The following is a 49337-nucleotide window of genomic DNA, read 5'->3' as shown; positions in this document are numbered from 1 at the left end:
GCAGGATTCAAGATCTCCCCGGGTATTGCGCACTCACCTTCACGCTTATGCCTGTCGGATCTACGTCGTTGCGTCCCGTGCAAGTACCGGGCTTCGACGATATGGGCCGCCTCACCCCGCAACGCCGCCTCGTATCCGCTTCCTGTTCGTCAGGCCAGCGCTTTGCCTTCGGCTTCCTTCGGATTTGCAGTCACCCGCAACACCCTTGCCGTTCGGCTACCTCTTCCCCTTGCCGGGTGAGGAGAGGACTTGCACCTCCAAGTAAGTGCGCCCTGCCGGGCGCACCCATGAAAAAGGGCAGGCCGCTTGCGCGGCCTGCCCTGCCCAACGACGTTCTGAACGGACCCGATCAATCAGCCTGCTTGCGCAGGAAAGCCGGGATCTCGATTTCGTCCATGCCGTTGCTGGACAGCGCCTCCACCTTGGCCGCGGCCTGGGTGCGGCCGGTGCGCCACACGCTGGGCGTGGCGAGCTGGCTGTAGTCCTGCTGCGGCACGGCGGCGCCCGTGGCATGGGAGGCACCGAGGGGCGCGGCGCCCTGGACCGGGTTGTTCAGCAGCGGCAGGTTGTCGGTGCCCGTGCGCAGGTGGGTCTGCGTCTGCACCACCGTCAGCGGGGCCTGCGCGCGGCGCGAGGAGGACAGGCCGGTGGCGATCACCGTCACGCGCAGCTGGTCGCCCAGCGAGTCGTCGTAGGCGGTGCCGTAGATCACGTGCGCATCCTCCGCGGCGTAACGGCGGATGGTGTTCATCGCGTTCTTGCTCTCGGCCAGCTTGAAGGTCGAGCGGGCCGCGGCGATCAGCACCAGCACGCCGCGCGCGCCGGACAGGTCGATGCCCTCCAGCAGCGGGCAGGCCACCGCCGCTTCGGCCGCCTTGTGGGCGCGGTCGGGGCCGCCGGCCATCGCGGTGCCCATCATCGCCTTGCCGGGCTCGCTCATCACCGTCTTCACGTCCTCGAAGTCGACGTTCACGAGACCCGGGATGTGGATGATGTCGCTGATGCCGCCCACCGCGTTCTTCAGCACGTCGTTGGCGTGCGCGAAGGCCTGGTCCTGGGTGACGTCGTCGCCCAGCACCTCGAGCAGCTTCTCGTTGAGCACCACGATCAGCGAATCGACGTTGGCCTCGAGCTCCATCACGCCGGCATCGGCCTGCTTGCTGCGGCGGCCGCCCTCGAAGTCGAAGGGCTTGGTCACCACACCGACGGTGAGGATGCCCATGTCCTTGGCGACCCGCGCGATCACCGGTGCCGCGCCGGTGCCCGTGCCGCCGCCCATGCCAGCGGTGATGAAGAGCATGTGGGCACCCTCGATCGCCTGGCGGATGCGGGCTTCGGCCTCCTCGGCGGCCGACTTGCCGACCTCGGGCTTGGAGCCCGCTCCCAGGCCGGTGGAGCCCAGCTGCACCAGCTGGGCCGCCGCGCTGCGGTTGAGCGCCTGCGCATCGGTGTTGGCGCAGATGAACTCCACCCCTTGCACCCCTTGCGAAATCATGTGCTCGACGGCGTTGCCGCCGCCCCCGCCGACGCCGATCACCTTGATCTGCGTTCCTTGGTCGAATTCTTCGATCATCTCGATGGGCATATGAACCTCCGTCGTCGTTGCAGTTGCCGTACTTGCTTGCCTTGAACTACCGAACTGGCGGCCCCGTCTTCGAGGCTCTTCGTTCTGCTAGTCCTCACTAGAACTCACTAGAAATTTCCCAACAGCCAATCCTTGGCCTTGCCGAACATGGTCTTGACCGAGCCCGCCTGCTGCGCCGCCTTGTGGCCGCGTGTGTGGGCGATCCGGGCCTCCTCCAGCAGGCCCATCACGGTGGCCGACCGCGGGTTGGCCACCATGTCGAACAGCGCTCCCGAGTAGGTGGGCAGGCCCTTGCGCACGGGCTTGAGGAAGATGTCCTCGCCCAGCTCCACCATGCCCGGCATCACCGCCGTGCCGCCGGTGATCACGATGCCGGAGGACAGCAGCTCCTCGTAGCCGGAATCGCGGATCACCTGGTGCACCAGCGAATAGATTTCTTCCACCCGCGGCTCGATCACGCCGGCCAGCGCCTGGCGGCTGAGCATGCGCGGCACGCGGTCGCCCAGGCCCGGCACCTCGACCTGCTCGCCCGGGTCGGCCAGCAGCTGCTTGGCCACGCCGTACTCGACCTTGATCTCCTCGGCATCCTTGGTCGGCGTGCGCAGCGCCATCGCGATGTCGCTGGTGATCAAGTCGCCGGCGATGGGGATGACTGCGGTATGGCGGATGGAGCCGCCGGTGAAGATCGCGACGTCCGTCGTGCCGGCGCCGATGTCGACGACCGCCACGCCGAGATCCTTCTCGTCGTCGGTGAGCACGGCCGAGGCTGACGCGGTGGGCGACAGGCACAGCTGGTCCACCTCCAGCCCGCAGCGGCGCACGCACTTGAGGATGTTCTCGGCGGCGCTCTGGGCGCCGGTGGCGATGTGCACCTTGACCTCGAGCCGGCTGCCGCTCATGCCGATCGGCTCCTTGACCTCGTGGCCGTCGATCACGAACTCCTGCGACTCGACCAGCAGCAGGCGCTGGTCGTTCGGGATGTTGATCGCCTTGGCCGTCTCGATCACGCGGGCCACGTCAACCGGCGTCACTTCGCGGTTGTCGCGCACGATCACCATGCCGGTGGAGTTCTGGCCGCGGATGTGGCTGCCGGTGATGCCGGTGTAGACGCGCTCGATCTTGCAGGCGGCCATCATCTCGGCCTCCTTCAGCGCCTGCTGGATGGACTGCACGGTGGCGTCGATGTTGACCACCACGCCGCGCTTCAATCCATGCGAGGCGGCCACGCCCAGCCCCGCCACGCGCAGGTCGCCATCGGGCATGACCTCGGCGACCACCGCCATCACCTTGGCGGTGCCGATGTCGAGTCCGACGACGAGATCCTTGTAGTCCTTGGCCATCTTGTTGCGATCCCTCAGTCTGTCGATTCGCTCGCCGCGGCCGGGGCGAGCGGGCCCTTCAGCCGCAGCGCGTAACCGTCGGCGTGACGCAGGTCCGCGCGGTCCCAGCCGCGGCGCTGGCGGGCGGCGACCTGGGTCACCGTGCGCACGAATCGCGCCGTGCGGGCCATCACCTCGTCATCCGTGCCGCGGCCGAGCTCCAGCTCGGCGCCGTTGTCCAGTTCCACCTGCCAGGAGCCGCGGCCGGACAGCGCCACGCGCGTGGGCGCCACATCCAGCGGCTTGAGCAGCGGCAACAGGCGCCGGTACATCGCCAGGATGGCGGCCGCCGACTCGTCGTCGCGCCCGGAAAACTCGGGCAGGTCGTCGTCGTCCACATCGCCCAGGTTGGCCTCGAAGACCTCGCCGTAGGAGTTGACGAGCCGGTCGTTGCCCTCGTCGCCCTTCCACACCGCCACCGGGTGGTGCTCTTCCATCTTCACCACCAGGCGATTCGGGAACACGCGCTGCACGACGACGTGGCGCACCCACGGCACGCTCTCGAACGCGCGACGTGCGGCCTGCAGGTCCAGCGTGAAGTAGTTGCCCGCCAGACGCGGCGCCGCATTGGCACGGATGGTGGCGGCGCTGTTGCGCGTGACCTCGCCTTCGAGCCGGATGGAGCGGAAGGCGAACACCGGCTGGCGCGCGACCCAGGCCGCGCCCGCGGCCAGCAGTACCGCACCGGCGAGCGCGACGATTGCCACGGCAGTGGCGTTCATCATGCGCACGTCGGGAGGCAGGCTGCTGGCGGCGGTGGCCATCTCGATCACACCTCGTCCCGGCGATGCTGGACGGCGCTGTCGAGCGTGGCGCCGGCCAGCAGGTACAGGCACAGCTGCTCGTAATCCATGCCCGTCGACGCCGCCGACTTGGGCACCAGCGAATGGCTCGTCATGCCCGGCGAGGTGTTCATCTCGAGCAGGAAGGGCTGGCGGTCGCTGGCGCGGATCATCAGGTCCGCGCGGCCCCAGCCGCGGCAGCCGAGCAGGCGATAGGACTCGACGACGAGCCGCTGGATCTCTCGCTCCTCGGCCTCGGGCAGGCCGCTCGGCACCACGTACACCGTCTCGTCGGAGACGTACTTGTGCTCGTAGTCGTAGTTGCCGTCGGGGGCGACGATGCGGATCACCGGCAGCGCGGTGGCAGAAGCGCCCTCACCCAGCACGGGGCAGGTGACCTCTTCGCCGACGATGAACTCTTCGCACAGCACGTCGGAATCGAATTGTGCGGCGAGGGTCACCGCTTCCATCATCCCGGAATACCCGGCCACCTTGCTGACACCGAAGGATGACCCCTCGCGCGCCGGCTTGACGATCAACGGCAAGCCGAGGTCGTCGGGCACGCAGCGCACGATCTCGCGGCCGTGCTCGCCGGCGCCCAGCAGCTTCCAACGCGGCGTGGGCAACCCGGCGAAGGCCCAGATACGCTTGGTCATCACCTTGTCCATCGCGATGGCCGAGGCCATCACGCCGGAGCCGGTGTAGGGGATGCCCAGCAGCTCGAGCGCACCCTGCACCGTGCCGTCTTCGCCATGGCGGCCATGCAGCGCGATGAAGCAGCGGGCGAAGCCTTCGGTCTTCAGCTCGGTCAACGCCCGCTCGGACGGATCGAAGGCATGCGCATCGACACCTTGCGAGCGCAGTGCAGCCAGCACGCCATGGCCCGACATGAACGAGACCGGGCGCTCGGCGGAGTCCCCGCCCATCAGCACCGCCACCTTGCCCAGGCTTTTCACATCGATCGCGCTCATGCCGCACTCCCCGCCATCTCGGCCACCTGCGCCGGCACACCGCCGATCGAGCCGGCGCCCATCGAGATCACCACGTCGCCGTCCTTGGCGAAGCCGCAGATCTCGGCGGGCAGCTCGGCCACCTCGTCTACGAACACCGGATCGACCTTGCCGGCCACGCGCAGCGCACGCACCAGGGCGCGGCCGTCGGCGGCGACGATGGGTGACTCACCCGCGGCGTAGACCTCGGTCAGCAGCACGGCGTCGGCTTGCCCCATCACCTTCACGAAATCCTCGAAGCAATCCCGGGTGCGGGTGTACCGGTGCGGCTGGAACGCCAGCACCAGGCGGCGGCCCGGGAAGGCTCCGCGCGCGGCGGCCAGCACCGCGGCCATCTCGACCGGGTGGTGCCCGTAATCGTCGATCAGCGTGAAGCGGCCGCCCTCCTTCGCGGCGAGCTCGCCATAGCGCTGGAAGCGCCGGCCGACGCCGTCGAACTTCGCCAGGGCCGTGACGATGGGGGCATCTGCCAGCTCGAGCTCGGTCGCCACGGCGATCGCTGCCAGCGCGTTGCGCACGTTGTGCTCGCCCGGCAGGTTGAGCGTGATGTCCAGGTCCGGCATCGCGACGCCGTTGCGGCGCTTGCAGGTGAAGCGCATTTGGCCTCCGACCAACGCCTGCACGTGGACCGCACGCACCTGCACATCCTCGCTGAATCCATAGCTGACGACCGGCCGCGAGACCATGGGCACGATGCTCTTCACGCCGGGGTCGTCGGCGCAGACGATGGCCGAGCCGTAGAACGGCATGCGGTGCAGGAAGTCGACGAAGGCGCCCTTGAGCCGCGCGAAGTCGTGGCCGTAGGTGTCCATGTGGTCGGCGTCGATGTTGGTGACGACCGACAGGACGGGCATGAGGTTCAGGAACGAGGCGTCCGACTCGTCGGCCTCGACGACGATGTACTCGCCCGAGCCCAGGCGCGAGTTGGCGCCGGCCGAGTTGAGCTTGCCGCCGATGACGAAGGTCGGATCGACGCCGGCCTCGGCCAGCACGCTGGTCACCAGCGAAGTGGTGGTCGTCTTGCCGTGGGTGCCTGCGATCGCGATGCCCTTCTTCAGGCGCATCAGCTCGGCCAGCATCACCGCCCGCGGCACCACCGGGATGCGCCGGGTGCGGGCGGCGATCACCTCCGGGTTGTCGCCCCGGACCGCGGTGGAGATCACCACCGCCTGCGCACCGTCGATGTACGAGGCTTCGTGGCCGTGGTGCACCCGGATGCCCAGCCCCGCCAGGCGCCGGGTGGTGGCGGTGTCGGATTGGTCCGAGCCCGAGACGGCGTAGCCCAGGTTGTGCAGGATCTCGGCGATGCCGCTCATGCCGGCGCCGCCCACGCCGACGAAATGGATATGCTTGACGGCGTGCTTCATGCTCCGCCCTCCACGGCATGCCGACCCTTCGTCGGCTTGCCCAGGTTCTCGACGAAGTGGGCCATGTGCTTGACGGCGTGCTTCACGCTTTCGCAGGGCCGCCCCAAGGAAGCGAGCCCCCTCGGGGGGTGGTGAAGCAGCGAAGCTGCAAGCCTGGGGGTCGTCATGTCTCCACCAGCCTTTCGATCTCATCGGCCACCTTTGCGGCCGCGTGCGGGCGCGCCAGGGCCTTGGCCTTCTGGGCCATGGTCATCAGCTGCCGGCGGTTCACTCGCTGCAGCGCCTCGGCCAGCTTCTGCGGCGTCAGCTCCTTCTGCGGCAGGTGGATGGCGGCGCCGCGCTCGGCCATCCAGGCCGCGTTGTCGCGCTGGTGGGCGGTCGTGCTCACCACCAGCGGCACGAGGACACTGGCCACGCCCGCGGCGCACAGCTCGCTCACCGTGATCGCGCCGGCGCGGCAGACGATCACGTCGCAGTGGCCGAGGCAGTTGGCCATGTCGTCGATGAAGGGCTGGACCTCGGCCTGCACGCCCAGCGTGGCATAGCGCCCGCGGACTTCGTCGAGGTGAGCCGTTCCGGTCTGGTGCATCACCAGCGGCCGCTGTTCGGCGGGCATCTGCGCCAGCGCCGCCGGCACCATCTCGTTGAGCACCCTGGCGCCCAGGCTGCCGCCGACCACGAGCAGGCGCAGCGGGCCCTCGCGGCCTTCGAAGCGCACCTCGGGCGGCGGCATGGATTCGATTTCGGCGCGGACGGGGTTGCCGGTGACCAGCCCATGCTTGACCTTGCCCACCGCCGGCCCGTCGAAACCGAAGGCCACCTTGTCGGCCACGGGCAAGAGCGCCTTGTTCGACAGCAGCAGGCCCGCGTCCGCATTGACGAGCATCAGCGGCTTGCCCAGCAGCGAAGCCATCATGCCGCCCGGGAAGCACACGTAGCCGCCCATGCCCAGCACCGCATCGGCGGAGCGCTTGCGCAGGATGCGCGCCGAATCCCAGAAGGCCTTGAGCAGGCGCAGGCCGCCGAACATCGTCTGCACGAAGTTCTTGCCGCGCAGCCCGCTGAAGGCCAGCCGGTCCATCGCGATGCCGGAGGGCGGCACCAGCTTGTTCTCCATGCCGCCTTCGGTGCCCAGCCAGCTCACGGCCCAGCCGCGGGATTGCATCTCGCGCGCGACGGCGAGGCCGGGGATCACGTGCCCACCGGTCCCGGCAGCCATGATGACGAGATGCCGCGTCATTGCCGCCCGCCTCTCATCATTTGTCGATTCTGGTTCCGGCCGGCCGCCGAGGCGGCCTTCACATCGCCAAGCGATGTGAGCCTGCACCGAAACAGCCAACCCGTGCGATGCACGGCGGTCATGTTGCACATGCCCGTCATGCGCGGCCTCCGCGCATGAGTTGCCTGTTTTCTTGATCCACGCGCAGCACGATGGCCAGCGCCACCAGGTTCATCAGGATCCCGGAGCCCCCGTAGCTCAGCAGCGGCAGCGTCAGCCCCTTGGTGGGCAGGAGCCCCAGGTTCACGCCCATGTTGATGAAGCTCTGGCCGCCGAACCAGATACCGATGCCCTGGGTCATCAGGCCCGCGAAGACGCGGTCCAGCGCGATCGCCTGGCGGCCGATGACGAAGATGCGGCGGGTCAGCCAGAAGAAGGCGGCGATGACCGCCAGCACGACGATGAAGCCGAGTTCCTCGCCGATCACCGCCAGCAGGAAGTCGGTGTGCGCCTCGGGCAGGTAGCTCAGCTTCTCGATCGACTGACCCAGGCCCTGGCCCAACCATTCGCCGCGGCCGAAGGCGATCAGCGAATGGGTCAGCTGGTAGGCCTTGCCCTGCGCGTACTCGGGGTTCCAGGGGTCGAGGTAGGCGAAGATGCGCTGGCGGCGGAATTCGCTGAAGGCGATCATCAGCACGAAGGCGCCCACCAGCACCATCACGCTGAGCAGGAACATGCGGCCGTTGACGCCGCCGAGGAAGAGGATGCCGAGCGCCACCGCGGCAATGACCATGAAGGCGCCCATGTCCGGCTCGGCCAGCAGCAGCACGCCCACCACCCCCAGCGCCACGGCCATAGGCCACACCGCCTTGACGAAGTTCTCCTTCACGTCCATCTTGCGGACCATGTAGCTGGCCGCGTACATGGCGATGGACAGCTTGGCCAGCTCGCTCGGCTGGAAGCTCATGATGCCCAGCGGGATCCAGCGCCGCGCCCCGTTCACGCCCTTGCCGATGAAGGGCACGAGCACGACGATCAAGGCGGCGAGCGAAGCCGCGAAAAGCCACGGCGCCCACTTCTCCCACACCGAGATCGGGATCTGCAGGGTCACCAGCGCCGCGACGAAGCCGAGGGCGATGAACATCGCCTGCCGGTTGAGGAAATAGGTCGGCGAGTAGTTGGCGAACTTCGGGTTGTCGTGCATCGCCACCGAGGCCGAATACACCATCACCAGGCCGAGCGCGAGCAGCGCGGTCACGACCCAGGCCAGAGGCTGGTCGAAGCCGGAGACGGCGCTGGGCTTGCCGCTGCCCACCGAGACCCAGTCGCGGATCGGCAGCGCCTCGGCGCGCGAGCGGGCCTTCGGCCACCAGGCGACGAGCACGGCGAAGCGCTCGCGCCAGGTGGCGGCGCGCGGGACGGCGGCGGAGGCGCCTCGGGTCATTGGGGCCCCCCACGTCGCTGCGCGCCGATCCCCCCGAGGGGGAGCGAGCGCCTACGGAGCGGCCGGGCGGCGCTCATTGGGGCCCCCCACGTCGCTGCGCGCCGATCCCCCCGAGGGGGAGCGAGCGCTTTCGGAGCGGCCGTGCAGCGCTCATTCCAGAACTTCTCCCCGCTCTACCGCGATCTCATGCACCGTGGAGGAGAACACCTCGGCGCGATGGGCGTAGTTGCGGAACATGTCCAGGCTGGCGCAAGCCGGGCTCAGCAGCACGGCATCGCCTTCATGGGCCTGGGCGAAGCACCAGCGCACGGCTTCTTCCAGCGTGGCGTGGCGCTGAAGCGGCACGCCGGTGGAGGCCAGCGCGGCCTCGATCACTTCGGCGTCGCGGCCGATGGTGGCCACCGCACGCGCGTGGCGGGCCACCGGCGCGGCCAGGGGCGAGAAGTCCTGGCCCTTGCCATCGCCACCGAGGATGACGACCAGCTTCGAACTCAGGCGATCCTCGCCCAGTCCGTTCAAGGCGGCCACGGTCGCGCCGACGTTGGTGCCCTTGCTGTCGTCCACCGCCTCGACGCCGCCGACGAAGCCGATAGGCTCCACGCGGTGCGGCTCGCCGCGGTACTCGCGCAGGCCGTGCAGCATCGGTGCCAGCGGGCGGCCGATCGCCGTGGCGAGGGCGAGCGCGGCCAAGGCATTGGAGGCGTTGTGACGGCCGCGGATGCGCAGCGCATCGGCCGGCATCAGCCGCTGCAGGTGGATCTCTTCCTCCTCGTCCTTGCGACGCTTCACGGTTTCATCAGCCGGCAGCGCGCGCACCAGCCAGGCCATGCCGGCTTCGGTCACCAGCCCGAAATCACCCGGATGCCCGGGGGCGTCCAGGCCGAAGCGGACCACCAGGCGCGACACCGCCCTCGCCGCCTTGCCCCGCCCGCCCTTGACCATCACCGGCGCGGGCACCATGGCCTCGACCATCGGGTCGTCGCGGTTGATCACCATCACGCCCTGCTGACCGAAGATGCGCGCCTTGGCGGCCGCATAGGCGGCCATGTCGCCGTGCCAGTCGAGGTGGTCCTGGGTCACGTTCAGCACCGCGGCCGCGCTCGGCTCAAAGCCCTGCACGCCATCGAGCTGGAAGCTGGACAGCTCCAGCACCCAGACCTCGGGCAGGTGCTCGAACACCGGCGCCGAAGGCGGAGGCGGAGCGAGTTGCAGTGGCGCCTCTTCTTCGGCGTTGCCACCGAGCGGCAGCTCGATCGACGCCTCGGTCACGTTGACGTCGAAGGCCAGGTCGACCCGGTCGCCGGCGCCGGTCACGTCCACCTGCACGTCCACCGAGTCGCCGGCCCCGCTGACGTCCACGGCCACGTCCACCGTGTTGGCCACCCCGCTGACATCGACCGGGACGTCGATCGAGTCCGGTGTGAGGCCAGCGGCGTCCAGCGGCATCGGGATCGTGCGGTCGTCCAGCGGCCGCGCGTCCACGAAGGCGCCGGGCAGCGTGGGCTGCTCGTCTTCTTCGTCGGCCGCGACGCGCGTGGGCTCCTGCGCGGCGGGCTCGGCCGGTGCCATATCGTGCGACGGTTCCAAGTCCAGCGAGGCCGCCAGCGTGTCCAGCATCGTCGGGCCGATGTTGCCGGCCAGGCCGACGCGCGAGCCGCTGCGCTCGACCAGCATTGCCGTCAGGGCCGTCGTGGTGGTCTTGCCGTTGGTGCCGGTGACGGCGAGCACCTTGGGCGCGTAGCCTCGCTCCGCCCGCAGGTCGGCGAGGGCGCGAGCGAAGAGATCGAGCTCGCCCTGGATGGCGAGGCCCCGCGCGCGCGCAGCCCTCAGCATCGCAGCGACGCGTTCGTCCGTGGGCGCGAGCCCCGGGCTCTTGAGCACGAGGCGCACCTCGGCGAGGTCACCGGTTCCTTCGAGACGATCGGCCGTCAGCGCGCCGCTCAGCAGCACCGCCTCCGGCACGGCCAGCGCCAGCGCGGCCGCCTGCGGCGGGTTCTCACGCGAGTCCCACACGCGCACCCGGGCGCCGAAGCGGGCGCACCAGCGCGCCATCGCGAGGCCCGAGTCGCCCAGGCCCAGCACCAGCACAGGGAGGTCTTTCAGATTCTTCATCGTCCTGCCTTGCCCTTCACCGCAGCTTCAGGCTCGCCAAGCCGACCAGGCACAGCAGCATGGTGATGATCCAGAAGCGGATCACCACCTGCGTCTCGTTCCAGCCCGACTTCTCGTAGTGGTGGTGCAGCGGGGCCATCAGGAAGATGCGCCGGCCCTCGCCGTAGCGTTTCTTGGTGTACTTGAACCAGGCCACCTGGACCATCACCGAAAGGGCCTCGATCACGAAGACACCCCCCATGACGCCGAGCAGGATCTCCTGCCGCGTGATGACGGCGATGGTGCCGAGGGCGCCGCCCAGGGCCAGCGCGCCCACGTCGCCCATGAAGACCTGCGCGGGATAGGCGTTGAACCAGAGGAAGGCCAGGCCCGCGCCGCCGATCGCCGCGCAGAAGATGAGCAGTTCGCCGGCCCCCGGGATGTAGGGGAACAGCAGGTAGCGCGAATACACCGAGTTGCCGGTCACGTACGCGAAGATGCCCAGCGTGGCCGCGACCAGCACCACCGGCATGATGGCCAGGCCATCGAGCCCATCCGTGAGGTTGACCGCATTGCTCGCGCCGACGATGACGAAATAGGTCAGGCCGATGAACCCGAAGACCCCCAGCGGGTAGCTGATGGTCTTGAAGAAGGGCACCATCAGGTCGGCCTTGGGCGGCAGGTCGTTCGAGAAGCCGCTCGACACCCAGCGCAGGAAGAGCTCCAGCACCCGGATGTTCGAGGTCTCGGACACGCTGAACGCCAGGTACAGCGCCGCGACCAGGCCGATCGCGGATTGCCAGAAGAACTTCTCCTTCGAGGGCATGCCCTCCGGGTCCTTCAGCACGACCTTGCGCCAGTCGTCGACCCAGCCGATGGCGCCGAAGCCGAAGGTCACCAGCATGGTGATCCAGACGAAGCGGTTGCTCCAGTCGCTCCACAGCACCGTCGCCACGGCGATGCCGATCAGGATCAGCGCACCGCCCATGGTCGGCGTGCCGGCCTTGACCAGGTGGGTCTGCACGCCGTACTCGCGGATGGGCTGGCCGATCTTCAGCTCGGCCAGCCGCCGGATCACGAAGGGGCCGAAGATCAGGCCGATCAGCAGCGCGGTCATCGCCGCCAGCACCGCCCGGAAGGTCTGGTACTGGAACACGCGCAGGAAGCCGAACTGCTCGGCGTAGTGGTTCTGCAGCCACTGGGCGAGGCTAGGCAGCATGGACCACCTCCCGGTTTCGGGCCAGGCTAGACGACATGCGGCGTCCCTCCCGACTGCAGCGCGTTCACCACGCGCTCCATCTTCATGAAGCGCGAGCCCTTGACCAGCACCGAGGAGAACGGCGGCGCCTCTTCGGCCAGCGCCGCGAGCAGCTCGTCGACGGTCTCGAAGTGGCGGGCACCGGTATCGGCCACGGCGTGGCGCATCAGCTCGCCCACGCACCACACGGTCTCGATGCCGGCCAGGTTCGCGTGCTGGCCGACCTCGGCATGGAAGCTGGGCCCCTGGTCGCCGACCTCGCCCATGTCGCCCATCACCAGCCAGCGCGGGCGCGGCAGCTCGGCCAGCACGTCGATCGCGGCGCGGACGGAGTCGGGGTTGGCGTTGTAGCTGTCGTCGATCAGCGTGCGGGGCTGGCCGCGCACCAGCAAGGGCTTGACCTGCGAGCGGCCCTTGACCGGCGTGAAGGCCGACAGGCCCTGCGCGATGGCCTCGGGCGCGACGCCAGCGGCCAGCGCAGCAGCGGCCGCCGCGGCCGCGTTCTTCACGTTGTGGCGGCCGGCGATGTGCAGGGCGACATCGATCGGGCCGGCGGGGGTGGCCAGGCTGACCTGCCAGTGGTCCATCAGCCAGCGGGCGCCGGCCTTCACGTCGGCCTCGTCGTCGAGCGCGAAGGTCAGCACGCGACGTGCGCCGGCCAGCTCGCGCCACAGCGGCGTGAAGGGCTCGTCGGCCGGGAAGACGGCCGCGCCGCCCGCCGGCAGCGCGGAAATCACGCTGCCGTTCTCGCGCGCCACGGCCTCCACGCTGTGCATGAACTCCTGGTGCTCGCGCTGCGCGTTGTTGACGAGGCCGACCGTCGGCTGCGCGATGGCCGCCAGTTCGCCGATCTCGCCCGGGTGGTTCATGCCCAGCTCGATCACCGCGGCCTGGTGGTGGGCGCGCAGCCGCAGCACGGTGACGGGCACGCCGATGTGGTTGTTCAGGTTGCCTTCGGTGCCGAGCGCCGCCTCGCCGTGCGCAGCACGCAGGATGGCGGCGATCATCTGGGTGACCGTGGTCTTGCCGTTGCTGCCTGCCACCGCGATGAGCGGCAGCGAGTGGCGTGCCCGCCAGCCGGTGGCCAGGGTCTGCATTGCCGCCAGCGGATCGTCCACCTGCAGGCCAGCGAGCCCGGCTTCGGCGATGCCGCGCGAGGCCAGCGCCGCCACCGCACCGGAGACGCGCGCTGCATCGAGGAAGTCATGGGCATCGAAGCGCTCGCCCTTGAGCGCGACGAAGAGGTCGCCCGAGCGCAACGTGCGGGTGTCGGTGTGCACGCGGGTGAAGGCGACATTCGGGTTGCCGATCACCTGGGCAGCGGGCAGCAGCGTACGCGCCTGGCCGAGCGTCATCATGCGCGCGCCCTCCTCGCCAAAGCCTGTGCGGCCTCGGCGGCATCGGAGAACGGATGCTTGACGCCCTCGATCTCCTGGTAGTCCTCGTGGCCCTTGCCGGCCACCAGGATCACGTCGCTCGGCGCGGCCACGGCCACGGTCTGCGAGATGGCCAGGCGCCGGTCGATCTGCGACTCGACGCGCTGGGCCGCTGGCCGGGCCGGGATGCCGGCGACGATCTGCGCCACGATGGCCGCCGGCGGCTCGCCGCGCGGGTTGTCGCTGGTGACGACCACCCGGTCGGCCAGGCGGGCCGCGATCTCGCCCATCAGCGGGCGCTTGGTCGCGTCGCGGTTGCCACCGCAGCCGAAGACGCACCACAGGCGGCCTTCACGCGCCTGGGCCAGCGGGCGCAGCGCGGCCAGCGCCTTTTCCAGCGCGTCCGGCGTGTGGGCGTAGTCGACCACCACTTCGGGCCGGCCCTGGCCATCCCCCACGCGCTGCATGCGACCGGGGACGGGCGTGACGCGTTGCGCGACGCGCGCGGCCTCCGCCAGCGGCACGCCCAGCGCCCGCAGGCCACCGATCACCACCAGCAGGTTGCTCGCGTTGTAGTCGCCGATGAGTCGACTGGCGACACTGGCGCGGTCGGCGCCGTCGATCACTTCGAAGGCCAGCCCGCCCTCGCGGTAGCTCACCTCGACCGCGCGCAGGCGCGCCAGGCCCGAGACCGAGACGGTCCACAGGTCCAGCCCCTTGCCAGCCAGGTCGGCCACCAGCTTGGCCCCCTGGGGATCGTCGACGTTGATGACTGCCGACCGCAGGCCGGGCCAGGCGAACAGCTCCCGCTTGGCGGCCCAGTAGGCGTCCATGTCGCCGTGGTAATCCAGGTGGTCGCGGGTGAAGTTGGTGAACAGGGCCACCTCCACCGCGGTGCCGGCCAGCCGCTGCTCGACGATGCCGATCGAGGACGCCTCGATCGCACAGGCGCCGAAGCCCTGGTCGGCCATGCGGCGGAAGGCCTGCTGCAGCAGCACCGGGTCCGGCGTCGTGAGGCCGGTGAATTCGATCCGCGCCTCGCCCCCTTCGGGTGTCGGCGGTTCACCGATCCCGAGCGTGCCGACCACGCCGCAGCGCGTCCCGAGCTGGCTCAGGCACTGCGCCGTCCACCAGGCCGTGGAGGTCTTGCCGTTGGTGCCGGTGGTGGCCACCACGCGCAGCGCGCTGCTGGGCTCGCGGTAATAGCTGCTCGCGATCAGGCCGGTCGCCGCCTTGAGTTGCGGCAGGGTCGCCACGCGGGCGTCCTCGAAGCCGAAGGCCTCTATGCCTTCGCGCTCGACGAGGCAGGTGGCCGCGCCGCGGTCCAGCGCCTGCTGCACGAACTGCCGGCCGTCGGTCGCGTAGCCCGGCCAGGCGATGAAGGCATCGCCGGGCCGGACCTGGCGGCTGTCGGTCCTCAGCGCGCCGGTGACCCACGAACCGAGCCAGCGTGCGGCGGCGTCGGGGCTCTTCAGATGGGTGAGAGACATGTCAGTGCATCGCCTTCTCGTCGTCGGTCGGGGCCAGGGCCACGGCCTTCGGGTTGGCGCTCTTCACGTTCGTGCGGGCGGTGACGGCCGGTGCCTTCACCTCCATGTCCGGGGGGACGCCCAGGGTGCGCAGGGTCTGCTCGACCACGGTCTTGAACACCGGCGCGGCCACGAGGCCGCCGAAGTAGACGCCGGTCGGCTCGTCGATCATCACGGCCACCACCACGCGCGGGTTGTCGATCGGCGAGATGCCGGAGAACCAGGCGCGGTGCTTGTCGCTGTTGTAGCCGCGGCCTTCCTGCTTCTCGGCCGTGCCGGTCTTGCCGCCGGCCGAGTAGCCCACCGGCTGGGCCAGCGGTGCGGTGCCCTCGGCGCTCACGGTGCCACGCAACAGCTGGCGCATCGTGCGCGCGGTCTCGGGCTCGAAGATGCGCATGGCCGGCAGCGCCTCCTCGCCCTTGATCAGGGTGAGCGGCGCCAGCTCGCCATCGCGGGCGATCGCCGTGTAGGCCCGGGCGATCTGCAGCAGGGAGGCCGACAGGCCGTAGCCGTAGCTCATGGTCGCCTTCTCGACCGGCTTCCAGGTCTTCCAGGGCCGCAGCTTGCCGGTGGCGGCACCGGGGAAGCCGATCTGCGGCTTGGTGCCGAAGCCGAGCGAGGCGAGCATCTCGCCCATCTCCTTGTTGTCCAGGCGCTGCGACATCTTCACCGTGCCGACGTTGCTGGACTTCTGGATCACCTGGGCCACCGTCAACGCATCGTGCGAGTGCGAACCATCGTTGACCAGCAGCGGGCCGACCTTGAAAGGATGCGTGTCGAGCAGGGTGTCCGGCTTGACGAAGCCCTTCTCCAGCGCCATCGAGACGATGAAGGGCTTGACCGTCGAGCCAGGCTCGAAGACGTCGGTGACGGCGCGGTTGCGCAGTTGAGCGCCGGTGAGGTTGCGGCGCTCGCCGGGGAGGTAGCTGGGGTAGTTGGCCAGGGCGAGGATCTCGCCGCTCTGCGCGTCGAGCACCACCACGCTGCCGGCCTTGGCCTTGTGCTCCTGTACCGCGTCGCGGATGCGCTGGTAGGCCAGGGCCTGGACCTGCGAATCGATGGTCAGCTGCACGTCGCGGCCGTCGTGCGGATCGACCGGCTCGCCGAGCTCCTCGACGATGCGGCCCAGGCGATCCTTGAGCACGCCGCGCGAGCCGGTGTGGCCCTGCAGCTGGCGCTGGAAGGTCAGCTCTATGCCCTCCTGGCCCTTGTCCTCGATGTCGGTGAAGCCCACGACATGCGCGGCCGCCTCGTTCTCGGGATAGCGGCGGATGTAGCCCGGCTCGATGGTCAACCCCTTGACCTTCAGCGCCCGGATCTGCTGCGCCACGCCGTCGTCGATCTGGCGGCGCAGCACGACGTAGGCGCCGCCGTCGGCCAGCTTCGCGTCGAACTCCTTGACCGGCATGCGCAGCAGCGAGACCAGGGCGCGCTTCTGGTCGTCCTGGGCCTTGAACTGCTGCGGATTGACCGAGATGGTGGGCGCGTTGACGCTGATGGCCAGGATCTGGCCGTGGCGATCCAGGATGCGGCCGCGGCTGGCGGGCAGCTGGATGGTGGAGGCATAGCGCTCCTCGCCCTTCTTCTGGAAGAAGTCGGACTCCAGCACCTGCACGTACAGCGCGCGGCCGGCCAGGGCCAGGAAGCCCAGGCCCACCATCATGACCAGGAAGCGGCTGCGCCACGGCGGCGTCTTCGAGGCCAGCAGCGGGCTCGTCGAGTAGTTGACGCCGCGAACGGAAGTGGCCGCCGCGCTGCGCTGGCGCGAAACCGCCCTCACGGCGTACCCCCGGAAGCTCGCCCATCGGTCACATACACCGTCACGTCAGGCGTCGCCAGCTTCATCGCCAGCTTCTCGCGCGCGGTGCGCTCGACCTTCAGGTGCGTGGCCTCGGTGCGGCGCTCGGCGTCCAGGCGCTTGGCGTCGGCGGCGAGCTGGGCCTCTTCGGCCTTGGCGCGCTCGATCTCGGCGAACAGGCGGCGCGACTCGTAGCTCGTCTTCACGAGGAAGATCCCGCTCACCACTAGTGCGGCGAGCAGCAGCAGCGAAAGGCGGGTCATACCACCCCCCCCAGGCGCTCGGCCACGCGCAGCACCGCGGAGCGGGCGCGCGGGTTGGCCGACACCTCCGCCTCGCCGGGCTTGACGCGGGCGACCGGCCGCAGGCGCAGGGCGCGCGTGGGCGGTGCGAACGGCGCACGGCGATCGACCTCCTCGCGGCTTTCGTGCGCGATGAAGGTCTTGACGATGCGGTCTTCCAGCGAGTGGAAGCTGATCACGACGAGCCGGCCACCCGGGGCCAGCATCTCGACCGCGGCGCTCAGCCCCTGTTCGAGGTCTTCAAGCTCGGCGTTGACGAAAATCCGAAGAGCTTGAAATGTGCGCGTCGCAGGGTCCTGGCCCGGCTCGCGGGACTTGACCGTGCGAGCCAGGAGCTGGGCCAGCTCGGATGTGGTTCGAAGCGGATGCCCGTCCGTGCGGCGAGCAACAATCGCCTTTGAAATGGGTGCAGCAAACCGTTCTTCGCCATAGTCGCGTACCACTTGGGCAATCAGGCGCTCGTCGGCACGCGCCAGGAATTCGGCGGCGCTCTCGCCGCGCGTCGGGTCCATCCGCATGTCCAGCGGACCATCGAAGCGGAAGCTGAACCCGCGCGCGGGATCGTCGATCTGCGGCGAGCTGACGCCCAGATCCAGCAGCACGCCGTCGACGTGCCCGATGCCGAGCGACGCGAGCTCCTCGCGCATCTGGGCGAAGCTGGCGTGGCAGATGGTCAGCCGGGGATCCTCGATCGCCCTGGCCGCGGCGATCGCCTCCGGATCCTTGTCGAAGACGAACAGGCGCCCCGTCGGCCCGAGCCGGGCCAGCAGCAGGCGCGAATGCCCGCCCCGGCCGAAGGTGCCGTCGACATACACGCCGTCGGGCCGGGTGAGCAAGGCCTCGACGGCTTCGTCCAGCAGGACCGTGGTGTGATGGTGGCCGTCGTCCAAGCTGCGGACCGGCTTGGGGGCAGGCCGGCGCTCGGCCCGCGGCGCCCTGGTCTTCTTCGATGCTGACATGGCGCGCCTCTACAGGACCAGGTTGCGCAATGCGTCGGGCATCGGCTGGGCCAGCGTGGCTTCCTGGTCGGCGAGGTAGCGGTCGCGGTCCCAGATCTCCATCCGGCCGCCCATGCCGACCAGCATGAGGTCCTTGTCGAGCCGCGCCCACGCGCGCAGCTCCGGCGACAGCAGGACGCGGGAGCCGCTGTCGATGTCGACATCCATGGCACTGCCCAGGTACAGACGGCGGAAATTGTCCGCCTCCATCGGCAGCGCGAGCAGCTTGGCGCGGAATTCAATCCACGCCGGCCGGGGGAACAGCAGCAGGCAGCGAGAGGGGCTCTTGCTCAAGGTCATCTGTCCCTGGCACAAGGCGCCCAGGGCGTCGCGGAAACGGGCAGGCACGGTCACCCGGCCTTTGCCGTCCAGCGTCAGCGCGGACTCACCTTGAAACACGAACTCGGACACTCAGCCCCCGGGGCTCCACATTTCGCCACTAAATTGCACTTTGCCCCACTTTATCTCACCCCAGATGCAGGGTCAATGAAACAACTCGAAAAAATTCAATGAAATCAGGTACTTAGCGGCGAAAGCGCAAGCACCACAACGCGAAAGTCCTTGAAAAGCAAGGACTTGGGAGCGGCTCTCAAAGTGATGGGTGAGCACTTACGCAGGCACCAGGCCCGGGGCGGACTTCCATGCGCGGGGCAACGCTGTGCACCAGCCAGCACTGTGACTCGGGCGACTCGGCGGTTGTCTCCGCGGGTCGCACGGCAGCGGCGCTCAACCTGCCAGTCTTCTCGACCAGTTCGCCAAGGCGATCGGTAGGGCATCCAGGCGGGACCGCCTGCCGGGTATTCAGAGTCCTCGAAGCGAGTCGTTAGGTCTGTGCGTCCCGACGCGACGATGTCTCGGCTTCATGCCTTCGGGCATCGCCCTTGCCGAGTCCCGGCATCGGCCTGGCCGATGCCTTCAACCCTTTGAACCGTACCACGGAGCTCACCATGACCCAGCAAAAGCGTGACCAGAAGAAGAGCGGCGGCAGCCGACCCGAGCAGCAGCAGAAGCAGGAATCCGGCAGCGAACGTCAGCAAGGCGGCGGCGGCCGCACCAGCAGCGGCACCACCGGTGGCGCCAGCAAGGGCGGCAGCAACAAGAGCGATCAGAAGCGCTGACAACGCGGACTCGCGAAAGGCGGTGGGGTCGAGCTTCGCAAGACCTCACCGCCTGCACGGCGCCCCGGCGCCATCGGGGTGGCCCCATGAGGGAGCGCGCTTCACCCCTGCGGACGCATCAACGCGCAGCGCGGAGCGAAAGGCCGGAGCCGATCGCCCTCGTCCGCCGCCTGCGGATTCAGCCGACGGCCACCTCCGCTGTCCGCGCCGCCTGCGGCTCCAGCACCTCGCGCATGGCATCGAGGACACGCTCGGCGGCGACGTCCCAGGAGTGACGTGCCACGCAGCCGCGCATGCGGACGACGCGCCGCAGGCCCTCGTCGGCGCTCTCGGCCAGCGCCCGCCGGCAGGCCTCGATGAAGGCCGCGTGATCCTGCGCCACCTCGACGACCTGGCCGTACAGGGACACCACGTCGCGAACCGGGGTGCTCACCACCGGCTTCTCGGCGGCCATGTACTCCAGCGTCTTGGTCGGGCTGATGAAGCGGGTGGCCTCGTTCTGCGCGAAGGGCAGCAGGCAGACGTCCCAGCCCGCCACCAGGCTCGGCAGCACGGAGTAGCTCTGCTGGCCGAGCCAGTGGATGTTCGCGCGGCGCGGAAGTTGCGCCGGATCGATCTTCACCACCGGCCCGACCATCACCACCTGCCACTGCGGGTCGGCATCGGCGATTGCAGCCACGAGCTCGACGTCCAGGCGTTCATCGATCACCCCGAAGAAGCCCAGGCGCGGCCCGGGGATGTGGCCTTGCAGGCGCGCGGCCTCGAAGTCACCCGTGACGTGGGCTGCCGAGCCGGGTCCGAAGTGGGCGGCATCGACGGCGCTCGGCAGGCACATCACGTTCGGGTGCAGCGAGCGCCGGGCCTCGTACAGGCTGGGGCCACCGGTCAGGACGAGGTCGCTGGCCTTCATGAGCGCGGCCTCGCGCTGGCGCAGCTGCCGCGGCGCGCCCTTGAAGGACGACAGTTCGTCCATGCAATCGAACACCACCGCGCGCGGCTGGAGCTCCGCCATCAGCGGCAGGGCCATGGGCGTGTAGAACCAGGCGATGTAGTCGTCCACCGCGTGGTCGACCAGGTAGCCGCGGACCAGCGGCTCGACCAGGGCGAGCTGTTCGTCGTTGAACCCCGGCTCGGGGTGCGCAGTCCGGGGCCGCAGCACCGTGACGCCCGGGCTCGGCGAAGTCACTTCCAGGCGGGGCGGACCTTCGGCCTGCAACGGCTCCTCGACGAAGATCACCTCATGCCGCCGCGCGATGCGCGACAGCAGGTGCTGGGGCCGCTGGTACACGAAGTCCCACCGGAGATGGCAAAAGACGAGGACGCTGGACATGACTTTCCTTGCTTGAGATTTCTGGACCGGCACCGCGCCGGCCGTTGGACCCCTTCAGGCAAGCGGGATGCCAGCGACGCGGCGAGTGGGAGCGTCGCTTGCTGGGGACCCCGCCATGGAAATGATTAACCACGGCAAACAGCCCGCGGCCTGGGCTGCCCCCACCAGCCTCGGCTTCGACTACCTCATCGTCGGCGCCGGCTTCGCCGGCAGCGTGCTGGCGGAGCGTCTGGCCGGCGAGCTGGGCCAGCGCGTACTGCTGGTGGACAAGCGCCCGCACGTCGGCGGCAATGCCTACGACCGCCATGACGACGCCGGTCTGCTGATCCACCCGTACGGGCCTCACATCTTCCACACCAACTCGGCCGAGATCTTCGACTACCTGTCGCGGTTCACCGATTGGCGCCCCTACCAGCATCGGGTGCTGGCCAGCGTGGACGGCCAACTGGTGCCGCTGCCCATCAACCTCGACACGGTCAACCTGCTCTACGGCATGCGGCTGGATGCCTTCCAGATGAAGGACTGGCTCGAAGCGGTGGCCGAGCGCAGACCCGAGATCCGCAACTCCGAGGACGTGATCGTGAGCAAGGTCGGGCGCGAGCTGTACAACAAGTTCTTCCGCGGCTACACGCGCAAGCAGTGGGACCTGGACCCGTCGGAGCTCGACGCCTCGGTCACCGCGCGCGTGCCGACGCGCACCAACCGCGACGACCGCTATTTCACCGACACCTTCCAGGCCATGCCCCTGCATGGCTACAGCCGGATGTTCGAGAAGATGCTGGCGCACCCCAACATCAAGGTGATGCTGAACACCGACTACCGGGAAATCGTCGACGTGGTGCCGTGGCGTCACATGGTCTACACCGGCCCCATCGATGCCTTCTTCGACTGCAAGCACGGCCGGCTGCCCTACCGCAGCATCCGCTTCGAGCACCGCACGCTGGAACAGGAGCAGTTCCAGCGCGTCGGCACGGTGAACTACCCCAACGACTTCGCCTACACCCGCATCACCGAGTTCAAGCACCTCACCGGCCAGCGGAATACGCGCACGTCGGTGGTCTACGAATACCCCTGCGCCGAGGGCGACCCCTACTACCCGGTGCCGCGCCCGGCCAATGCGCAGCTGTACCGGTGCTACGAGCAGGAGGCCGAGGCCTTGTCCAACGTCACCTTCGTCGGCCGCCTGGCGACCTACCGCTACTACAACATGGACCAGGTGGTGGGCCAGGCGCTGGCCACCTTCAAGCGATTGCGCGCGCGCCAGGAGGCCGCCGCCGCGGTGTCGCAGGATCTGGCCACGGCGCCGAAATGAGGCCGCTGGAGCTTTGGGCCGGCCCGGAATGCACCGTCAACCGCGTCGGCGACGAGGTCCGGGACCAGCTGGAAGAGACCGGCTTTGCCGCGCGCCTGGACGACCTGGACCGGCTCGCAGGCCTGGGCGTGCGCCGGGTGCGGCTCCCTCTGCTGTGGGAGCGTGCCGTCAGCCACGTCGATGGCCCTGCCGACTGGCGTTGGGCCGACGAACGCGTCGCCCGCCTGGACGAGCTGGGCCTGCCCTGCATCGCAGGCCTGGTGCACCATGGCAGCGGCCCGCGGGGGACCGACCTGCTGGACCCGTCCTTCGCCACCGGCCTGGCCCGCCATGCCGGCGAGGTGGCTCGGCGCTATCCGCAACTGGACCACTACACGCCCGTCAACGAGCCCCTGACGACGGCGCGCTTCAGTGGCCTGTATGGCCTGTGGTATCCGCATCGCCGGGATGACAGGGCCTTCGTGCGGGCCTTGCTGAACCAGATCCGCGCCACCGGCCTGGCGATGGAGGCGATCCGCGCGGTGAACCCCCAGGCCCGGCTCGTCCAGACCGACGACCTCGGCTTCGCGTTCGCCGCGCCGGCGCTGCAGTACCAGGCCGACTTCGACAACGAGCGCCGCTGGCTGGGATTCGACCTTCTTGGCGGCCGGGTCGATGCGCAGCACCCGATGTGGCCCTACCTGCGCCAGCACGGCGCCGGGCAGGACGAGCTGGAAGCGCTCGTCGAGAGGCCCTGCACCCCGGACCTGATCGGCATCAACTGCTACGTCACCAGCGAGCGTTTCCTCGACGACCGACTCGAGCTGTACCCCCCGAGCACGCACGGGGGCAATGGCCGGGACCGCTATGTCGACATCGAAAGCGTCCGGGTGCTGGGCCCGGCGGCCGGCGGCGTCCAGGAGCGCTTGCGCGAAGCCTGGGAGCGCTACGGGCTGCCGGTGGCGCTGACCGAAGTCCACCTCGGCTGCTCTCGCGAAGAGCAGATGCGCTGGCTGCACCAGGCCTGGCGCGCGGCGCAATCGCTGCGCGGCAGCGGGGTGGACGTCCGCGCGGTGACGGCCTGGGCCGCCTTCGGCACCTACGACTGGGACAGTCTCGTCACCCTGCGCCTTGGCCGCTACGAATCCGGCCTGTGGGACGTTCGCGGAGCGACCCCGCGGCCCACCGCCCTGGCCCGTCTCGCACGCGAGCTCGCGCGCGGGGAACCAGCCAGCCATCCGGTGCTGGCCGGACGCGGCTGGTGGCAGCGCGGCATCCGGCACCTGGTGTCGCCGCATGGCGAGCCGCAGGCGATGCCAACAGCCGGGCGGCCGGTGCTGATCACCGGCGCGCGAGGCACCCTGGCACGCGCGTTCGCCCACCTGTGCCAGCTGCGCGGGCTGCCGTACCGCTTGCTGGGTCGCCAGCATCTCGACATCGCCGACCTGAAGTCCATCGAGGCCGCGCTGTTGCGATGGCGCCCCTGGGCCGTCATCAACGCCGCGGGCTTCGTCGACGTCGATGCGGCCCAGGCCGAGCCGGCCCGCCAGTGGCGGGAGAACACGATCGGCCCGGCCGCGCTCGCCGAGGTCTGCTCGCAGCACGGCGTGCGCCTGGTGAGCTACTCGAGCGACCTCGTCTTCGATGGCGCCAAGCAGGGCGACTACGTCGAGAGCGACGAGCCCCACCCCCTGAACGCCTACGGCGCAGCCAAGGCCGAGGCCGAGCGCCGCGTGCTGGCGCGCGCGCCCGATGCGCTGGTCATCCGCACCGCGGCGTTCTTCGGCCCGTGGGACCCGCACAACTTCGTGACCCGCGGCCTGGCCGCCCTGCGCGCCGGCCACCGGTGGCAAGCCGCCGAGGACCAGGTGGTGTCCCCCACCTATGTGCGAGACCTGGTGACCGCTTCGCTGGACCTGCTGATCGACGGCGAATCGGGCCTCTGGCACCTGGCCAACCAGGGGGCCCTGAGCTGGGCCGACTGGGCGCGGATGGTGGCGCAGCGTTCGGGGCTGGACGCCGCGCGCGTCGACGCCCTGCCCGCCCGCGCGCTGGGCCAGAAGGCACGCCGCCCGGACCGCGTGGTGCTGGCCAGCGAGCGTGCCTGCCTCATGCCGACGCTGGACAACGCGCTGTCGCGCTACTTCGCCGAGGTGGGGCCCGATGTGCTGCCCCTGGAAGCGCAGGCGCCTGCATCCGAGGACGACGTGACGCCCCTGCAGGTCCAGCCTGAAGCGCTGGATGAAGCCGGCGCCTAGGGCCTCAGACTGTTGCGCTACACGCCGCCGGGGATGTGCGTGCGCGAGGCGCTGGTCGCCCGGGCGATCTCCTGCAGCGGCATCTTCGGGGTCCTGTCCGCGCACAGCAGGCCGTTGGCCTCCTGGAACGTGTCGGTGAACTGGGTGTAGCAGAAGCCCGAGAACAGCGCGGTATGGATCACCGTGTCGATCAGCGCGCAATACAGGCGCTTGAACGACCGGGCATCGCTCGCCACGGTGTAGCCCCAGGTCGTCCGGCTGCCGCCCGGCCCCGGGTTCGGGTCGAAGGCGATGCCGCCGAACTCGGTCAGCATGATGGGCTGGCCTCGGTGCGGATAGCCGTCCAGCGTGAGGATGCGCCCGCCCGGGCGCCGGCGGTCGAACAGCTGCTCGGACTTGATCTCCGCGCCGTAGCGCTGCCGGATGTGCTCGGTGTTGGCGTCGTAGTCGTGGATGCCGATGATGTCGGTGGCGCTGCTTTCCCAGCCGTCGTTGCCGATCACCGGCCGCGTGGCATCCAGCGTCTTCGTGAGGTGATACAGGGCCTGCACGGCATGGCGCTGCTCGCCAACGGCCGTCAGGTCGGGCACGCCCCAGCTTTCGTTGAACGGCACCCACACGATGACGCAGGGGTGGCTGTAGTCGCGCTCTATCGCCTCGGTCCACTCGCGCACCGTGCGGCGGATGGCCGTGCGGGTGAAGCGGTAGGCCGAAGGCATCTCGCTCCACACCACGATCCCCAGCACATCGGCCCAGTAGAGATAGCGCGGGTCCTCCAGCTTCTGGTGCTTGCGCACGCCGTTGAAGCCCATGGCCTTGACCAGCTCCACGTCGCGCCGGAAGGCTTCGTCGCTGGGCGCGGTCATCAGGGTCCCCGGCCAGTAGCCCTGGTCGAGCACCAGGCGCAGCAGGTAGGGCCGGCCGTTGAGCATGAAGCGGTCGCGCAGGATGTGCACGGAGCGCAGGGCGGTGTACGAATCGAACTCGTCGATCACCGTGTCGCCCTGCAGCAGCCGCACGTGCGCGGCGATGAGGGTCGGTCGCTCCGGGCTCCACAGCAACTCGTTGCGGAAGTCGTCTATCCCGGGATCGGACAGCACGACGAAGCGGTCCACCTCGCGCTCGACCACCTGGTAGCGGTCCCGCGCGAGCTGACGCTTGCCGTGGCTCAGCGAGACGTCCAGCCACAGGTCCGGCGCGGGATCGCCCGCGATGCGCACCTCCAGGCCAATGGCGAAGCGTTCCAGGTGCGGCGTCCAGCGGATCTTCTCGACATAGGTGCGGCTGACGCGCTCCCACCAGACCGTCTGCCAGATGCCGGTCGTGCGCGGGTACCAGATCGAATGTGGCTGCTCCTGCCAGTCCTGCTTGCCGCGCGGCTTGGTCAGGTCGTGCGGGTCGTCCTGGACGCCGACCGTGAGGATCTGCAGGCCCGAAGGGTCGAGCGCATCGGTGATGTCGCACCAGAAGGGCGTGTAGCCGCCCTCGTGCGTGACCACCAGCCGCCCGTTGAGCCAGACCCTCGCCGCGTAGTCGACCGCGCCGAAGCGAAGGATGACGCGATCGCGCCCCGGCCGGCACTCGAACTCGCGCTCGTACCAGCAGGCGGCATGGAACCGCTGGTCGCCGATGCCGCTGGCCTGGGACTCGGGCGCGAAAGGCACGATGATCTGCAGCGGCCAGTGCTCGATCTGCGCCGGCGTCGAGAAGCGGCGCTCGTCGTCGAAGCAGAAGCGCCAGGGTCCGTCCAGCGAAGTCCAGTCGCCGCGGCGCAGCTGGGGCCTGGGATAGCCATGGTTCACGCGGTTCTCCTGCTCGGGCCGGGCGGCGCCTCGGCTGGGGTGGGTTCGGGCGAAGGCGCAGGCCGCAGGGGGATGCGCACGACGAACTCGCTTCCCTTGGCCGGGCCTTCGCTGCGAACGTCCACCGTGCCCCCGTGCAGCGAGACGATCTCCTTGACCACCGCCAGGCCCAGGCCCAGCCCCGCACCGCGGTGGCTCTCGGTTTCGCTGGCCTGGGTGAACGCCTCGAAGATCCTGGGCAGCATTGGCGAGCTGATGCCCCTGCCGTTGTCCGTCACCTGGATCAGGAAGTGGCTCAGGTCGGTCGAGAAGGTCAGCCAGACCCGGCCCCCGCCGGGCGTGAACTTGATCGCGTTGTTCAGCAGGTTGACGACCACCTGCAGCAGGCGTTGCGGGTCGACCTGCGCCTCGATCGAGCTCGGCGGGAAGACCGATGCCAAGGCGACGCCCTTCTGGTCGGCCGCGATGCGGCAGTTCCCCAGCGCCTCGGACAGCAGCTCCTGCAGGACGACCGTCTCATAGGCCAGCCTGAGCTTGCCGGCCTGGACCCGCGTGAAGTCCATCAGGTCCTCCACCAGCCTTTCCAGGTGGGCCAGCTGGCGCCGCATGATGCCCAGCGACTGGGACTGGGCTGCCGCCACGTCCGGCGAGGCACCCATGAGCTCGATGGCGTTCTTCAGCGGCGCCAGGGGGTTGCGCAGCTCATGGGCGACGGTGCCTATCAGGCGGTCGCAATCCATCCGCTGGCCCTGACTCTGCTGGACCAGGTTCTCCAGGGACTTCATGCGGCTGCGCAGGTGAGTCGCATCGCGGAAGACCTTGACGAACCCGGTGACCTCGGCGCCATGGCGCCGGATCGGCACGCTCACGCCGCTGGACCAGAACACCGACCCATCCTTGCGCAGGTGCCATCGCTCGTCCTCGGCGAAGCCCACCGCGCCCGCGGTGTTGCGCTCGTGCTCATCCAGCCGCAGCGCGCGGTCTTCGGGCACGAAGAGCATGCCGAGCGGCCGACCCAGCACGTCGCTGTCGGCGAAGCCGGTGATGAAGCGGGCCCCCCGGTTCCAGCCCGTGATCTGGCCGGCGGCGCCGTACATGACCACCCCGAGCTGCCGGGTGCCGCAAAGCATCAGCTCGCTGAACGCGCGAGCGTCCTCCTCGTTCCAGGAGCAGAACTCGCCTTGTCCCACGGCGGCGGGCACTCGGTGCTCAGGGCGCCGAGCAGCCGGCGCCCTCGAAGGTCCACGACACCACCTTGCCTTGCTCGACGTGGAAGTAGGTCGTGCAGGTTTCCGGCCCTCCCGGTGAAAGCGGGACCGTGCCGCCCACGCCCACGCCGACCGCCGTGTGGCCGCCACCGCCTATGCCAAAGCCGCCGATGCTGATGCCCAGGCTGCCGCCGGAGCCGGGCGGCTGGCTGTAGACGTACACCAGGCGCTTGCCGCTGCCCTCCGGCTCCTCGCTCACCGGCCGGCCCCAGCGGGCCCGCAGCGATTCTTCACTGGCGCCCTGCCAGGGCGACAGCCAGCGGTCGTAGCCGGCCTCGCGCGATTCGCGGCTGGCGCAGCCGGCGATCGACAAGGCCAAGGCCAGCAACGGCAGGACTAGGCGGGTGGGGATGGAACGCATGGTCGGTCTCCTACACGGCAGCCGGGGCAAGCGGCGAGCCAGGCGACGGCGGCGGCAGGCGTGTAGGGAGGTCTTGACTTTGACCTGCCTCAAGGCCGGCGCGGCGGGTCTGCCCACGAATCCGGCCGCTTTTCGCCCGACTGCCGGCCCGGGGCAGCGCAGAACATGCCTCCCCAGTGCTCCTCATGGGTCCTTTTGCCGTGCGCTTTCGTTCCCGCTTCGCCCCCTCCGGCTGGTTGTCCTGCGTGTCGCAGGGGGCCGCGCTGCGCCTGGCGTGGGTCGAGCCGGGCGATAGACCCCGGGTGCGATGGCTTCACAGCGAGCCGGTGCGCAGCACCCTCGCCGCCGCCTTGCACCGCGCCCGCCGGGCCGCGCCCGGGGGCCCGCTGCCGGTGGCCGTGGTGCTGGACCGCGGGCGCTATCAATTGCTGCAGACCGAAGCGCCGGAGATGCCGCCCGAGGAGTGGCGAGATGCGCTGCGCTGGCGGCTGAAGGACCAGCTCGAATTCCCGGTCGACGGCGCCGCCATCGACCTGCTGCCGATGCCGCCCCAGGCGGGCCCGCGCAACCAGCGCACCCTGATCGCGGTGGCCGCTTCGGCCGCCGTCCGCCATGAATGGCAGCGCGCCGGCGAGGATGCCGGCTGGCGCTGGCAGGCAGTCGACATCGTCGAGACCGCGCTGCGCAACCTGAGCGCCCTGCTCTCCACGCCCGGCCGCGGCCATGCCCTGCTGCACCTGGGGCAGACGCACGCCACGCTGGTCATCACCGTGGCCGGCGCGCTGCTGCTGTCACGCCAGATCGAAGTGCCACGCGCCCAGCTGGCCGGAGAGGACGAATCCCTTCGCATGCCGGCGATGGAACGCGCCGGCCTGGAGCTGCAACGCACGCTGGACGGCTTCGACCGCGTCTTCAGCCAGGTCGGCCTGGAGCGGCTGGACCTGCTGCCCGGCCCGGGCTCGGACACCTTTGCCGACTTCGCCCGCGAGCTGGTCTACGTGCCGGTCAAGGTGGCCGATTTCGCCGGGCGCCTGGACGTTTCCGCCCTGCCGTCGGACGTGCCGCTCGGCGAGCACTGGGTCGCCATAGGCGCCGCCTTGCGCCGGGTGCCGGGCACCGAGCCGAACGACGCCCCTGCCGACCTGAACCTCGACCCGCCGACCGCTCGGCCCGCCCGCACCGCGTGGCGCGCCACGCAAGGCCTGGTCACCACCGGGGCCGCCCTGGCCGCCAGCTGGGCCGTGGCCACCGGCCTGGACGCCTGGGCGGGTCACCGCCAGGCCGAGGCCGTCGCCCTGACCCAGGCCCTGCCGCAGCAACGCGCCCAGCTCGAGGCCCGCGACCCCGGCGGCGCCGATGCCGTGCAACGGCTGGCTGCCGAACGCCAGCGCCTGCAGGTGCTGGACATGGAGCAGCGCCGCCTGCGCGCCGAGATCGACAGCCACCTGCGACACGCCGCCAACGGCTACACGCCCTTCTTTGCCGCGCTGTCGCGCCAGAGCCAGGGCAACGTCTGGATCACCGGCTTCAGCGTGGCCGGCGCCACCGGCGCCCTCGAACTGCAGGGCCGCATGATCGATCCGGCCGCCCTGCCCGGCTACCTGCAACGGCTGAACCAGGAGGAGGCCTTCAAGGGCCGCCAGTTCGCCCGGCTGCAGCTCACGCCGGCCGAGGGCCTGACCGAGTTCACCCTGGGCGGCCTCGCGTCGGTCGCGACGGAGGGCTCGTCGAGATGAAAGCTTGGCAAGACAAGCTCTTCGAGATCCGCCAGGGCGCACTGGCCCTGGGCCGCCGCTTCGATGCCCGGCCGCGGCGCGAGCGCATCGCGATGGTGCTGGCCGTGGTCGCCGTGCTGCTGCTGGCCGGCGACCGCTTCTGGCTCACCCCCGCGTGGCGCCACTTCAAGGAAGGGTCGCAGTCGCTGGCCGATGCCCGCAGTGCCCAGCAGGCGCTGATGGACGAATCCGACAGGCGCCGGGTCCAAGGCGATGCCGAGCGCCGCGCGCTGACAGCCGAGATCGCCCAGTGGAAGGAACGCACCGCTGCCGGCGCGCAAGGCCTGGCCGCGACGCAGGCCGGACTCATAGGCGCGGACCGCATGGCCGCGCTGCTGGAGCAGATGCTGCCGCGTCAGGGCGGCGTGCGCATCGTTGGCCTGAAGACGCTGCCGCCGCAGGACGCGCATGCCCCGCTGCCCGTCGCCCCACCGCCCATGCCGGCGGCCACCTTGCCGGCGGCGGCCGCCTCGGCCGTGCCGGCGCTGGCCGCAGGCCTGAGCGCGCAGGCCGCTGCCGCACCGCCTCCTGCGTTGCCGACCGCCTCGCTCTATCGCCATGGCGTCGAGATCACCGTCGAAGGCAGCTACGGCGACCTGATGAACTACCTCGCCACGCTGGAGAACCTGCCCGGGCCCCGCCTGCTCTGGGGCGGCATCGCGATGAAGGTCGAGCGCCACCCCACCGTGCGCCTGAACTTCACGGTCTACACCTTGAGCGTCCACAGAGCCTGGCTCGAGCTGTGACGATGAACCTGCCTTCACACCCCCTGGTGCTGGCCCTGCTGCTGGCCACGACTGCCGCCCAGGCTGCGCCCAGCGCGACGGCCTGGGCCGATCCGACCCGGCCCGCGGGAGCCTTGGCCGCCGAAAGCGGCGCGTCGGCGCCCCGTGCGACCCGCCCTGCCGCGCCCGCATCGGCACCCACCCCGGCCATCCCTCAACTGCAATCCGTGCAGATCGGCACGTCGGGCGGTGCGAGCGCGCTGGTCGACGGCCGCCTGCTGCAGCCGGGCGACGCGCTGGGCGCCTCGCGCATCGTGGCCATCGACGCCGAAGGCCTGACGCTGCGCGACGCCAAGGGCCGCACAGAGCGGCTGTCGCTGATCTCCTCTTCCATTGCCAAGCGCGATGGCGGCCCCGACAAGGCCGTTGCCGCACTGACCGACCCGCGCCCAGCCGGCCGCGAAGGACGACGCCCATGAGCACCCCTGTTGCCACCTTCGCCCGCCGGGCCCTCGCGGCAGCCTTCGCTGCCGTGACGCTGACCGCCCAGGCCGCCGACCCGGGCCGCTTCGACCTCTCGGTCAACAACGCGCCGGCCGCCCAGGTCTTCATGCAGATCGGCAACGGCACGCCGTACAACATGCTGGTCACGCCCGAGGTCTCGGGCAACGTCAGCGTGACGCTCAAGAACGTGACGGTGACCGAAGCGCTGGAGGCGCTGCGCGACCTCTACGGCTACGACTTCAAGCTCAACGGCAACCGGGTGCTGGTGCTGCCCAACACCGTGCAGTCCCGCCTGTTCCGCGTCAACTACCTGCCGGGCCGCCGCCAGGGCGCGTCGGACCTGCGGGTGAACACGGGCTCCGCCGCCATGTCGGTGGCCGGCTCGTCGGGCACGGCCAACAGCAACGGCGCCGCGCCTGTGCAGCCGCAGACACCAGGGCAGACGACCACCCGCATCGACAACAGCGCCCAGGTGCGCACCACCAGCGACGCCGACTTCTGGCAGGAGGTGCAGGCCTCGCTGAACTCGCTGGTCGGCAACACCGGCGGGCGCGGCGTGGTGCTGAACCCGGCCGCCGGCGTCATCGTGGTCAAGGCCACGCCGGCCGAGCTGACGCAGGTCGAGCGCTACCTCAACGCCATCCAGCTGTCGGTGGAGCGCCAGGTGATGCTGGAGGCCAAGATCGTCGAGGTCGCGTTGTCCAAGGACGCGCAGGCCGGCATCAACTGGGGCGGCTTCGGCCGCGTGCTGGGCGACAAGCTCGCCGGCTCCTTCGGCATCGTGGGCGCCGGCGTCACGCTGGGCACCACCGGTGCGTTGACCTCCGGCGACGTCAGCTCGACGCCGGCCTCGAACATAGGCACGACGACCACCGGCCGCGGTTTCTACGGCCTGGCGCTGCAGTCGCCCAACTTCGCGGCGCTGATCAACTTCCTGCAGACGCAGGGCGACGTGTCGGTGCTCTCCAGCCCGCGCGTGGCCACGCTGAACAACCAGAAGGCCGTGCTCAAGGTGGGCAGCGACGAGATGTTCGTCACCGGCCTGCAGACCACGACCACCACCACCGGCAACAACGCGGTCTCGACGCCGACGCTGACGCTGACGCCGTTCTTCTCCGGCATCGTGCTGGACGTGACGCCGCAGATCGACGACAACGGCGTGGTCATCCTGCACGTCCACCCGGCCATCAGCAACGTGGTCGAGAAGACCAAGGCGATCGACCTCGGCTCGCTGGGCAACTTCCGCCTGCCGCTGGCCGCTTCCACCGTCAACGAGAGCGACAGCATCGTGCGCATCGGCGACGGCCAGATCGTCGCCATCGGCGGCCTGATGATCCAGGGTGCCACCAATACCAAGAGCGGCGTGCCCGGCCTGCAGGAGGCACCGGTCGTCGGCGGCCTGTTCCGCCAGAGCAGCGACGTGAGCACCAAGCGCGAGCTGGTGATCATGATCAAGCCCACCGTCATCCAGGGCGACGGCGCCAACTGGCCCGACAGCACCCCCGTGGCGCAGGCCGCTGCGAACGAGCGCGTGGCCATGCCGAGCAGCGCCCTGAAGCTGGACCCCGCCGTCCGCTGAGCCCACGCCATGGCCCGCCCCGAACGCATCCGCCTCGGCGACCTGCTGATCCAGGAACAGCTGATCTCGCCCGCCCAGCTCGAGCAGGCCCTGGCGGCGCAGAAGCAGTCCGGCCGAAAGCTGGGCCGCATCTTCATCGACTCCGGCTTCGTCACCGAGGCGCAGATCGCCAAGGCGGTGGCGCGCCAGCTGCGCGCGCCCTTCGTCGAACTCGCGGGTCGCGTCATCCGGCCCGAGATCGCCCGCCTGTTGCCCGAAGTGCAGGCCCGGCGGCTGCGTGCCCTGCCGCTGGAAGAGACCGCGGCCGGCCTGCGCGTGGCCATGGCCGACCCGACCGACCTGGCCGCGTGGGACGAACTGAACCGCCTGCTCAAGCGCGAGATCGAGCTCGCCGTGGCGGCCGAGAGCCAGCTGCTGGCCGCCCTGGACCGCAGCTACCACAGCACCGAAGAGATCGCCGGCCACGCCCAGGCGCTGCAGACCGAACTCGCCAGCGTCACCCAGGAATTCGGCGACCTGCTCGGTCTTTCCACCGCCACCACCGAAGACGCGCCGGTCGTGCGACTGCTGCACTCGGTGTTCGAGGAGGCCCTGCGCGTGCGGGCCTCGGACATCCACATCGAGCCGCAGGAAAAGGCGCTGCGCATCCGCTTCCGCATCGACGGCGTGCTGCATGTGCAGACCGAGGCCGATGCCAAGATCGCCACCGCCGTCGCGCTTCGCCTGAAGCTGATGTCGGGTCTGGACATCTCCGAGAAGCGCCTGCCGCAGGACGGCCGCTTCCACGTCAAGCTGCGCGCCGGCACCAACGTCGACGTGCGCATCTCGACCATGCCGACGCAGTACGGCGAGTCGGTCGTCATGCGTCTGCTGACGCAGGACGGCGGCCTGCTGTCGCTCGACAAGCTGGACCTGCCCCCCGCGGTGGCCAAGGCCCTGCGCCGCGCCATCGCCCGGCCCAGCGGCATGGTGCTGGTCACCGGCCCGACCGGATCCGGCAAGACGACCACGCTGTACGCCGCCCTGAGCGCGCTCAACACCACCGGCCGCAAGATCATCACGGTCGAGGACCCGGTCGAGTACCGCCTGCCCGGCATCAACCAGGTGCAGGTGATGGACAAGATCGAGCTGGGCTTCGGCCGCGTGCTGCGCGCCGCCCTGCGCCAGGATCCGGACGTGATCCTGGTCGGCGAGATGCGCGACCAGACGACCGCGGAGATCGGCCTGCGCGCCGCGCTGACCGGCCACCTCGTGCTCTCCACCCTGCACACCAACGACGCGCCCTCCACCCCGCTTCGCCTGATCGACATGGGCGTGCCGCGCTACATGGTCGCCATGTCGCTGGCGCTGGTGCTGGCACAGCGCCTGGTCAGGCTGATCTGCACCCACTGCGCCACCGACATCGAGCCGGACGCACCGCAGCGCGAATGGCTGGCGCTGGAGCTGGGCGATGAAGTCGGCCGCCACCGCTACCGCCACGGCCGCGGCTGCCCGGTGTGCAACGACACCGGCTACTCGGGCCGCAGCGGCGTCTACGAGTTCGTCGAGATGACGCAAGGCCTCGTCGAGATCATGAACCATGGCAGCCCGGCCGACTTCGCCCGCGCCGCCCGCGCCCAGATGGCCGGCGCGTCGCTGCGCAGCGACGCCGTGCGCCTGGTCACCGAAGGCCGCACGACCATCGAAGAAGCGATGCGGGTCTCGACGCAGTTCGACGAATGACGAGCTTCGCCTACACCGGCCGGTCCGCGGTCGGCCCCGTCAGTGGCACCCTCGAAGGGCCCGATGCGGGCGCCATCGCCGACCTGCTCTTCGCGCGCGGCGTCACGCCACTGAAGATCGAGGCCGAAGCCGCCGCCAGGCCCTCCGGTGACGCGGCCGCCAAGCCCGGCCGCCGCTGGTTCGAGCCCCGGGTCGGCACGGTCGAGCTGATGCTGTTCTGCCGCCAGCTGCATACCCTGCTGCGCGCCGGCGTGCCCATCCTGCGAGCGCTGCTGGGCCTGCAGGAGTCGGCCACGCACCGGGCCTTGCGCGATTGCCTGGCCGAGGTCAGGCGCAGCCTGGAGTCCGGCATCGAGCTGTCGATGTCGTTCGCCCAGCAGTCGCAGCTGTTCACGCCCTTCTTCGTCGCGATGGTCCGCGTCGGCGAGATGACCGGCCGGCTGGACGAGGTCTTCGACCGCCTGTGCAAGCACCTCGAGTTCGAGATGTTCATGCGCCAGCAGGTCAAGTCGGCGCTGCGCTACCCGATGTTCGTGATGGTCGCGATGGTCGCGGCCATCGCGGTGATCAACGTGATGGTGATCCCGGCCTTCGCCGGCGTGTTCGAGACCCTGCACGCCGAGCTGCCCATCCCCACCAGGATCCTGCTCGCCACCTCCAGATTCAGCGTCGAGTACGGCTGGGCGTTGATCGCCGCGGCGACAGGCGCCGCCTTCGCCTGGCAGGCCTGGCGCGCCACGCCGGATGGCAGGCTGCGCTGGGACGGCTTCCTGCTGCGCGTGCCCATCGCCGGCAAGATCGTTCGCAAGGCGATGCTCGCCCGCTTCGCCCGCGGCTTCGCGCTGGCCCTCAAGAGCGGCGTGCCGATAGAGCGGGCCCTGGCCGCCGTCGCGCAGACGGTGGACAACGCGTGGATCGCCAGGCGCATCGATGGCATGCGCGAGCACGTCGAGCGGGGCGAATCCATCGTCCGCGCGGCGCTGGCCACTGGCGTCTTCACGCCCGTCGTGCTGCAGATGATCGGCGTCGGCGAAGAGACAGGCGCCATCGACGAGCTGATGGAAGAGGTCGCCGAGCTCTACAGCAACGAAGTCCAGTACGAGCTCAAGACCCTGGGCCAGCAGATCGAGCCGATCATGATCATCTTCCTCGGCGTGCTGGTGCTGGTGCTCGCGCTCGGCGTGTTCCTGCCGATGTGGGACCTGGGCCGGGTCGCGATGGCGGCGCACGGCTGAACGCGATGGATGCCCATGCCGCGCCCGCCCTCACGCTCATCCGGCCTGACCCGGCTGGACGCTGCCGTCGCGCTGGCGATCGTCGGCGTGCTGATCGCCGTGGCGTTGCCGCGGCTGCACTCCACGCGGGTCGCCGCCCGGCAGGTGCGGCTGAAGATGCTGCTGGCCACGGCCCAATCCAGTGCCAGCCTGTTCCACGGCCGCTGCGAGATCGAGCGATCGCGCAGCGTCGACACCGATTGCGCCCGTCTGGCGATCGGAGGCCGGGCCATCTCGGGCGTGAACTATTGGCCATCCGCGACGCCCCAGGGCCTGCCCAACGCCCTCAACCAGTGGACCGAGACACCCGATATCGACTGGCAGTCGGAGCGGATCGAGGGAGTGCCCGCCTTGCGCGCGCGCCTGAAGCCCGTGGCAGTTGCCGGCAGCTGCGAGTTCATCTACGCCCAGGCGGCATCTCCGGGTGCGGCCCCCCGCATCGCCTTGATCGATGCCTCCTGTCCCTGAGCTCCGTTCCCACTTTCTTTCCGACCTGACCTAGGAGTCCCTTCCATGAAACGCATCCAAGCCGGCTTCACGATGATCGAGCTGATCGTCGTCATCGCCATCCTCGGCATCCTGGCCGCCGTGGCCATGCCCAAGTTCATCGACATGAGCAGCGATGCCGAAACCGCCGCCATCAAGGGCGTGGCGGGCTCCGCCGCTTCGGCGATGGCCATGAACTACGCCTCTCGCAAGGCCAACTCGAGCAAGGGCTCGGCGGTGACCAACTGCACCGACGCGGCGACCCTGCTGCAAGGCGGCCTGCCCACCGGCTACACCGTCACCTCGGCCGCCATCGCCGCTGATGCCACCGTGTCGTGCACGGTGACCAAGGGCACCTACACCGCCACCTTCAGCGGCATCGGCATCTCCTGATGCGCTGCGATGCCGCGCGCCGTCCCGGCGCGGCATCATCATCACCATGCCGAAACCCCCGGCAAGCCTTGCCACGCGCGCGGCCTCGCTGATCCAGCGTGCCGCGCTGTGCTGCTGGCTGCTGTGGCTGCCCACGGCGGCCCAGGCGACGGCCTACACCTTCCCGGGCAACCTGCCCGGCGGCTGCAGCGGGGGCTCCGGGGCCTACACGTGCAATACGCTGACGCTGTCGAACGGCGACACCGTGTCGGTGTCGACGACGACCACGATCACCGTCAACGGCAACCTCAACACCAACGCCTCGACCATCAACCAGGCCGGATCGACGAGCGCCCTGACGCTCATCGTCAGCGGGCAGTTGAAGGTGTCCCACCAGGCGATCGTCAATGCCAATGTCACGGCGGGCTCGGTCAGCGATGCCGGCGGCGAAGTCACTTTCGGCGGCAGCATCACGACCACGACAGGCACCGTGTCCCTCGGATCGGCCACCACCGTAGGCGGCAGCATCCGCACGACCAGCGGCACCATCGCGCTGGGCGGCAGCAACACGATCACCGGCAGCATCACCAGCGGCTCGGGCAGCATCGACACGGGCTCCGCCAGCACCATCGGCGGCAATGTCGGCACCGAGGGCACGGTGACCGTGGGTCAAGCCAGCACCGTGGCCGGCACCGTCACCAGCCGAACGTCAACGGTCTCGATCGGCTCCGCCGCGAGGTCGACCGGTGACGTCACTACCCACAGCGGCACGCTGACGCTCGGCAGCAACTCCGCCGTGGCGGCGTGTTCGCGCTCCACCGGTTCACAGGCGATTTCACTGCTGTCGGGGGCCACGAGCAGCGGCGTGTGCTGCGGCACCACCTGCAGCAACGCCTGCGTGAGCAACAACAGCGGCGCCGCCATGCCGGCGAGCTGCGCGGTCGCGCCCTTCGTGGCCGGCACGACCTACAGCTTCGAGAGCTGGGACACCGCGGGCTACTACATCCGGCACTCCAACTACCTCGGCTACATCAGCAAGATCGATTCGACCTCGACCAGCGGAACAAAGCAGGACGCGACCTTCACCGCCCGCGCGGGGCGCGCCGACTCGGCCTGCTGGAGCTTCGAGGCGGTCAACTACCCAGGCTACTACCTGCGGCACCAGAACTTCGTGCTCAAGCTGCAGGCCAGCGACGGCAGCGCGCTGTTCGACAAGGACACCACCTTCTGCCAGCGCACCGGCCTGGCCGGCAGCGGCATCTCGCTGGAGTCCGTCAACTACCCGGGCTACTACCTGCGGCACGACACGAGCCTGGCCCTGGGCATCGCCTACTCGGACGGCAGCTCCGCCTACCGCGGCCAGGCCACCTTTCAGGTCCGTGGTGGTCTGTCCTCGGCCTCGGTGGATCACCTCGAGATCCGCCATGGCAGCGGCACCGGCCTGACCTGCACGCCCAGCACGCTGACCGTGCTGGCCTGCCAGGACGCGAGCTGCTCGACGCTCTACACCAGCGGCCTGACCGGCACGCTCACCGCCACCGGCACGCCGAGCGTGGTGTGGCCCTCCGGCGCCAGTTTCAGCATCTCCGCGGGAGCCAGCAGCACCACGGTGAACGTTCAGGTCACCTCCGCCGGCAGCGTGGTGTTCGGCACCACCGGACTGAGCGTCACGCCCGCCAGCAGCACGAGCTGCAACTTCGGCAGCCCGGCCTGCACGTTCACCGCCGCCGACGCCGGCCTGCTGTTCGATGTGCCGAACCACGTGGCCGAGGCCAGCCAGGCAGTCACGCTCACCGCCGTGCGCAAGGCCGACAACGCGGCCGTCTGCACGCCGGCCTTCGCCAATGTCAACAAGTCGCTCACCTTCACCTGCGGCTACGCCAACCCGACCAGCGGCACGCTGCCCGTGCGCATCGGTGGCAAGGCGTTGAACGCCTCGAACAGCGCCACCGCGGCCTGCGACTCGAGCGGCCAGGCGGTGACGCTCGCCTTTGATTCGACCGGCAAGGCCAGCACCACCTTGCAATACGCCGACGTGGGCCAGATGAACCTCACGGCGAAGTACGTCGGCTCCGGCAGCGACGCCGGGCTCAGCATGACAGGCACCGACAGCTTCGTCGCGGCGCCGTCTTCGTTCGCCTTCTCCAGCATCACCGCGGCGCCCATCAAGGCGGGCAATGCCTTCAGCGCCACGGTGACGGCCCGCAACAGCGTCGGCAACGCGACCCCGAACTTCGGCAAGGAGTCGACGCCGGCATCGCCCACCCTGAGCTTCACCCGATACCAGCCTTCGTCCGGCTCCGCGGGCAGCTTCAGCGGCACGCTCGGCAGCTTCTCCGCCGGCTCGGCCACCGGCAGCAACCTGAAGTGGACCGAGGTCGGCAACGGCGACCTGAGCGCGACGCTCACCAGCTACCTGTCCAGCGGCCTGAACGTGACGGGCACCACCGGCACGACCGGCGCGGTCGGCCGCTTCATCCCCCACCACTTCGACACCACGGTGTCACCGGCCTGCACCGGCGGCGCCTTCTACTACGCCGGCCAGCCCATCACGACCACCGTGACGGCCAGGAACGCGGGCGGCGCCGTGACCAGCAACTACGCCGGAGCCACCTGGGCCAAGGCGACGACCCTCGGCGATGCCGGCAGCCTGGGCCTGGGCGGCTTCAATGGCACGGACGCGGTGGCGGCCACGGCCTTCAGCGGCGGCATCGCCAGCGCCACGCCCGCCTACACCTTCACGAACAAGCTCACCGCCCCGCAGACGCTGACCCTGCGCGCCACCGACGCCGATGGCGTGAGCTCGCAGCCTCCCGACGGCACCGAAGGCAGCACCCCGCTGCGCAGCGGCCGCCTCGTCATCCCCAACGGCTATGGCAGCGAGAAGAGTTCGCTCGACATCCTCATGCGGGTCGAGTACTGGACCGGCCAGGCCTGGCTGCCCAGCAGCACGGACACCTGCACCGTGATCCCGGCCTCCGCGCTGGCGCTGTCGAACTACCGCGACTACCGCGGATCGGCGGCGACCTGGACCACCAGCGGCACCGTCACCTCCCAAGGCAGCGGCGTGCACAAGCTGACCCTGGCCGCGCCCTCGGGCGCCGCCACCGGCACAGTCGACATCGCCATCAACCTGGGCACCGGCACCGCCGACCAGTCGTGCAACGCCAGCCACCCGGCCACCGGCGCCGGCAGCCTCGCCTGGCTGCGCTCGCGCAACGGCAGCTGCGCCGCCACCTGGGACCGCGACCCCGCCGCCCGCGCGGCCTTCGGCGTCTACAGCGCCGAATCCAAAAAGACCGTCCATGTACGCGAGCTTTTCTAGGCGGCGTCGCGGCAAAGCCGCTCAGCCGCCCAGTGGCCGGCTGAATGTTGGACTCCCCCGAGCCCCCTCCAGGGCGGCTCCAGCATGCCGTGGACTCCCTCCAGCCTCCCTCCGAGAGGGAGGCTCCAGCATGATTGACAAACGAACCGCGTCCTTCCGCCAGCGCGGTTTCACGATCGTGGAGCTGGTCGCTGTGCTGCTGATGGCCGGCGTGCTGGCGGCCATTGCGCTGCCGAAGATGGCCGACGTGTTCAGCGTCCGCAATGAGACGGCTCACGACGAGGCGGTGGCGGCGTTGCGCTACGCGGCACAGACGGCCCAGTCGCATCGGCGGCTGGTGTGCGCGGACGTGGGCTCGAGCGGCCTGAGCCTTCGCATCGCGACCAACCGCGGCGCGAGCGCCTGCGACACCGCGCTGCCCGGCCCCGACGGCTCGTCGACCTACACCACCAACCCGGGCAATGCGACGTTCACGCTTTCGCCTGCCGGCACGATCTACTTCCAGCCCAATGGCCGCGCCACCAGCGACGGGGCCGGGGCCACGGCGAGCTCCCGCACATTGGCCATCTCCAACGCCACCGGCGTCACCATCCTCGGGGAGACCGGCCTTGTCCAATAGACGCCAACGGGGCTTCACGCTCATCGAGATGATCGTGGCCATCGTCATCCTGGGCGTCGGCCTGGCGGGCGTGATGCTGGCCTTCAACTACGCGATCAAGGGCAGCGCGGACCCGGTGATCAACCAGCAGCTGCTGGCCATCGCCGAGGAGATGATCGAGGAGGTCCAGCTCAAGCCCTATGCCGCCTCGCCCAACAGCGCATCGTCGGGCTGCGCGCGCGACACCTACAACGACGTATCGGACTACAACGGCTACGCCAGCAGCGGCCAGATCTGCACCGTCGACGGCGTCGCCGTCACCGCGCTCGCCGGCTACTCGGTCAGCGTCAGCGTCGCGACCGCCACGCTGTCAGGCGTCGCCCCGGCCAAGCGCATCACCGTCACCGCGAGCAAGGGCAGCCAGAGCCTGACGCTGGTGGGCTGGCGAACGGACTACGCGTCATGAGAACGGCACTCCGACGTTCCGGCGGATTCACCCTCGTCGAGCTGGTGATGGTCATCGTCATCGCCGGCGTGCTGGCGGCCACGCTCGCGGTCTTCCTGCGACCGGCCATAGACACGTGGCTGGCCCTGCGAACCCGAACCGACCTGGCCTACCAGGCCAACGCGGCGCTGCGCCGCATGCGCGACGAGGTGCGCATCGCCGTGCCCAACTCCATCCGCACGCCGGGCTCGCAGTGCATCGAACTGGTGCCCACGCTGGCCGGCGCGCGCCTGCGCCGCGGCCCCGACACGGTCAACGACGATGCCGTCGCGGGCATCGTCTCGATGCCACTGGACACCAGCGTGGCGACGACCCAGTTCGACGTGCTCAGCGCCTTCGCCAACAGCCCCGGCGTGGGCGACCTGGTCGTGATCGACAACCAGAACCCGGGCGACGTTTATGCGCAGAGCAACGTCTCCACCATCACCGCCCTGGCGACGCCGCCGAAGAGTGCATTCGGCGTGCAGCGCCTGACCGTGGCGGCCAAGCAGTTTCCCGCCGGCTACGACGGGCGGCGCGTCGTCGTCGTGCCCGGAAGCACGCCGTCCGTCGTCTACATCTGCGAGGGCGCGGACGGCACGCTGGATTCGTCCGGCAACGGCAAGGGCGTGCTGGCCCGCCTCACCCGCGGCCTGACCTCGGCCTACCCCACGAGCTGCCCGGCCGCCTCGGGCGGCACCGTGCTGGCCACCGGCGTCAAGTCGTGCCGCTTCGTCTACAGCCCCAGCCAGGGCGCCACGCAGCAGAGCGGCTTCGTCTCGATGCAGATCGAGCTCTCGCGCAACGCCGAGAGCGCGGCCCTGGTCCTCGGCGCCCACGTGGCGAACGTGCCGTGAATTCCAGACTCGGGTCCCAGCGCGGCTTCGGCGCCATCGCCATCGTGCTGATGCTGGTGCTGCTGGCCGCCATCGCCGCGGCGGTCGTTCGGCTGGCGAATGCGCAGCAGATCGGCAGTGCCCAGGAGCAGAACGCCGCCCGCGCCGCCCAGGCCGCGCGCGCCGGCATCGAGTGGGGCCTGTACCAGGCCTTCAAGGGCAGCTGGACGAGCTGCGCCGGCGCGAGCCAGACGCTGGACCTGTCGGCCGACCTGGGCATGCGGGCGACGGTGAGCTGCAGCTCGTCGCTCTACAACGAAGGCGAATCCGCCCCCGGCACGCCACAGACGGTGCGCGTCTACACCGTCGAGGCCGTGGCCTGCAACGGCAGCGGCAGCTGCCCGGACGCCAGCCGCGTCAGCAGCCCCACCTACGTGGAACGCCGGCTGCAGATCCAGGCCAGCGATTGAGCGCGGCCGCGGCGGCGACGATGTCTTCACCCAAGCGCCTGGCCCGGCTATTCATGTCCGCGGTGGGCATCAGTCCGATGGCCAGGATGAAAGGACGCCATCGTCACTTCACTGCCCAGGTTGGGCTTCATCCTCGGCTCCCTTCAGACTTTCGGGTAGTGGGCGAAGACGGTAGCACGACCGCTCTTGTCGATGAGAAGCACGTCGTACGGGTCGTGGCGAGCGCCCATCTCCATGCCGGGTGAACCCGGCGGCATGCTGGGGACGGCCAGGCCAATGGCGTTTGGCTTCAGTGCCAGCAAGCGCTTGACTTCATCGGCCGGCACGTGGCCTTCGACCGCATAGCCGCCGACGAGAGCCGTGTGGCAGCTGCCGAACTTGTCAGGCAGGCCCGCGCGTGCTCGTGCTGACGTCGTGTCTTCCACCAAATTCACCTTGACGGCAAAACCGGCGGCTTTCAAGTGGTCGACCCAGGCGCCACAGCATCCGCAGTAAGGGCTCTTGAAGACTTGCAGCTGTGGCAGCGCAGTGGCCGCCACCGCAGGAAGGGCCGTGAGTGCGGAGGCGCCCAGGGCCATCGACAGAATGTTGCGTCGGTTCATTGACGGCGATCTTTCCATACATGCCGGCCTCGAAGTGGCCGGGAACGGGGCAGGCGAATGGGTGCTCGCCCGCCATGCTGAATTGCCAGACGATTTCGCCCGCGCGAAGGGCGAGGGCCATCTTGGCCTCGTAGCACGGTCAAAGCGGCACCTTGTGTAGAGGTGTGGTTTGGCCCTGAGTTCCTTCCAAGGCCGCCGGTAGGGCACCTTGCGTCAAATCAAACTCACGTCGCATATCCCTTGACCTTCCGACAATGGGAAGGACGAAAGTGGTGGCATGTTGAAAGGAGTCGGTATGCAAACCTTCCGAGTTGACGACATGACCTGCGGCCACTGCGCCAGCAGCATCACGAAGGCGGTCCGGGCGGTGGACGGCGGCGCCAAGGTTGAAGTGGACCTGCAAAGGCACCTTGTGCACATTGAGCCCACCCAAGCGGACTCGCAAGCGCTGAATGACGCCATTGCCGAGGCGGGCTACAGCCCGGTCCCGGTGAATGCGCTCGCGACGCAAGGCACCACGACGAAGAAGGCCGGCGGATGCTGCGGTTGTTGCGGCTGAGCGTTGCTCCAAGGCGCTACGTGCCGAGGCGCTGACGCAACCAGCCGAAGAACGTGCCCGCGAGGAACGACCAAATGGCCATCACCACCATGGCCTGCGTGAAGTTCGGCCACGAGAAAGCAGACGTGCTCAACAGCGGACTGAAGTCCATCCCGTGGAAGAGGCTGTTCATGAAGCCAAGGAACGGCCCTGGCGCAGCGACCCAGACGAGCGTGCACAGCGAGTAGAGGACCGCCACGGTGACGGACAGGGCGACGCCGGTGCATAGCGCAACGGATGCGGGGGTGTTGTCGTGCAGGGAAAGTGAGAGCGTGCTCATGTCGGTCTCCTTCCAGTCACTTGACCGAAGCACCAATCTAGGGCTGCAGGCGTTGAATGGCTTGATGCATATCAACTGCGCGGGGCAGGAATTTGCGAGCCTATGGCAGACAAGGAGATGAAGATGCGTTTCATTCCCACGCTCATGGCTTCGGTGGTGTTTTCGACCGCTGCCCTGGCCCAGACCGCTGCGTCCGAGGCGGACCACGCGGCCCATCACCCGCCGGGTGCCTCGGCGCCGGCTGCTGCGGATAAGGCTGCTCAGAAGGCAGCCGCCAAGCCGAGTGTGAAGGCGCGCGCTCCTTCGTCGGCTCAGATGAGTTCCGCCATGAAGTCGATGCAGGAGATGCACAACAAGATGATGGCGGCCAAGACACCTGAAGAACGCCAGGCCCTGATGGCTGACCACATGAAGGCCATGCAAGGCGGCATGGGCATGATGGGACAGATGAAGGTCGAGCAAGGTGGCACGTCCCCAAGTCCCGAGATGATGGCCAAGCGCATGGACATACCCACTGAAGGCTGACCATGGACGAACACCACAATCCGCCCGCTCGCTGGCGGTCTCCGATGGGCATCTTCATGCTCGTGGCTGGAGCTGTAGGCATCTACTACCTGCTGACCGAACACCTGACCCACGTGACGCAGGCGGTCCCCTACCTCTTTCTGCTGGCCTGCCCGTTGATGCACCTGTTTGGACACCACCACGGCGGGCATGGCGCCCACGACCACCCCCCGCCGCGCGAGGACGACCAAGACGCGGCCAAGCGGTAGGCGAGACGCGTCATGCAGCGAGCGAACCCTCCCAGCGGCGCAGCAAAAGGCGCGGAACTGGCGTCGGGGCTGGGTGCCATCGTCCTGGGCGCTGGGTTGGCGCTCGTGCTGCCGGCTTGGCTGAGGAGCTTCGCCTGGCCCCTGCTCATTGGTGGCATCGTCGTGCACGGCGTTGGCATGACGCTGAAGTACAGGCTGGAGAGCAGAGGCGGCCCGCCCCAGTGGTGGGAGCGGGCATTGTTCTGGCTATGCTGGGCATGCTTGGCCGCGCTCGTCCTCTGGCTTGCGATTGCCTTCGCCAGCTCCCGGTAGCGCGCCACTTGACCTTCCAACGATGGGAGGGTCAAGAATGTCCAGCAAGAACAGGAGAGCGCGATGCCGGACAGCACCAGCCCAACGTCCCACGGCGACTCGCAACACCAGCACCATCATCCCGAAGCCGCCGGTACCCATGGGATGCCGGACGGCACGTTGATGAAGGGTGAGATGCACGAGCATCACGGCCATTCGGCGCACGCCCACCACCAACATGGCCGGCACGCTAACGCATCGGCTGCATCGAAGCCGGCGCCCAAGGGCGACCAGAGCCAGGTCGAATACACGTGCCCGATGCACCCGCAGGTGCGCCAGATGGGCCCAGGCCACTGTCCCATCTGCGGCATGGCGTTGGAGCCGGTGGTGGCCACCGTTGAACAAGGTGAGAGCCCCGAACTGCGCGACATGACGCGGCGGTTCTGGATGGGCACGGTGCTCACGGTTCCGGTCTTCGCCTTGGAGATGGGCGGTCACCTCTTCAACATCCACCACCTGGTCGCGCAGCAGACGTCCAACTGGATACAGCTGCTCCTGGCCACGCCGGTGGTGCTGTGGGCGGGATGGCCCTTCTTCACGCGAGCCGTGGCATCGGTGAAGAACCGCAGCCTGAACATGTTCTCGCTCATCGCCCTGGGGACGGGTGCAGCATGGCTCTACAGCATCGTTGCAACCTTGGCGTCTGGCCTGTTTCCACCGGCGCTGCGAGGAGAGGACGGCGCCGTGGCCGTCTACTTCGAGGCCGCTGCGGTGATCACAGTGCTGGTCTTGCTTGGCCAGGTGCTGGAGCTCCGGGCGCGCGAGAAGACCTCGGGCGCCATCAAGGCGCTTCTGGGCTTGGCACCCAAGACAGCGGTCAAGGTGAACGCGGACGGTTCCGACGAAACGGTCCAGGTCGATGCCATCCAGGTGGGCGACTTCCTTCGCGTTCGTCCCGGAGAGAAAGTGCCGGTGGACGGCGAACTGACCGAGGGCAAAGGCAATGTCGACGAGTCGATGGTCACGGGCGAACCCATCCCGGTGAACAAAGCCGTGAGGTCAAAGGTCACGGCGGGCACCCTGAACCAGACCGGCGGCTTCGTCATGCGCGCCGAGAAGGTCGGGGCCGACACGCTGCTCTCGCAGATCGTCCACATGGTCGCGGCAGCCCAACGCAGCCGCGCCCCCATCCAGCGGATGGCAGACCAGGTGGCGAGCTGGTTCGTGCCTGTGGTCATCATCGTGGCGGCGCTGACGTTCGTGGCCTGGCTGGTGTGGGGACCGAGCCCTGCGTTCAGCTATGCGCTCATCACCGCGGTGGCCGTGCTCATCATTGCCTGCCCTTGCGCCTTGGGCCTGGCGACGCCCATGTCCATCATGGTGGGGGTCGGCAAGGGTGCCCAGCACGGCGTCCTCATCCGGGATGCGCAGGCGCTGGAGAAGATGGAAAAGGTCGACACGCTCGTGGTCGACAAGACGGGGACCTTGACCGAGGGACGTCCGAAGGTGGTCCACATCGAGCCGGCACCGGGCTTCTCCGCGGACGATGTCCTGCAGAAGCTCGCCAGCGTCGAGCGTGCCAGCGAGCATCCCTTGGCGATGGCCATCGTGATGGACGCACAGGAGCGCCAGCTTCCGCTCGCCCAGGTCTCGGACTTCGACTCCCCCGTCGGCAAAGGCGTCGTCGGCACGGTGCAGGGCCAGGTCGTCGTCTCGGGAAGCGCCAGGTTCCTGGGCGAGCACTCCATCGACGGCGGCAGCCTGTCCGCGGCCGCCGAAGCGCAGCGCCAGAAGGCCGCAACCGTCATCTTCGTCGGCATCGGCGGCCAGCTGGCGGGGTTCGTGGCGATCGCCGACCCCATCAAGGCGACCACGCGGCAGGCCCTGAAAGTGCTGCAGGCAGCAGATGTGCGCGTGGTGATGCTCACGGGCGACGGCCAGACGACCGCCGAAGCCGTGGGCCGGGAACTCGGCATCGACGAGGTGGTGGCCGAGGTGTTCCCTGAAGACAAGGCCGCGGTGGTCAAGCGACTGCAGGCTGAAGGCCGGGTGGTCGCGATGGCAGGCGACGGGGTCAATGACGCCCCCGCGCTGGCTCAGGCCGACGTCGGGGTCGCGATGGGCACGGGCACCGACGTCGCCATGGAAAGTGCCGGCATCACGCTGCTGAAGGGCGACCTCATGGGCATCGTTCGCGCCCGGACGCTTTCGCGCGCGACGATGCGCAACATCCGGCAGAACCTCTTCCTCAGCTTCGCCTACAACACCGCGGGCATCCCCCTGGCGGCAGGCGTGCTGTATCCGTTCTTCGGCTTGCTGCTTTCTCCGGTGGTCGCCGCTGCGGCGATGGCCTTGTCGTCGGTCAGCGTCATCGGCAATGCGCTGCGCCTTCGCGGGGTGAAGGTGGATTGAAGGTGGGATGGGCCCCACCTGCATGGAGCGCCGGCTGCGCCCCCTGGCCTTGTCCGCTGATCGACCGTCAAGCTCGCGCCGCCAACGCCGATAAGTGACGAAAGCGGCCACGACAACGGTCCGGTCAGGACCGTGGCGCGAAGGCCGATCTCCATGTCACATTCCCAGTTCCTCGCTGAACCTCCCACCGTCGCCGAGTTGCCACCGGGCGTGGCCATCCGCCTGGCTCGCTGGCTGCTGGTGGCTTCGGGCTACTACCTCGCGGCCCGGCTGGGGTTGATGATCCCGTACGTCGGCACGCACGTGTCGCTGGTGTGGCTGCCGACCGGCGTGGCGATCGCTGCGCTGCTGCGCTGGGGTCCGGGCATGGCGCCGGCCGTCTTCACCGGCGCGGTGGTGGCCAATGCGCACCTCGGCGGCCCCCTGTGGCTGGCGCTGGCGATAGGGCTGGGCAACACGCTGGGACCCTGGGTCTCGACCCGACTGCTCGCGCGCTGGCGATTCCAGGTCCAGCTGGCCCGGCGCCGCGATGTCGCCCTGTTCCTCGCCGCCGCGATGGTCGGCATGCTCGTCAGCGCCTGCAACGGGGTCTGGTGGCTGCACGCGGCCGGCCTGCTCGGCTGGGCTCAGCTGCCGCTGGCCTGGCTCAGCTGGTGGATAGGCGACAGCGTGGGCGCGCTGCTCGGCGGCGTCCCGCTGGTGGGACTCGCCCGCACCACCCTGGCCCGCGCCTTCCTCAGCCGGCCAGGCATGGTCAACACCTTGCTGCAGGGCGCCGTGCTGGCCTGCGGCCTGGCCGCCTTCTCACCCTGGCTGGGCACCGGCTCGCCGTTGCTGTTCCCGCTCGTCTCGCTGCCCTTCTTCCTCGTCACCCTGCTCGGTTTGCGGTCGGGCGTCCTCGGCTCGTCGCTGGCCGTGCTGATGTTGTCGGTGGCCGCGGCCTACGGCACCTCCCGCGGCCTGGGCCCGTTCTCGGGCCATGACCAGAACACCGGCACGCTGGCGCTGTGGAGCTACATCACCGCGCAGGCCTGCACCAGCCTGCTCGTTTGCACCATGGCGGCCGAGCTGCAGACCAGCCGGCGCCGGCTCGCCGCCGTCGTGCGCCACGCCCAGGACGGCATCGTGATGATCGGGCCGGACGACCGCCTCGTCGCGGTGAACCCGGCGGCCAAGGCGATGCTGGGCCTGCCCGAGGCGAGCGTCACCGGCCAGAGCCTGGACGCCCTGCCCCATGGCAACGGCCCGATGCTGGGCCGCTGGCTGCAGGAGCATCCCGGCACCGCATCGACCGACCTGCAGCTGGCGCAGCCCGACGGCGGGCAGCTGCCGGTGGAATGCCAATCGGCCCGCTATCTGGACGCCGGCGGCGACCGTCAGACCCACCTCGTGCTGCGCGACCTCAGTGCCCGCAAGCAGGCCGAGGCGCAGCTGGTCGAGAGCGAGCAGCGCCTGCGCCTGATCACCGACCACATCCCGGCCCTGGTGTCCTACGTCGACAAGGACCAGCGCCTGCTGTTCGCCAACCAGGCCTACGAGACCTGGATGGGCCTGGACCGCCGGGACATCATCGGCCGCACGACGAGGGAGGTGTTCGGCGAGCGCGACGTCGCCGAGCGCCTGCCCTACTTCCGGCGGGCGGTGGACTCGGGCGAGATCGTGAGCTTCGAGATGGCGGTGGAGAACGCGCAAAACCACCTGGTGCTGCGCAGCACCTACCTGCCCGACCGCGGCCCCGACGGCCAGGTGCGCGGCATCTACTCGGTGTCGATAGACATCACCGACATGAAGATGGTGGAGAACCGCCTGACCCGGCTCGCCAGCTTCGACCACCTCACCGGCCTGCCCAACCGGCACCACTTCGAGCAGAGCCTGGACGCGGCCCTGGCCCGGGCGCGCCGCTCCACCCGGGCGCTGGCCCTGATGATCATCGACGTGGACCACTTCAAGGACATCAACGACTCCATGGGCCACGCCGCCGGCGACGAGGCCTTGCGCACCTTCGGCCAGCGGCTGAAGGCCTGCGTCCGCAGCTCGGACTTCGTGGCCCGGCTGGCCGGCGACGAGTTCGTGGTGGTGCTGGAGCAGCTGGTCCACGGCGACGAGGCGCAGGCGGTGGCTCGCAAGATCATCGCCTCGATGCAAGAGCCGGCGCTGTGGGACGGACACATCGTGCCCTTGAGCGCCAGCATCGGCATCGCGCTGGCCGAAGGCTCGGCCGAGCCCGGCGCCGCAGCGCTGATGGCCAGCGCCGACGAGGCGCTCTACGCCGCCAAGCGCGGCGGGCGCAACACCTACCGGCTGGCCGCTTCTCCGGCCTGACTTCCGTCAAGCGGGCCGCCCGGATCCCGGGCTAGGCTCGCCGGGATGAGCATCCGCCATCTCGACAAGCTGCTGTCCCCCACCTCGGTGGCCGTGATCGGCGCGTCCGACCGACCCGGCAGCGTGGGCGCCACTGTCTGGCGCAACCTGCGCGCCGGCGCCTTCCGCGGGCCGGTGTGGCCGGTCAACCTCGGCCACGCGCGGCTGGACGGGCAGGAGGTCTTCGCCCGCGTGGCCGACCTGCCGCAGGCGCCCGACCTGGCCGTCGTCTGCACCCCGCCGGACACGGTGCCCGGGCTCGTCGACGAGCTCGGCCGCCGCGGCACGCGAGCCGCCATCATCA

The 49337-nt window shown here is 69.5% G+C and carries 43 protein-coding genes (1 of these 43 running past the window's edge); 22 read left to right on the top strand and 21 right to left on the bottom strand.

Annotated features, from left to right (window positions below; translation table 11 throughout):
- Positions 1–349: 349 nt before the first annotated feature.
- The 15 genes from ftsZ to ACS5PM_RS17785 form a co-directional block, all read right to left on the bottom strand.
- On the bottom strand, positions 350–1585 hold the full coding sequence (ftsZ, locus tag ACS5PM_RS17855; RefSeq protein WP_439389008.1) for a cell division protein FtsZ: 1236 nt from the start codon (positions 1583–1585) through the stop codon (positions 350–352).
- A 107-nt stretch (positions 1586–1692) separates the two neighbouring features.
- A complete protein-coding gene (ftsA, locus tag ACS5PM_RS17850; protein WP_439389007.1) occupies positions 1693–2925 on the bottom strand; it encodes a cell division protein FtsA in 1233 nt (410 codons plus the stop codon).
- Between the two features lie 14 nt (positions 2926–2939).
- Entirely contained in the window at positions 2940–3728 is a 789-nt protein-coding gene (locus tag ACS5PM_RS17845) for a cell division protein FtsQ/DivIB (protein WP_439389006.1), read from the bottom strand.
- Positions 3729–3733: 5 nt separating this feature from the next.
- Positions 3734–4717: a D-alanine--D-alanine ligase gene (locus ACS5PM_RS17840; protein ID WP_439389005.1), complete on the bottom strand. Its 984-nt coding sequence runs from the start codon at positions 4715–4717 to the stop codon at positions 3734–3736.
- Positions 4714–6123 carry a UDP-N-acetylmuramate--L-alanine ligase gene (murC, locus tag ACS5PM_RS17835; protein ID WP_439389004.1) on the bottom strand — a complete coding sequence of 470 codons (1410 nt, stop codon included), beginning with the start codon at positions 6121–6123 and terminating at the stop codon, positions 4714–4716. Before murC ends, ACS5PM_RS17840 begins: the two co-directional genes overlap by 4 nt.
- Positions 6124–6286: 163 nt before the next feature.
- A complete protein-coding gene (gene murG, locus ACS5PM_RS17830) occupies positions 6287–7363 on the bottom strand; it encodes an undecaprenyldiphospho-muramoylpentapeptide beta-N-acetylglucosaminyltransferase (protein ID WP_439389003.1) in 1077 nt (358 codons plus the stop codon).
- A 136-nt stretch (positions 7364–7499) separates the two neighbouring features.
- Positions 7500–8786, bottom strand: a complete 1287-nt coding sequence (ftsW, locus tag ACS5PM_RS17825) for a putative lipid II flippase FtsW (protein WP_439389002.1) — start codon at positions 8784–8786, stop codon at positions 7500–7502.
- A 150-nt stretch (positions 8787–8936) separates the two neighbouring features.
- Positions 8937–10898 carry a UDP-N-acetylmuramoyl-L-alanine--D-glutamate ligase gene (murD, locus tag ACS5PM_RS17820; RefSeq protein ID WP_439389001.1) on the bottom strand — a complete coding sequence of 654 codons (1962 nt, stop codon included), beginning with the start codon at positions 10896–10898 and terminating at the stop codon, positions 8937–8939.
- Positions 10899–10914: 16 nt separating this feature from the next.
- On the bottom strand, positions 10915–12096 hold the full coding sequence (mraY, locus tag ACS5PM_RS17815; RefSeq protein WP_439389000.1) for a phospho-N-acetylmuramoyl-pentapeptide-transferase: 1182 nt from the start codon (positions 12094–12096) through the stop codon (positions 10915–10917).
- Between the two features lie 26 nt (positions 12097–12122).
- On the bottom strand, positions 12123–13493 hold the full coding sequence (locus tag ACS5PM_RS17810) for a UDP-N-acetylmuramoyl-tripeptide--D-alanyl-D-alanine ligase (RefSeq protein WP_439388999.1): 1371 nt from the start codon (positions 13491–13493) through the stop codon (positions 12123–12125).
- On the bottom strand, positions 13490–15001 hold the full coding sequence (locus ACS5PM_RS17805) for a UDP-N-acetylmuramoyl-L-alanyl-D-glutamate--2,6-diaminopimelate ligase (RefSeq protein WP_439388998.1): 1512 nt from the start codon (positions 14999–15001) through the stop codon (positions 13490–13492). The genes ACS5PM_RS17810 and ACS5PM_RS17805 overlap by 4 nt, the downstream gene beginning before the upstream one ends.
- A gap of 1 nt (position 15002) precedes the next feature.
- Positions 15003–16820, bottom strand: coding sequence for a peptidoglycan D,D-transpeptidase FtsI family protein (locus ACS5PM_RS17800; protein ID WP_439388997.1), 1818 nt, complete (start codon positions 16818–16820; stop codon positions 15003–15005).
- On the bottom strand, positions 16817–17101 hold the full coding sequence (gene ftsL / locus ACS5PM_RS17795) for a cell division protein FtsL (RefSeq protein WP_439388996.1): 285 nt from the start codon (positions 17099–17101) through the stop codon (positions 16817–16819). Before ftsL ends, ACS5PM_RS17800 begins: the two co-directional genes overlap by 4 nt.
- Entirely contained in the window at positions 17098–18030 is a 933-nt protein-coding gene (gene rsmH, locus ACS5PM_RS17790) for a 16S rRNA (cytosine(1402)-N(4))-methyltransferase RsmH (RefSeq protein WP_439388995.1), read from the bottom strand. Before rsmH ends, ftsL begins: the two co-directional genes overlap by 4 nt.
- A gap of 78 nt (positions 18031–18108) precedes the next feature.
- Complete coding sequence (locus tag ACS5PM_RS17785) at positions 18109–18549, bottom strand: division/cell wall cluster transcriptional repressor MraZ (RefSeq protein WP_439388994.1); 441 nt, start codon at positions 18547–18549, stop codon at positions 18109–18111.
- 536 nt (positions 18550–19085) lie between these two features.
- Here ACS5PM_RS17785 and ACS5PM_RS17780 point away from each other — a divergent pair.
- Positions 19086–19256, top strand: coding sequence for a hypothetical protein (locus tag ACS5PM_RS17780; protein WP_439388993.1), 171 nt, complete (start codon positions 19086–19088; stop codon positions 19254–19256).
- Between the two features lie 178 nt (positions 19257–19434).
- Here the strand turns inward: ACS5PM_RS17780 and ACS5PM_RS17775 are convergent, their stop codons facing one another.
- A complete protein-coding gene (locus ACS5PM_RS17775) occupies positions 19435–20586 on the bottom strand; it encodes a glycosyltransferase (protein ID WP_439388992.1) in 1152 nt (383 codons plus the stop codon).
- A gap of 121 nt (positions 20587–20707) precedes the next feature.
- On the opposite strand from ACS5PM_RS17775, the gene glf reads away from it, so the two are divergent.
- Both glf and ACS5PM_RS17765 read left to right on the top strand, forming a co-directional pair.
- Positions 20708–21898: a UDP-galactopyranose mutase gene (gene glf, locus ACS5PM_RS17770; protein WP_439389025.1), complete on the top strand. Its 1191-nt coding sequence runs from the start codon at positions 20708–20710 to the stop codon at positions 21896–21898.
- Complete coding sequence (locus ACS5PM_RS17765) at positions 21895–24135, top strand: sugar nucleotide-binding protein (protein ID WP_439388991.1); 2241 nt, start codon at positions 21895–21897, stop codon at positions 24133–24135. The genes glf and ACS5PM_RS17765 overlap by 4 nt, the downstream gene beginning before the upstream one ends.
- 17 nt (positions 24136–24152) lie before the next feature.
- On the opposite strand, the gene ACS5PM_RS17760 is transcribed toward ACS5PM_RS17765, so the two are convergent.
- From ACS5PM_RS17760 to ACS5PM_RS17750, 3 genes are read right to left on the bottom strand one after another with little or no spacing between them, the layout of a single operon-like run.
- Positions 24153–25937, bottom strand: coding sequence for a glycoside hydrolase family 2 protein (locus tag ACS5PM_RS17760; protein WP_439388990.1), 1785 nt, complete (start codon positions 25935–25937; stop codon positions 24153–24155).
- Positions 25934–27139: a PAS domain-containing sensor histidine kinase gene (locus ACS5PM_RS17755; RefSeq protein ID WP_439388989.1), complete on the bottom strand. Its 1206-nt coding sequence runs from the start codon at positions 27137–27139 to the stop codon at positions 25934–25936. The genes ACS5PM_RS17760 and ACS5PM_RS17755 overlap by 4 nt, the downstream gene beginning before the upstream one ends.
- A gap of 7 nt (positions 27140–27146) precedes the next feature.
- Complete coding sequence (locus tag ACS5PM_RS17750; protein WP_439388988.1) at positions 27147–27566, bottom strand: hypothetical protein; 420 nt, start codon at positions 27564–27566, stop codon at positions 27147–27149.
- Between the two features lie 200 nt (positions 27567–27766).
- Here ACS5PM_RS17750 and ACS5PM_RS17745 point away from each other — a divergent pair, with 200 nt between their 5' ends.
- The 13 genes from ACS5PM_RS17745 (at position 27767) to ACS5PM_RS17685 (ending at position 41716) form a co-directional block, all read left to right on the top strand.
- Positions 27767–29302: a PilN domain-containing protein gene (locus tag ACS5PM_RS17745; RefSeq protein WP_439388987.1), complete on the top strand. Its 1536-nt coding sequence runs from the start codon at positions 27767–27769 to the stop codon at positions 29300–29302.
- On the top strand, positions 29299–30087 hold the full coding sequence (locus tag ACS5PM_RS17740; RefSeq protein WP_439388986.1) for a hypothetical protein: 789 nt from the start codon (positions 29299–29301) through the stop codon (positions 30085–30087). The genes ACS5PM_RS17745 and ACS5PM_RS17740 overlap by 4 nt, the downstream gene beginning before the upstream one ends.
- A gap of 2 nt (positions 30088–30089) precedes the next feature.
- A complete protein-coding gene (locus ACS5PM_RS17735; protein ID WP_439388985.1) occupies positions 30090–30545 on the top strand; it encodes a hypothetical protein in 456 nt (151 codons plus the stop codon).
- Positions 30542–32149 (top strand): pilus (MSHA type) biogenesis protein MshL, encoded by a 1608-nt coding sequence (mshL, locus tag ACS5PM_RS17730; protein ID WP_439388984.1) that lies wholly within the window; start codon positions 30542–30544, stop codon positions 32147–32149. The genes ACS5PM_RS17735 and mshL overlap by 4 nt, the downstream gene beginning before the upstream one ends.
- Positions 32150–32158: 9 nt before the next feature.
- On the top strand, positions 32159–33871 hold the full coding sequence (locus ACS5PM_RS17725) for a GspE/PulE family protein (protein WP_439388983.1): 1713 nt from the start codon (positions 32159–32161) through the stop codon (positions 33869–33871).
- On the top strand, positions 33868–35106 hold the full coding sequence (locus tag ACS5PM_RS17720) for a type II secretion system F family protein (RefSeq protein WP_439388982.1): 1239 nt from the start codon (positions 33868–33870) through the stop codon (positions 35104–35106). The genes ACS5PM_RS17725 and ACS5PM_RS17720 overlap by 4 nt, the downstream gene beginning before the upstream one ends.
- Before the next feature lie 15 nt (positions 35107–35121).
- The gene (locus tag ACS5PM_RS17715; protein WP_439388981.1) at positions 35122–35613 is read left to right on the top strand and encodes a type II secretion system protein; all 492 of its coding nucleotides are present in this window, start codon (positions 35122–35124) and stop codon (positions 35611–35613) included.
- 45 nt (positions 35614–35658) lie between these two features.
- Positions 35659–36024 carry a prepilin-type N-terminal cleavage/methylation domain-containing protein gene (locus ACS5PM_RS17710; RefSeq protein ID WP_439388980.1) on the top strand — a complete coding sequence of 122 codons (366 nt, stop codon included), beginning with the start codon at positions 35659–35661 and terminating at the stop codon, positions 36022–36024.
- A 46-nt stretch (positions 36025–36070) separates the two neighbouring features.
- Complete coding sequence (locus ACS5PM_RS17705; protein ID WP_439388979.1) at positions 36071–39328, top strand: AbfB domain-containing protein; 3258 nt, start codon at positions 36071–36073, stop codon at positions 39326–39328.
- Between the two features lie 130 nt (positions 39329–39458).
- On the top strand, positions 39459–39947 hold the full coding sequence (locus tag ACS5PM_RS17700; protein WP_439388978.1) for a prepilin-type N-terminal cleavage/methylation domain-containing protein: 489 nt from the start codon (positions 39459–39461) through the stop codon (positions 39945–39947).
- On the top strand, positions 39937–40392 hold the full coding sequence (locus tag ACS5PM_RS17695; protein ID WP_439388977.1) for a prepilin-type N-terminal cleavage/methylation domain-containing protein: 456 nt from the start codon (positions 39937–39939) through the stop codon (positions 40390–40392). Before ACS5PM_RS17700 ends, ACS5PM_RS17695 begins: the two co-directional genes overlap by 11 nt.
- Complete coding sequence (locus ACS5PM_RS17690; protein WP_439388976.1) at positions 40389–41267, top strand: prepilin-type N-terminal cleavage/methylation domain-containing protein; 879 nt, start codon at positions 40389–40391, stop codon at positions 41265–41267. The genes ACS5PM_RS17695 and ACS5PM_RS17690 overlap by 4 nt, the downstream gene beginning before the upstream one ends.
- On the top strand, positions 41264–41716 hold the full coding sequence (locus tag ACS5PM_RS17685) for an MSHA biogenesis protein MshP (protein WP_439388975.1): 453 nt from the start codon (positions 41264–41266) through the stop codon (positions 41714–41716). The genes ACS5PM_RS17690 and ACS5PM_RS17685 overlap by 4 nt, the downstream gene beginning before the upstream one ends.
- A 143-nt stretch (positions 41717–41859) precedes the next feature.
- Here ACS5PM_RS17685 and ACS5PM_RS17680 read toward each other — a convergent pair whose 3' ends face one another.
- Positions 41860–42318: a DUF411 domain-containing protein gene (locus ACS5PM_RS17680; RefSeq protein WP_439388974.1), complete on the bottom strand. Its 459-nt coding sequence runs from the start codon at positions 42316–42318 to the stop codon at positions 41860–41862.
- Between the two features lie 295 nt (positions 42319–42613).
- On the opposite strand from ACS5PM_RS17680, the gene ACS5PM_RS17675 reads away from it, so the two are divergent.
- Positions 42614–42877: a heavy-metal-associated domain-containing protein gene (locus tag ACS5PM_RS17675; protein WP_439388973.1), complete on the top strand. Its 264-nt coding sequence runs from the start codon at positions 42614–42616 to the stop codon at positions 42875–42877.
- Between the two features lie 16 nt (positions 42878–42893).
- On the opposite strand, the gene ACS5PM_RS17670 is transcribed toward ACS5PM_RS17675, so the two are convergent.
- Positions 42894–43196: a DUF5676 family membrane protein gene (locus tag ACS5PM_RS17670; RefSeq protein ID WP_439388972.1), complete on the bottom strand. Its 303-nt coding sequence runs from the start codon at positions 43194–43196 to the stop codon at positions 42894–42896.
- Between the two features lie 102 nt (positions 43197–43298).
- On the opposite strand from ACS5PM_RS17670, the gene ACS5PM_RS17665 reads away from it, so the two are divergent.
- From ACS5PM_RS17665 to ACS5PM_RS17645, 5 genes are all read left to right on the top strand, one after another.
- Entirely contained in the window at positions 43299–43721 is a 423-nt protein-coding gene (locus tag ACS5PM_RS17665; RefSeq protein WP_439388971.1) for a hypothetical protein, read from the top strand.
- A gap of 2 nt (positions 43722–43723) precedes the next feature.
- Positions 43724–43969 carry a DUF2933 domain-containing protein gene (locus ACS5PM_RS17660; RefSeq protein WP_439388970.1) on the top strand — a complete coding sequence of 82 codons (246 nt, stop codon included), beginning with the start codon at positions 43724–43726 and terminating at the stop codon, positions 43967–43969.
- A 456-nt stretch (positions 43970–44425) separates the two neighbouring features.
- Positions 44426–46672, top strand: a complete 2247-nt coding sequence (locus tag ACS5PM_RS17655) for a copper-transporting P-type ATPase (RefSeq protein WP_439389024.1) — start codon at positions 44426–44428, stop codon at positions 46670–46672.
- A gap of 153 nt (positions 46673–46825) precedes the next feature.
- Complete coding sequence (locus tag ACS5PM_RS17650) at positions 46826–48994, top strand: diguanylate cyclase domain-containing protein (RefSeq protein WP_439388968.1); 2169 nt, start codon at positions 46826–46828, stop codon at positions 48992–48994.
- 45 nt (positions 48995–49039) lie between these two features.
- Positions 49040–49337 carry the start of a bifunctional acetate--CoA ligase family protein/GNAT family N-acetyltransferase gene (locus ACS5PM_RS17645; RefSeq protein WP_439388967.1) on the top strand. Its footprint extends 2399 nt past the window's final position, so only the first 298 of its 2697 coding nucleotides appear in the window; it begins with the start codon at positions 49040–49042; its stop codon lies off the right edge, out of view.

The sequence above is a fragment of the Ideonella flava genome, assembly GCF_051857595.1.
GTDB lineage: Bacteria > Pseudomonadota > Gammaproteobacteria > Burkholderiales > Burkholderiaceae_C > Ideonella.
This window is presented reverse-complemented; position numbering and strand designations above follow the sequence as displayed.

What these genes read in the sequence shown, in the direction of transcription:
- ACS5PM_RS17675 (WP_439388973.1), top strand. Translation starts at nt 42,614, where the DNA reads ATGCAAACCTTCCGAGTTGACGACATGACCTGCGGCCACTGCGCCAGC.
- ACS5PM_RS17840 (WP_439389005.1), bottom strand. Translation starts at nt 4,717, where the DNA reads ATGAGCGCGATCGATGTGAAAAGCCTGGGCAAGGTGGCGGTGCTGATG.
- ACS5PM_RS17845 (WP_439389006.1), bottom strand. Translation starts at nt 3,728, where the DNA reads ATGGCCACCGCCGCCAGCAGCCTGCCTCCCGACGTGCGCATGATGAAC.
- ACS5PM_RS17775 (WP_439388992.1), bottom strand. Translation starts at nt 20,586, where the DNA reads ATGTCCAGCGTCCTCGTCTTTTGCCATCTCCGGTGGGACTTCGTGTAC.
- ACS5PM_RS17705 (WP_439388979.1), top strand. Translation starts at nt 36,071, where the DNA reads ATGCCGAAACCCCCGGCAAGCCTTGCCACGCGCGCGGCCTCGCTGATC.
- ACS5PM_RS17735 (WP_439388985.1), top strand. Translation starts at nt 30,090, where the DNA reads ATGAACCTGCCTTCACACCCCCTGGTGCTGGCCCTGCTGCTGGCCACG.
- ACS5PM_RS17780 (WP_439388993.1), top strand. Translation starts at nt 19,086, where the DNA reads ATGACCCAGCAAAAGCGTGACCAGAAGAAGAGCGGCGGCAGCCGACCC.
- ACS5PM_RS17690 (WP_439388976.1), top strand. Translation starts at nt 40,389, where the DNA reads ATGAGAACGGCACTCCGACGTTCCGGCGGATTCACCCTCGTCGAGCTG.
- ftsA (WP_439389007.1), bottom strand. Translation starts at nt 2,925, where the DNA reads ATGGCCAAGGACTACAAGGATCTCGTCGTCGGACTCGACATCGGCACC.
- ACS5PM_RS17680 (WP_439388974.1), bottom strand. Translation starts at nt 42,318, where the DNA reads ATGAACCGACGCAACATTCTGTCGATGGCCCTGGGCGCCTCCGCACTC.
- ACS5PM_RS17710 (WP_439388980.1), top strand. Translation starts at nt 35,659, where the DNA reads ATGAAACGCATCCAAGCCGGCTTCACGATGATCGAGCTGATCGTCGTC.
- ACS5PM_RS17740 (WP_439388986.1), top strand. Translation starts at nt 29,299, where the DNA reads ATGAAAGCTTGGCAAGACAAGCTCTTCGAGATCCGCCAGGGCGCACTG.
- murD (WP_439389001.1), bottom strand. Translation starts at nt 10,898, where the DNA reads ATGAAGAATCTGAAAGACCTCCCTGTGCTGGTGCTGGGCCTGGGCGAC.
- ACS5PM_RS17670 (WP_439388972.1), bottom strand. Translation starts at nt 43,196, where the DNA reads ATGAGCACGCTCTCACTTTCCCTGCACGACAACACCCCCGCATCCGTT.
- murC (WP_439389004.1), bottom strand. Translation starts at nt 6,123, where the DNA reads ATGAAGCACGCCGTCAAGCATATCCATTTCGTCGGCGTGGGCGGCGCC.
- ftsW (WP_439389002.1), bottom strand. Translation starts at nt 8,786, where the DNA reads ATGACCCGAGGCGCCTCCGCCGCCGTCCCGCGCGCCGCCACCTGGCGC.
- ACS5PM_RS17715 (WP_439388981.1), top strand. Translation starts at nt 35,122, where the DNA reads ATGCCGCGCCCGCCCTCACGCTCATCCGGCCTGACCCGGCTGGACGCT.
- ACS5PM_RS17725 (WP_439388983.1), top strand. Translation starts at nt 32,159, where the DNA reads ATGGCCCGCCCCGAACGCATCCGCCTCGGCGACCTGCTGATCCAGGAA.
- ftsL (WP_439388996.1), bottom strand. Translation starts at nt 17,101, where the DNA reads ATGACCCGCCTTTCGCTGCTGCTGCTCGCCGCACTAGTGGTGAGCGGG.
- ACS5PM_RS17765 (WP_439388991.1), top strand. Translation starts at nt 21,895, where the DNA reads ATGAGGCCGCTGGAGCTTTGGGCCGGCCCGGAATGCACCGTCAACCGC.
- ACS5PM_RS17700 (WP_439388978.1), top strand. Translation starts at nt 39,459, where the DNA reads ATGATTGACAAACGAACCGCGTCCTTCCGCCAGCGCGGTTTCACGATC.
- glf (WP_439389025.1), top strand. Translation starts at nt 20,708, where the DNA reads ATGATTAACCACGGCAAACAGCCCGCGGCCTGGGCTGCCCCCACCAGC.
- mshL (WP_439388984.1), top strand. Translation starts at nt 30,542, where the DNA reads ATGAGCACCCCTGTTGCCACCTTCGCCCGCCGGGCCCTCGCGGCAGCC.
- ACS5PM_RS17805 (WP_439388998.1), bottom strand. Translation starts at nt 15,001, where the DNA reads ATGTCTCTCACCCATCTGAAGAGCCCCGACGCCGCCGCACGCTGGCTC.
- ACS5PM_RS17810 (WP_439388999.1), bottom strand. Translation starts at nt 13,493, where the DNA reads ATGATGACGCTCGGCCAGGCGCGTACGCTGCTGCCCGCTGCCCAGGTG.
- ACS5PM_RS17655 (WP_439389024.1), top strand. Translation starts at nt 44,426, where the DNA reads ATGCCGGACGGCACGTTGATGAAGGGTGAGATGCACGAGCATCACGGC.
- ftsZ (WP_439389008.1), bottom strand. Translation starts at nt 1,585, where the DNA reads ATGCCCATCGAGATGATCGAAGAATTCGACCAAGGAACGCAGATCAAG.
- murG (WP_439389003.1), bottom strand. Translation starts at nt 7,363, where the DNA reads ATGACGCGGCATCTCGTCATCATGGCTGCCGGGACCGGTGGGCACGTG.
- ACS5PM_RS17660 (WP_439388970.1), top strand. Translation starts at nt 43,724, where the DNA reads ATGGACGAACACCACAATCCGCCCGCTCGCTGGCGGTCTCCGATGGGC.
- ACS5PM_RS17750 (WP_439388988.1), bottom strand. Translation starts at nt 27,566, where the DNA reads ATGCGTTCCATCCCCACCCGCCTAGTCCTGCCGTTGCTGGCCTTGGCC.
- mraY (WP_439389000.1), bottom strand. Translation starts at nt 12,096, where the DNA reads ATGCTGCCTAGCCTCGCCCAGTGGCTGCAGAACCACTACGCCGAGCAG.
- ACS5PM_RS17650 (WP_439388968.1), top strand. Translation starts at nt 46,826, where the DNA reads ATGTCACATTCCCAGTTCCTCGCTGAACCTCCCACCGTCGCCGAGTTG.
- ACS5PM_RS17720 (WP_439388982.1), top strand. Translation starts at nt 33,868, where the DNA reads ATGACGAGCTTCGCCTACACCGGCCGGTCCGCGGTCGGCCCCGTCAGT.
- ACS5PM_RS17665 (WP_439388971.1), top strand. Translation starts at nt 43,299, where the DNA reads ATGGCAGACAAGGAGATGAAGATGCGTTTCATTCCCACGCTCATGGCT.